The organism is Chitinivibrionia bacterium, from assembly GCA_009779925.1.
Lineage (GTDB): Bacteria > Fibrobacterota > Chitinivibrionia > Chitinivibrionales > Chitinivibrionaceae > WRFX01.
Window position 1 is genome coordinate 1 of record WRAZ01000002.1, and the last position, 57671, is coordinate 57671.

At 41.5% G+C, this 57671-nt stretch carries 56 protein-coding genes and 2 pseudogenes (1 of these 58 running past the window's edge); 14 read left to right on the plus strand and 44 right to left on the minus strand.

Annotated elements, in window-relative coordinates:
• Positions 1–268 (plus strand): hypothetical protein (locus FWE23_01215; protein ID MCL2844062.1); only part of this gene is annotated, 268 nt, incomplete at its 5' end.
• 6 nt (positions 269–274) lie between these two features.
• Here the strand turns inward: FWE23_01215 and FWE23_01220 are convergent.
• From FWE23_01220 to FWE23_01380, 33 genes are all read right to left on the minus strand, one after another.
• The gene (locus tag FWE23_01220) at positions 275–1507 is read right to left on the minus strand and encodes an AI-2E family transporter (protein MCL2844063.1); all 1233 of its coding nucleotides are present in this window, start codon (positions 1505–1507) and stop codon (positions 275–277) included.
• 128 nt (positions 1508–1635) lie between these two features.
• Positions 1636–2664: a 23S rRNA (adenine(2503)-C(2))-methyltransferase RlmN gene (rlmN, locus tag FWE23_01225; protein MCL2844064.1), complete on the minus strand. Its 1029-nt coding sequence runs from the start codon at positions 2662–2664 to the stop codon at positions 1636–1638.
• Between the two features lie 154 nt (positions 2665–2818).
• Positions 2819–3001, minus strand: a complete 183-nt coding sequence (gene rpmF, locus FWE23_01230) for a 50S ribosomal protein L32 (protein ID MCL2844065.1) — start codon at positions 2999–3001, stop codon at positions 2819–2821.
• A gap of 36 nt (positions 3002–3037) precedes the next feature.
• The gene (locus FWE23_01235) at positions 3038–3445 is read right to left on the minus strand and encodes a DUF177 domain-containing protein (protein ID MCL2844066.1); all 408 of its coding nucleotides are present in this window, start codon (positions 3443–3445) and stop codon (positions 3038–3040) included.
• Between the two features lie 9 nt (positions 3446–3454).
• Entirely contained in the window at positions 3455–4630 is a 1176-nt protein-coding gene (locus FWE23_01240; GenBank protein MCL2844067.1) for a CNNM domain-containing protein, read from the minus strand.
• Complete coding sequence (gene rsmI / locus FWE23_01245; GenBank protein MCL2844068.1) at positions 4627–5373, minus strand: 16S rRNA (cytidine(1402)-2'-O)-methyltransferase; 747 nt, start codon at positions 5371–5373, stop codon at positions 4627–4629. Before rsmI ends, FWE23_01240 begins: the two co-directional genes overlap by 4 nt.
• 4 nt (positions 5374–5377) lie before the next feature.
• Positions 5378–6049 carry a hypothetical protein gene (locus FWE23_01250; protein MCL2844069.1) on the minus strand — a complete coding sequence of 224 codons (672 nt, stop codon included), beginning with the start codon at positions 6047–6049 and terminating at the stop codon, positions 5378–5380.
• 1 nt (position 6050) lies between these two features.
• The gene (locus tag FWE23_01255) at positions 6051–6995 is read right to left on the minus strand and encodes a hypothetical protein (protein ID MCL2844070.1); all 945 of its coding nucleotides are present in this window, start codon (positions 6993–6995) and stop codon (positions 6051–6053) included.
• 107 nt (positions 6996–7102) lie between these two features.
• A complete protein-coding gene (locus FWE23_01260) occupies positions 7103–8788 on the minus strand; it encodes a histidinol-phosphatase HisJ family protein (protein ID MCL2844071.1) in 1686 nt (561 codons plus the stop codon).
• Positions 8789–8909: 121 nt separating this feature from the next.
• On the minus strand, positions 8910–9257 hold the full coding sequence (locus tag FWE23_01265; protein MCL2844072.1) for a hypothetical protein: 348 nt from the start codon (positions 9255–9257) through the stop codon (positions 8910–8912).
• A gap of 110 nt (positions 9258–9367) precedes the next feature.
• The gene (locus tag FWE23_01270; protein ID MCL2844073.1) at positions 9368–11170 is read right to left on the minus strand and encodes a glycoside hydrolase family 9 protein; all 1803 of its coding nucleotides are present in this window, start codon (positions 11168–11170) and stop codon (positions 9368–9370) included.
• Positions 11171–11184: 14 nt separating this feature from the next.
• Positions 11185–12906, minus strand: a complete 1722-nt coding sequence (locus FWE23_01275) for a glycoside hydrolase family 9 protein (protein MCL2844074.1) — start codon at positions 12904–12906, stop codon at positions 11185–11187.
• An 82-nt stretch (positions 12907–12988) separates the two neighbouring features.
• The gene (locus FWE23_01280) at positions 12989–13204 is read right to left on the minus strand and encodes a DUF2905 domain-containing protein (protein MCL2844075.1); all 216 of its coding nucleotides are present in this window, start codon (positions 13202–13204) and stop codon (positions 12989–12991) included.
• A gap of 95 nt (positions 13205–13299) precedes the next feature.
• A complete protein-coding gene (locus tag FWE23_01285) occupies positions 13300–14652 on the minus strand; it encodes a hypothetical protein (GenBank protein MCL2844076.1) in 1353 nt (450 codons plus the stop codon).
• Positions 14649–15899 carry a hypothetical protein gene (locus tag FWE23_01290; GenBank protein ID MCL2844077.1) on the minus strand — a complete coding sequence of 417 codons (1251 nt, stop codon included), beginning with the start codon at positions 15897–15899 and terminating at the stop codon, positions 14649–14651. The genes FWE23_01285 and FWE23_01290 overlap by 4 nt, the downstream gene beginning before the upstream one ends.
• Positions 15900–15928: 29 nt before the next feature.
• Positions 15929–17260, minus strand: coding sequence for a 4Fe-4S dicluster domain-containing protein (locus FWE23_01295; protein ID MCL2844078.1), 1332 nt, complete (start codon positions 17258–17260; stop codon positions 15929–15931).
• A 37-nt stretch (positions 17261–17297) separates the two neighbouring features.
• Positions 17298–18632 (minus strand): 4Fe-4S dicluster domain-containing protein, encoded by a 1335-nt coding sequence (locus tag FWE23_01300; protein MCL2844079.1) that lies wholly within the window; start codon positions 18630–18632, stop codon positions 17298–17300.
• Positions 18633–18634: 2 nt separating this feature from the next.
• On the minus strand, positions 18635–19687 hold the full coding sequence (gene ruvB / locus FWE23_01305) for a Holliday junction branch migration DNA helicase RuvB (GenBank protein ID MCL2844080.1): 1053 nt from the start codon (positions 19685–19687) through the stop codon (positions 18635–18637).
• 11 nt (positions 19688–19698) lie between these two features.
• Complete coding sequence (locus tag FWE23_01310; protein MCL2844081.1) at positions 19699–19911, minus strand: hypothetical protein; 213 nt, start codon at positions 19909–19911, stop codon at positions 19699–19701.
• Positions 19912–19914: 3 nt separating this feature from the next.
• Complete coding sequence (ruvA, locus tag FWE23_01315; protein ID MCL2844082.1) at positions 19915–20517, minus strand: Holliday junction branch migration protein RuvA; 603 nt, start codon at positions 20515–20517, stop codon at positions 19915–19917.
• A 79-nt stretch (positions 20518–20596) separates the two neighbouring features.
• Positions 20597–21895 (minus strand): MiaB/RimO family radical SAM methylthiotransferase, encoded by a 1299-nt coding sequence (locus FWE23_01320; protein MCL2844083.1) that lies wholly within the window; start codon positions 21893–21895, stop codon positions 20597–20599.
• A complete protein-coding gene (locus FWE23_01325) occupies positions 21895–23820 on the minus strand; it encodes a methyl-accepting chemotaxis protein (GenBank protein ID MCL2844084.1) in 1926 nt (641 codons plus the stop codon). Before FWE23_01325 ends, FWE23_01320 begins: the two co-directional genes overlap by 1 nt.
• Before the next feature lie 223 nt (positions 23821–24043).
• Positions 24044–25123 carry a class II fructose-bisphosphate aldolase gene (fbaA, locus tag FWE23_01330; GenBank protein MCL2844085.1) on the minus strand — a complete coding sequence of 360 codons (1080 nt, stop codon included), beginning with the start codon at positions 25121–25123 and terminating at the stop codon, positions 24044–24046.
• Positions 25124–25329: 206 nt separating this feature from the next.
• Positions 25330–26313, minus strand: a complete 984-nt coding sequence (locus FWE23_01335) for a hypothetical protein (protein MCL2844086.1) — start codon at positions 26311–26313, stop codon at positions 25330–25332.
• Positions 26314–26317: 4 nt separating this feature from the next.
• Positions 26318–27403, minus strand: a complete 1086-nt coding sequence (locus FWE23_01340; GenBank protein MCL2844087.1) for a hypothetical protein — start codon at positions 27401–27403, stop codon at positions 26318–26320.
• A 14-nt stretch (positions 27404–27417) separates the two neighbouring features.
• Positions 27418–27876, minus strand: a complete 459-nt coding sequence (locus tag FWE23_01345; GenBank protein ID MCL2844088.1) for a hypothetical protein — start codon at positions 27874–27876, stop codon at positions 27418–27420.
• Positions 27877–27889: 13 nt separating this feature from the next.
• On the minus strand, positions 27890–28573 hold the full coding sequence (locus tag FWE23_01350; GenBank protein MCL2844089.1) for a hypothetical protein: 684 nt from the start codon (positions 28571–28573) through the stop codon (positions 27890–27892).
• 13 nt (positions 28574–28586) lie between these two features.
• A complete protein-coding gene (locus FWE23_01355) occupies positions 28587–29702 on the minus strand; it encodes an SPFH domain-containing protein (protein ID MCL2844090.1) in 1116 nt (371 codons plus the stop codon).
• Positions 29703–29728: 26 nt separating this feature from the next.
• Complete coding sequence (locus FWE23_01360) at positions 29729–30958, minus strand: hypothetical protein (GenBank protein MCL2844091.1); 1230 nt, start codon at positions 30956–30958, stop codon at positions 29729–29731.
• A 47-nt stretch (positions 30959–31005) separates the two neighbouring features.
• Positions 31006–31602, minus strand: coding sequence for an InlB B-repeat-containing protein (locus FWE23_01365; protein ID MCL2844092.1), 597 nt, complete (start codon positions 31600–31602; stop codon positions 31006–31008).
• A 12-nt stretch (positions 31603–31614) separates the two neighbouring features.
• Positions 31615–33912, minus strand: a complete 2298-nt coding sequence (locus tag FWE23_01370) for a hypothetical protein (protein MCL2844093.1) — start codon at positions 33910–33912, stop codon at positions 31615–31617.
• Positions 33913–34452: 540 nt separating this feature from the next.
• Positions 34453–35904 carry a putative DNA binding domain-containing protein gene (locus FWE23_01375; GenBank protein ID MCL2844094.1) on the minus strand — a complete coding sequence of 484 codons (1452 nt, stop codon included), beginning with the start codon at positions 35902–35904 and terminating at the stop codon, positions 34453–34455.
• A 203-nt stretch (positions 35905–36107) separates the two neighbouring features.
• Positions 36108–37454: a cyclic 2,3-diphosphoglycerate synthase gene (locus FWE23_01380; protein MCL2844095.1), complete on the minus strand. Its 1347-nt coding sequence runs from the start codon at positions 37452–37454 to the stop codon at positions 36108–36110.
• Positions 37455–37711: 257 nt separating this feature from the next.
• Between FWE23_01380 and FWE23_01385 the strand changes: the two genes are divergently transcribed.
• From FWE23_01385 to FWE23_01405, 5 genes are all read left to right on the plus strand, one after another.
• Entirely contained in the window at positions 37712–37873 is a 162-nt protein-coding gene (locus FWE23_01385; GenBank protein MCL2844096.1) for a hypothetical protein, read from the plus strand.
• Positions 37874–37883: 10 nt separating this feature from the next.
• Positions 37884–38366 (plus strand): hypothetical protein, encoded by a 483-nt coding sequence (locus FWE23_01390; protein MCL2844097.1) that lies wholly within the window; start codon positions 37884–37886, stop codon positions 38364–38366.
• Between the two features lie 427 nt (positions 38367–38793).
• Entirely contained in the window at positions 38794–39939 is a 1146-nt protein-coding gene (locus tag FWE23_01395) for a PDDEXK nuclease domain-containing protein (protein MCL2844098.1), read from the plus strand.
• On the plus strand, positions 39933–40931 hold the full coding sequence (gene tsaD / locus FWE23_01400; protein ID MCL2844099.1) for a tRNA (adenosine(37)-N6)-threonylcarbamoyltransferase complex transferase subunit TsaD: 999 nt from the start codon (positions 39933–39935) through the stop codon (positions 40929–40931). Before FWE23_01395 ends, tsaD begins: the two co-directional genes overlap by 7 nt.
• An 8-nt stretch (positions 40932–40939) precedes the next feature.
• Entirely contained in the window at positions 40940–41089 is a 150-nt protein-coding gene (locus FWE23_01405; GenBank protein MCL2844100.1) for a hypothetical protein, read from the plus strand.
• Here FWE23_01405 and FWE23_01410 read toward each other — a convergent pair whose 3' ends face one another.
• Positions 41090–42238, minus strand: coding sequence for a methyltransferase (locus FWE23_01410; protein ID MCL2844101.1), 1149 nt, complete (start codon positions 42236–42238; stop codon positions 41090–41092).
• On the minus strand, positions 42208–43053 hold the full coding sequence (locus tag FWE23_01415; protein ID MCL2844102.1) for a 50S ribosomal protein L11 methyltransferase: 846 nt from the start codon (positions 43051–43053) through the stop codon (positions 42208–42210). Before FWE23_01415 ends, FWE23_01410 begins: the two co-directional genes overlap by 31 nt.
• Positions 43054–43234: 181 nt before the next feature.
• On the opposite strand from FWE23_01415, the gene rlmB reads away from it, so the two are divergent.
• Positions 43235–43996, plus strand: a complete 762-nt coding sequence (gene rlmB, locus FWE23_01420) for a 23S rRNA (guanosine(2251)-2'-O)-methyltransferase RlmB (GenBank protein ID MCL2844103.1) — start codon at positions 43235–43237, stop codon at positions 43994–43996.
• A gap of 123 nt (positions 43997–44119) precedes the next feature.
• A complete protein-coding gene (locus tag FWE23_01425) occupies positions 44120–45454 on the plus strand; it encodes an ATP-binding protein (protein ID MCL2844104.1) in 1335 nt (444 codons plus the stop codon).
• Positions 45455–45486: 32 nt separating this feature from the next.
• Here FWE23_01425 and FWE23_01430 read toward each other — a convergent pair whose 3' ends face one another.
• From FWE23_01430 to FWE23_01450, 5 genes are all read right to left on the minus strand, one after another.
• Entirely contained in the window at positions 45487–46392 is a 906-nt protein-coding gene (locus tag FWE23_01430; GenBank protein ID MCL2844105.1) for a hypothetical protein, read from the minus strand.
• 176 nt (positions 46393–46568) lie between these two features.
• On the minus strand, positions 46569–47060 hold the full coding sequence (locus tag FWE23_01435) for a hypothetical protein (protein ID MCL2844106.1): 492 nt from the start codon (positions 47058–47060) through the stop codon (positions 46569–46571).
• Between the two features lie 69 nt (positions 47061–47129).
• Entirely contained in the window at positions 47130–48050 is a 921-nt protein-coding gene (locus tag FWE23_01440; GenBank protein MCL2844107.1) for a hypothetical protein, read from the minus strand.
• A 387-nt stretch (positions 48051–48437) separates the two neighbouring features.
• Positions 48438–48752: a nucleotidyltransferase domain-containing protein gene (locus FWE23_01445; protein ID MCL2844108.1), complete on the minus strand. Its 315-nt coding sequence runs from the start codon at positions 48750–48752 to the stop codon at positions 48438–48440.
• Complete coding sequence (locus FWE23_01450) at positions 48749–49171, minus strand: nucleotidyltransferase substrate binding protein (protein MCL2844109.1); 423 nt, start codon at positions 49169–49171, stop codon at positions 48749–48751. Before FWE23_01450 ends, FWE23_01445 begins: the two co-directional genes overlap by 4 nt.
• A gap of 218 nt (positions 49172–49389) precedes the next feature.
• On the opposite strand from FWE23_01450, the gene FWE23_01455 reads away from it, so the two are divergent.
• From FWE23_01455 to FWE23_01465, 3 genes are all read left to right on the plus strand, one after another.
• Positions 49390–49647, plus strand: a complete 258-nt coding sequence (locus FWE23_01455; GenBank protein ID MCL2844110.1) for a DUF3791 domain-containing protein — start codon at positions 49390–49392, stop codon at positions 49645–49647.
• Positions 49644–50336 (plus strand): DUF3990 domain-containing protein, encoded by a 693-nt coding sequence (locus tag FWE23_01460; protein ID MCL2844111.1) that lies wholly within the window; start codon positions 49644–49646, stop codon positions 50334–50336. Before FWE23_01455 ends, FWE23_01460 begins: the two co-directional genes overlap by 4 nt.
• A 97-nt stretch (positions 50337–50433) precedes the next feature.
• Positions 50434–51975, plus strand: a complete 1542-nt coding sequence (locus FWE23_01465; GenBank protein ID MCL2844112.1) for a glycine--tRNA ligase — start codon at positions 50434–50436, stop codon at positions 51973–51975.
• Between the two features lie 37 nt (positions 51976–52012).
• On the opposite strand, the gene FWE23_01470 is transcribed toward FWE23_01465, so the two are convergent.
• The 4 genes from FWE23_01470 to FWE23_01485 are packed head-to-tail and all read right to left on the minus strand — an operon-like array spanning position 52013 to position 55161.
• Complete coding sequence (locus tag FWE23_01470; GenBank protein MCL2844113.1) at positions 52013–52429, minus strand: hypothetical protein; 417 nt, start codon at positions 52427–52429, stop codon at positions 52013–52015.
• A gap of 3 nt (positions 52430–52432) precedes the next feature.
• Positions 52433–53095: a protein-L-isoaspartate(D-aspartate) O-methyltransferase gene (locus FWE23_01475; GenBank protein MCL2844114.1), complete on the minus strand. Its 663-nt coding sequence runs from the start codon at positions 53093–53095 to the stop codon at positions 52433–52435.
• Entirely contained in the window at positions 53085–53807 is a 723-nt protein-coding gene (locus FWE23_01480) for a glycosyltransferase family 2 protein (GenBank protein MCL2844115.1), read from the minus strand. Before FWE23_01480 ends, FWE23_01475 begins: the two co-directional genes overlap by 11 nt.
• 10 nt (positions 53808–53817) lie before the next feature.
• Positions 53818–55161 carry a putative DNA binding domain-containing protein gene (locus FWE23_01485; GenBank protein ID MCL2844116.1) on the minus strand — a complete coding sequence of 448 codons (1344 nt, stop codon included), beginning with the start codon at positions 55159–55161 and terminating at the stop codon, positions 53818–53820.
• Between the two features lie 377 nt (positions 55162–55538).
• Between FWE23_01485 and FWE23_01490 the strand changes: the two genes are divergently transcribed.
• From FWE23_01490 to FWE23_01500, 3 genes and pseudogenes are all read left to right on the plus strand, one after another.
• Positions 55539–56516, plus strand: a complete 978-nt coding sequence (locus tag FWE23_01490; GenBank protein MCL2844117.1) for a fibronectin type III domain-containing protein — start codon at positions 55539–55541, stop codon at positions 56514–56516.
• Between the two features lie 422 nt (positions 56517–56938).
• A pseudogene (locus FWE23_01495) lies at positions 56939–57019 on the plus strand (rod-binding protein).
• A gap of 261 nt (positions 57020–57280) precedes the next feature.
• Positions 57281–57671 (plus strand): annotated as a pseudogene (locus FWE23_01500) (lytic transglycosylase domain-containing protein) (it continues 8 nt past the right edge of the window).

Sequence of the window (57671 nt, forward strand, 5' to 3'; positions counted from 1 at the left end):
ATTTCCCGGCTCGGTTTTGGATTACACGGTTGTTGCCGACAAGAAAATAACAGTAGCGGAAATTCTTTCGGCAGTTGAAAAACTGAAAGTGCAAAATATCGTGAGAACAAGCGTAATAGACAATTTTGAAATGGACGAAAAAAAGGCAATAACTTTGCGCACCGAATTTTTAGACAAAGAAAACACACTATCACCCGAATTTTTAGAAAGCGCGCAAAAACAGATTTTGGACGGACTTGATAAAGCAGGGTTTCCGTTGAGAGCTTAATAATGTCTAATCGTATATGGTTAGACTTAATTTTTTCTCCCTCGTCTCCAAAAATTCGTCCATTACGGTTTTCAGGACGTTTACAACGGGAATTGCGAAAATCATTCCTGCTACGCCGCCGAGCGCGCCGCCTACAGTTATCGCTATTATTACAATTATCGGGCTCAATTTAAAGGACGTTCCCATAATTCTGGGATTTATGAAATATCCGTCGAATTGCTGGGTTATGAGTAGAATTATCGCCGTCAAAAGCGCGGTTTCCCATCCGTTGCTGAAGAAAGTAATGAAGACCGCGAGCATTGAGCCGAATATTGAGCCAAAATACGGAACAATGTTTGCCACGCCGAGCATAAGCCCCAAAACAAACGGATAGGGCGAGCCTAAAAAGAAAAATTGCGTTGTCGTTATGGTCGCAAGAATTAACGAATCGAGAGACTGTCCCGTCAAAAATTTACGGAAACTGTCGTCAACCAAACGCACGTATTTAAGGGTTGCTTTTTGCTTTTCGCCCGAAGGTATAATTTTTATTACTCTATGAAAAAACGCTTTTATTTTTTCATATTCCGCCAAAAAGTAAATCGCCGATATAATAGAAAGAATTACAAAAAATATTCCCGAAAAGAAATTTTGCGCAATGCGAAGCCCGCCGCCCAAGTTTAGCTCAAAGTTTGTCCAAGGTCTTGTTTCCATAAGCGGGGCAATCATTTCGTTTATTCCGAGCTGTTCGGCGTATGGAATATCCTTTATAAGATGAAGCCCCTGCTCGATGTATCCGGGCATAAGCTTTACAAGTTGCATAGCGTTTTCGTAAATCATAGGGATAAATCCGCGCAAACCAAAAACAAGCAAAAATATTAGCCCTACGCCTGTTATAAGGATGCTTATAACTCTTGCGAATTTTTCTATGTATCTCAATTTCCTCGACTTAATCACACTTTTGATAATGCGTTCCAAAAACGAAACAGGGATATTTATACAGTAGGCAATCACAAATCCTAATATAAACGGGCTGAGAATTCCGACAATTCTGCCGATGGTTTGAGCAAGTTCGTCAAACGCAAACAGCAGTTTATACGCCAGCATAATGCTTACGACAAGAAGAAATATGCCGAAATATCTTTTGGTGTCGCTCAGCATGCGCAAAATCCAAAACCCTTTGGAGGCTTCGACCTTTTTGTCGGCGCAGTCGCAGTTGTTGCCGTTGTCTTTGTCTGCTTCATTTTGTCGGATTTCGCTCATAAATTTATATGCTCCACGTAAAAAAAGTAAAGTTTTGCAGGCTTCCGTAATAAAATATATTATGCCGAACCTGCGCGCGAATAAAAAAGAGAAAATCGAATATTAAGATTTTTTCGCATACCTCGCCCTTACAAACTCCCCGCCAACTGCCCGCAAGCGCCGCCTATATCTTTGCCGCCGCTTCTGCGCACCATCACCCGTATTCCCGCGTCGTAAATAATTTTTGTAAACGGCTCTATTCGCTCTTCGGGCGAGCAGGAAAGGTCGCAAGTGCAGTCGTTCAGCGGAATTAAATTCAGTTTACAGGGAATGTCTTTTAGCATTTTTGCGAGGCGTTTTGCGTCGTCTTCGCTGTCATTTTTGCCAGAAATCATAACGTATTCAAACATTACGCTTCTGTCGCAATTCTCTGTGTATTCCTTTGAAATCTCTAAAAGTTGCGCAATAGGATACCTTTTGTTTATCGGCATAATTTTGCTTCGCTCCTCGTCGGTGGAAGCGTTAAGTGAAATCGCCAAATCTATTTGGATATTGCTTTTCATAAGTTTTCGTATGCTCGAAATCACTCCCGCGGTCGAAACCGTGATTTTTCGCGTTCCGATATTGAATATTTTTTGGTTGTGGATAGCCCAATATGCTTTTTCAAAATTATCGAAATTACTCAGCGCCTCGCCCATTCCCATAAACACAATATTCGTGATTTTTTCGCCGAATTCTTTAAGATAATTATTAGCGATAACCAACTGATACAAAATTTCGCCCGAGGTCAAATTCCGCTTAAACTCCATTTTCGACGTTTCGCAAAACACACAACCGAGCCTGCACCCGACTTGGCTCGACAAACACAACGTTCTCCTGTCTTTCACACACAAAATCACGCATTCGATTATCGCGCCGTCAAGCAGTTTAAGTGCAAATTTCACGGATTTATCAATGCTTGACACAAGCGTTTTTTCGATTTTCGCAGGAACAAATTCAAAAGTTTCGCCAAGTTTTTCCTGCAAATTCTGAGGAATATTCTTAATATCGCCCGCCGAATTCACTCCCGTCGGATAAATCGCGTCAAAAACCTGCTGCGCGCGATACTTTTTATCGCCGATTTCAACAATTTTTTCTTGCAGTTCAGCAAGGTTAAGGTCGTAGATGTTTTGTTTCATATTTGATTTCCTTTGAGCGCGAAATTTTTATTTCTTCTCTTCAATTTGTCCTAAATTTTTTGCATTTTTTCTGCTTATCGCAGGCTAAACATTTACTATACGACAAAACAGGGGCAAAAAACTTGCCCCGCAAATGTATTCTTGCCGGCGCTTATCAATCTTCTTTGACTGAAAGCACTTGTTTTCCGTCGTAATATCCGCAAGACGGGCAAACACGGTGAGAAATTTTGTACTGCTTGCAATGCGAACAAACGCTCGGCATTTGAGCATTAAGCGCGTGATGCGAACGTCGCATATCTCTGCGCGAGGGTGATACTCTTCTCTTTGGAACCGCCATTTTCTAACTCCTGTAAAACATTTTTTATTTTTCAATTCAATTTAATTCGATACCCGCGCAATCCTCTTTACATAAGGGTTTCATCGGAACTTGCGTGAAAACCTCGTCGTAAATCGTTTGCGAAAAATCAATTTTTGTGTTTTCGCCCCTGTAAAAATAGCTGTCAAAATCGCCGATGACCGCCTCTTGCTTTTCGGGAACTATAAAAAACTCGACTTTACCGCTTATCTCTTGCTCAAACTCTTCCAAACAACGCGAACATTCGCAGTTTATTTTAGTTCGATACTCGGCTGTGCAAGATATTTTTTCACGGTTTCTCTGCGTTTCCAGCGTCAGCGCGACATCGCACTCGCCAAGTCGCAAAACCATCTCGGTAATTTGCCCGCCTTCGGGTATTTTTCTAATTTCCAAACACATAAGTCCCGCTAAAATAATAATTGCCAAAGCATTCTGTCAAGTTTGAGTGAAAAATGTGTTTTTTTGGATTTTTACTTTCAGCGCTTTTTTCGCGTCCGCCTCTATTATTTGATAGCTGAAGCCGCCCTGAGTTATGATTTCGCCGCTTTCGGGAATTTTGCCTGAAATTAAGCACAAAAGTCCGTTAAATGTCTTTGTTTCCGCGTGTTTGTCGAGTATTTCGGGCATTACCCATTCGTGATATTTCACCAATTCGTCGCTCCCCAAAAGCGTAATTTCGCTTAATGTTTGGGCTTTGTCGCGGCACAGTGCTTTCCAATATTTATATATGTCGTATCGACTTGCCGCTCCGTAAAATCCGCCGTATTCGTCGAGCAAAAGCACGCAATCGTTGCCTGTCTGCAAAAAATAATTGTGCAAATCGCCTATGTTTTTTGTGTTTGGAAACCATTCGGGGACGAAAATTTTAACGGAGCCGTCAAACGGACGATAAAGAAGATTTTTGATTTCATCGTTTTCTTCATAAAATATGGCGACTTCGTCGGGCAAAAGCGCGTTTTTGTCGGCAAAATCGCTAATAATTTTTATCTCTTTTCGATTTCTGGCGATTTTTGAAACGCTCGCCTGCGTAATATCCAAAAAAGAGCTTATCATTTCGCCTGTACTTTTGCCGATTTTCTTGTTTGCGACCGCTTCTTCGACCGCAACGGAATATTCGTCGCTTGTCACAAAAGGATTGGGCATTTGAAGCAAATAACGGTAATTCATACGCAAAATATACAAGTTAAACGCGTCGATTTTCTTGAAAAACCCGTCGCCGAATTTCAGCACGACAACAATAATCGGCGCAACAAACCGAGCGACGGACATATAATTTCCCACAGCGATAACTTTGGGCATAATTTCGCCGATAACCACGAGAATAACCGTAGTACTGATGAAAATTAAAGTCAAATTACTGCCGAAAACGCCGCCGAACAATACTTCCATACCCGAAATTGCCACAATATTTACAAAATTGTTTCCAAGAAGCAGAAAAACCAAAAACAAATTGCTTTTCATAAGGACTTCGTAAACTTTTCGCCCGCGCCCTTTATCGTTTTTGAGCGCCTCGTATTTTTCGCGCGAAATGGAGAAAATCGAGGTTTCCGAAAGCGCAAAAAACACCGAACACGTAAGCGCGATAATTACAATTACAAGCCAGATTATCATTCGTCATCCTCTGCTTCTATATCGCCGCTTCGATCGCTGAGCGAAGCCGAAGCGAACCCTAACAGTTGGGCGTTTATTCCGCCCGCATTAAACAACACTACAAATTCGCCTTTAGGAGTTCGTTTTTCAAAGGTTTTCAGGATTTCTTTGGGCGTTCCGCGGATAAATTCCTCGTAAATTTTGCTTAATTCCCGCGCAACAACCGTTGGAATATCGCCCAAAACCGCGTCCAATTCCTGCAAAACTTTCAGTATTCTATGCGGCGATTCGTAAAAAATCACCGTTCTTTTTTCGTCTTTGAAGCTCTCAAAAATCCTTGTGCGCTTTGCTGATTTCGGCGGTAAAAAGTTCTCGAAAATAAATCTTTCGCTGGGAAGTCCGCTTGCCACAAGCGCCGTAATAAACGCCGAAGCACCCGGAAGCGAGGTAATTTTTATGTCGTTCTTTATCGCCTCGCGCACAATATAAAATGCGGGGTCGGCAATTCCCGGAGTTCCCGCGTCGGTTATGAGCGCGACGGATTTGTCGCCGTTTTTCATAAAATCGATAATGTTTTGGCTGACTTTCGCTTCGTTATGGTCGTGATAAGCCCACATCTTTACGTCGCTTCCGATGTGTTTCAGCAAAATCCCGCTGTTTCGCGTATCTTCGGCGATAATCAAATCGACTTCGCAGAGAACTTTTTTTGCGCGAATGGTTATGTCTTCGAGGTTTCCTATGGGAGTGGGGACGAGGTAGAGCATTTACCTATACCTTTTTGTATTCTTCTGATGTAAGAAAACGTTCCAATTCTTCTATTGTAATAACAAAAGAGTTTTGGCAAGTTAGTTTTTTCAGACGTTCGATTTTTGTTTCGCTTCCTGTTTGAGCGTCTTTCTGCAAATAATATTTCCCGTCGCATATAGCAAGAAATATATGCTTTTTATAGTTATTGTCTCGCGCGTGCCTCAAAAACTCCTGAATATCTGCATATTGGTTATCTTGCGCTCCACCTGAATCTTTTGTGTATTTGTGCGAAGCGAAAAACAAATAATCTCCAACTTTCCAAGCAAAATCGATAGATTTTGTGTCTTTCGATGCTTTGTCAAGAACATTACCGTCTAATAATTTGCCGTTTACTAAATAAAGCGCTTTTTTGCCACCTTGCGGAAGTGTTGCAAAGTCTTTTACAACTGATAGTCTTTCAATATAATTCGCCGCAAGCTTTTGATACAAATTTTGCTTAGCAGGGTCTTTGGCAAACACACAACTAAATATCGGATCTTTTTTTATCTTTTCTAATATTTCATCAAAAGAATATCCAAACTTGTCTGCCCAACTTTGAATTTTGAACTTCATATCGTCTGTATCTAACAGAAATAAAACTTCTTTCAAGTTTTTCACAAGCTGTTTTTTATATTCGCTCTCGTAATTTACCATTTCACGCTGCCTCCGCTATTAGTGAGCGAGCCATTGAAAAATCAAGACGTCTTCTGAATTTTCCGTCTTTTCTTGTCCCCTTAAACGGCGTAAGAAAAACATCGGCTGTATCTGTCCGAAATTTGTTGAGATTTGTGTTTAATTTTTTTATAAGTGAATTTATATTTCTTGTTTTTATCGAAATTCTGGTTATACTTCTTGAGGAAAACCCGACTCTTTCGGGAGAAATATCTTCGCCTTTTACAAACTTTATAGATGCTTCAACGGTGTTATCAATAGCTATTAAGCCAAGTTTGCCGCTTTTGTCGTTAAATTTTAAGTCAGAAAAATCACAACATTGCGGCAGTTTTTGTTCCAAATCATTTAAAAAACCAATAAAAAATTGCCCGTCATAAATTTTTATTGGTCTTGTTTCATTGCAAAACAAAGCAAGGCATACGGGGTGCTCGGTATCGTCAAACATTTTTGACGGCAATAAAACATAATGCGACAATCGGTTTCTGAAAAGCCCTGAATTAAGAAAGGATGCAGGAATTATTGCGCCAACGTTTTCGCTATTTTCCAAGCATTTTGATAGAGAATATTTATATAAATCGTCATATTCCGTATTTGGATAACTCAGATTTCTTCGAGTAGCCGAATTTTTGGCAAGATACGGAGGATTTGTTATGCAAACATTGTATCCTTTTGGGAAATCAAGCAATGTGTTACGAAAAATTACGGCTTCATTTTTTGGTTCAATATCAAAAGATGCGAAATTTTTACAAACATTCATTTTTTTCAGCATTTTTATAAGATTATTCGCTCCCGCAAACGGCTCTAATATCGTCTGATTTTGAAAATCGCAAATTTCACACCACTCTCTGAAAGCGGCATTTTCAAACGGATTATTTTGTGTAAAATATTGTCCGTTCATTCGCTTGTTCTTTGCGTCAAATTCAATCATAAGTGTTTCCTGTTCCCCTTGTATTTATTCATATAAAATAATTTATTTCTGTTGTCAAATGCAAGATTTACAAAACTTTATCTTTTTTCAACAAAACAATACACCCCTCAACACTCCAACTCAAAATGCGTGGTCTCGTAATACTGATTGCCTAATTTCCGTAGCATTTCCTCTACCACGCCAAAATCTCCGTCTATCGATACCGCCAAAAAGCCTCTGTCGCCTCGCTCGCCTAATTGCAGGTCTATGATGTTTATTTTGCGTGAAGCGAGCGCCGAAAGTAAAATTAAAAGAACGCCGGGTTTGTTTTTTATTACCGCCAAAATCATTTGTTTTCCTAAGGGGATGGGCAGTTTTACGCCGTCAACTTCCAAAAGGTAGTGTTTGCATTTTTTTACAGGCGGAGCGTTAAGTTTTTTGCCGAATTCTATCGAAAGAAAATTGTCTTTTCCTGTGCCTTTTACGAATTCTATTGCGTTTTTAATGCCTTTTTCGTCGCCCGAAACCGTCAAAAACGCCTCCGCTATACCGCCCGACTTGGAATTTACAAAGGCGGTTTTCACGTTTATGCCCTCGCTGGCGAGCATATTAAACAAAATCGACAAAACTCCGGGCTTGTCGTAATGCCGCGATAAAATCCCGACCTCGTTTTCGTCGTAAATTTCGGGAAAATCCTCGCCAATCATTATGCTTTTGCATTCTCTTCTTGTCCGAATTGCCGAAAGATTGCCCAAAGATGTCGCGCCGTCGTAAAGTTTTATGAAATCCGCGTATTTTCCGCCAAACGCAAAACGAGGAATGCGCCCCAAATTGCTTACGGGAAACCGTCGATTGAGTATTTGTATGCTCAAATTAAGCGCGTCGTAGTTGTCTATGTCTTCGCTGTCTTTATACGAAAACGGGCGTATTTCGGGAATTCTGCGCGAAAAACTGACGTATTGGCTATAACCCGCCTGTTTTGCGTAGTCAATCGCCTTGTCGTAAAGTTGCCCGTAGTCGTTTATGGCGTGGGTGTCGGAGCCGATTGCAATGGGGATTTTAAGCGTTTTTGCACGCTTGAGAACGGACAAATTCGGATAAATCCCACAGCCCTTTTTTAAGCCCGCAAGATTAAGGTCGAGCGCCAAATTGTTCTCGCTTATCATTTCCAAAAGCGTTCTCAGGCGGTCGGCTACAATATTGTCGCCGTTATCGATTTCGGTAAAATCTTTCGGCAAATCGACATAAAGTTTCGGTAAATCCAAGTGTCCGACCACGTCAATCATATCGGACGAATACGAGACCATTTCTATAATTTCTTCAAAATATTGCGCCCAATAGTTTTCGAGATTTCCGCGCATTTTCAGCAGTTTTTGCGTTTCCTCGATTGAGCCGTCGTAGGGAATTCCTTCCTTTGAAAAATGCACCGAGCCGATAATAAAATCCGCGTCGGGAACAAGCAAAACCTTGCTTCTGTTCCATTGCAGTCCTAATTTTGTGCCCATCCATTCGAGTTCTATTCCGTAGCGGATGTTTATTTTTGAGGCGTATTTTTCTCGTAAATCCGAGATTTTTTGCGCATAATTCTGGTATGCTTCGCTCCCGCGCACAAATTTAATGTTTGTGGTTTCTTCGCTGAGATAGCGAAATTTCGTAAGTCGCGGCGTGTGAATTATGAATGTTATATTCGGATGCTTCATAGAAATCGCTTTTTCGATTATCGCTTCAATGTCGTCAATCCCGTGCGAAACAAGGTCGTTTTCCGTCCCTGTATGAACTCCGTGCGTTTCCCAAATAAATTCTTTATTTTGCATATATTTCTCCGTTTTTTGGCGACGGTCGCCACCCTTTTTGCAGTAAAATAATATTTGCGCAAACCTCATACAAAAAAAGGACAGATTGCTCTGTCCTTTTATCAAAAAAAATTATTATGCCCTACGCTTTTCTTCTTACCGTATGCTTCAAATTCATTACAGCTAAATTTATTTCAAAGGTTGTTTCCGATTCGGAAACGCTTAACGAATCGCCTAAAATGTCCGAAATAATTTCTCCGCTTTTTTGCATAAGCGGCTGTTTTTCTTCTTTGGTTGTCGTTTTTGCCAATTCGCCTACAGTTCTCGTTAATTCACGAATTTTAGCGAAAGTTTCGATTATCGCCAAGGTCGTTTTTGTCGCTTGTTCGCTTTTGAGTATTGTGGCAAGCATATACAGCCCTTTTTCGGTAAACGCTTTAATCGGAGCAGACGAGTGTTTCAACGGAGCGAACCGGTGAAAATTTTTCACCAGTTCAATTTTCTCGGCTTCTTTTGTATTGAGCAAAAAGAAGAAAATTTTGCAAAAAACAAAAAAGGGCAGATTGCTCTGCCCTTTTATCAAAAATTTCTTAAAAGCGCTTATCTCGCTCTCTCTTCCGAGAAAAACTTTATCGCGGTTGTCAGCTTGAATATCCCCGCCGCAACGCCGTGGATTGTGGTTTCCATTGACATAAAGTCTTTGCGGTTGTCGAAGAATACGCCGTCCACCGTGTTGAACTTGTAGGTGCGCTCTATCGTTGGGTCAAAGGGGAAGAATATGCTGAAACGATCCCAGCTTGGTCTGTCGCCCGGTCCTTCCGAAATTGCGCCTTCGGGGAAAAATTGCGCTTGAAGTCCGAAGATTTGCGAGTTCGGCTGAGTTATTGTTCTGCCTGCAAGGCGCGGGTCTTCGGTTGCCACAAAGTTAATGCCCCAGTTGTTTTTTCCCATAAAGTAGTCGAACATATTTCTGCCGAGCTCTTCGTATCTTCTGTCGCCTGTCAGCATTTGAAATTCCAATGCGTTAGCGCCGATTGCGATGTATGTGTAAAGACCCGCCCAAACGTATTGCGTGGGAAGTCCCCAGATATTGCCCGGTCTTCTGCCGTGAGCCATAAACGCGTCCAAATCGGCGTGCAAATCGTTTACTGCAACGGGATGCCACTCCATAACGCGCAAGTTTGCAGGCATATTTACCGATTCCCAAGCGCGCCAACCCGCGTCTCTCGCTATGTCTTGGAAGCGCACGGACTGCTCTCTGTAGTGGTCAACGCCCGTTAATCTGTAAAGCTCCGCCGCGGCAAGAGCAAGGTTATCGTTTATCGTTTGGTCGCCGTACCACGTGTTGAGTTTGTCGTCGTAGCCCGCGGGAGCCTCCGCATCGTCCGAAATCGCCCGTCTGAAAATTAAGCGAGCGCGTTCTTCGTATTGTCTGGCGAGGTTTTCTTTGCCCGGAATATTACGGAAAATGTTCGCGCCCAAAGCCAAGCTTGCCGCGGCATATCCCATTTGCGTTGGAGAAAGCGCCGCCAAAATCGGACGGTTATGTCCGCTCAAAGTGTCGTTATGCGGCAAACGATAACCGACGTTGTGGTCAACGTAATTCGCCACCTGAACAACAAATTCGTTCGTGTCGCGCGGATCCATCGTTTTGAAAAGCCAATCCAAGCCCCATTTTGCTTCGTCTAAAATGTCGTTAAGCTCGGTGCGGCTAAAATTGAACATTGTGTCAAAAAGCGCGGGGTAAAGTTCGTAAGCGCGAAGCATAAAATAGGTCGCATAGCCGATTGTAAGCGTAAATTTAACGTAGTCGCCCGCGTCGTGCCAGCCGCCTCTCATATCTCTTCTTTTGCCTGAGCCGGCGTCGTGCCACGAGCCGTTATCGCCGCCGCGCCTGTGGAAAAGAATGCCCGCCGAGTCTTGCAAATGGCAAACTCCGTGAGTTCTGTGTCCGTCGTATCCGCAGCGAGCCGTGCGCATCCAAAGAAGAGGTCTGCTTATAAGCCACGAATAAGGGTCGTTTGAAATCGGGAAAATCGCCGCTTCCGCACCGTCCGTTTCAAATCTGTATGTCCCCTCGTCGCGCAATGCGGTAAAATCCACAATGTAGTTGAACGGAAGAGGCATGTGTCCCGATACTCCGCTCGCCGAATTACCGAAACGACCGCGCATAACAACGCTATCCGCTTCCTCTTTTGTTATAGTCCATTCTCTGCCGCTCAGGTTTCGCTCGGACATAACCACCAATCTCTTTTGGCGGCTTGGAGTGAAGCCCAAAAAGTTGTAGCGCACATAAACTCCGCCGTCAATCGCTCTGCGGGGAGAAGTTGAGCCGCCGCGGCATCCCATAAACGCCACCGAAAACAATATCGCGCAAATTGCTATAAAGAGTAATTTTTTCATTTATTCGTATCCTCCTAATTTCTACCAAAAAGGGTGTTTGCCAAAGTCATAAGATAGATGTTTTTCGCCGCGCCGCTCGTTCTTCCGCCCATCGAAATAAAGTCGCCGTCCAAGTCGTAAAACACCACCGCTTGAGTGTTGAACGGGAATTGCGCCGATGTGCGAAGGTCATACAAAATCCATATACTTTGGGCGGCGTGGGTCGCTCTGTCGGTCGGACCGACCGCCGTTAAGCCTTCGGGAAACAATCTTTGCTGAAGTCTGTATATCGGGTGGTTAAAATTGCGAACGCTTTCGGGAATGCTCTGAAGCGCCGTAAAACTTAAGCCCCAGTTGTTAAGCCCGTAGTTGTAGTTAAGAACGTCCAAAACAAGACTTGCGTGAGTATTGTCGCCCGACTGAACGCTGTATGCTCCCGCTCCTATCGCTATAACAAAATAATTATAAAGCGCGTTTATGGTGTAGCCCTTGGGAAGGTTCCATATATTTTGCGCGTTTCTGCTGTTAGACAAAGTGCCGCCCAAGCTCTCAAGAATTGTTCTGCGCGCGTTTGGATGTTGCGGCAAAACCATAGATTGCGCAATTACGTTTTGGACGTCCCAGCTTATCCAGTGCGCCGCGGGAAGCGCGTCCGAAAGCGCTCTTGCTCTCGTCAAAAACCGCTCTTCGCCCGTAAGCTGATGGAGAGCCACCGCCGCCATAAGCAAATTGTCTTCGGCAGTCGGGTCGGGAAAAAGCGCCCAACCGCGTTCCAGCCATTCGGGTCTAACACCCTGAGCCTGCGCCGCGTCAAATAATCTTATCGCTTTTTCTCTGCATTGTCTTGCAAAATTCGCGTCTATGTTTTGGAAAGTTTGCGCGCCCAAAGCAAGCGCCGCCGAAACGGAAGCCATACAAGACGAGCTCTTTATAGAAAACGCGGGTCTCAAACCGTCTCTTCTGTCGCGATGCGGAAGGCGGACGCCGAATTCGGAGTCGTATCCGCCGACGTTTATTATGAAGTCTCTGTCGTTCGGCATAACTTTGAGCAGATATTCAAGTCCGAAGCGCGCCTCGTCCAAAATATCGACCAAAGCGCTTGGGCTGTATCTTCTTGTGAAGGTTTCGGGCGCAAGGTTGTATGCTCTCAGCAAATAAAAGGTTGTCAAAGCGATAAGCGGGGTCGATTTTGTGTAGTCGGTAGAAGCATACCAGCCGCCGAGCAAATTGTGAGCGATAAATTCATCATTTTCCGCCCAAGGGTCGCTCCTGTTGGGTCCCGTTCTGTAATAAACAAACGCCACGGAGTCGCCGAAATGCGCGGGCTCGCGGTCGAGCGTATGGACGGAGCCGCTTCTTTGAACGCGTATCCACCTCAAAGACGAGGCAATCGCTTCGCTATACGGGTCGGAAGTTATTCTGAATGTACGCGCGTTTTCTACGCCGTCAATCGAAAGAACGAAATTCCCTTCCCGCGTTAATTCGGAAAACAGGATTTCGTGATTAAATGCAAACGCCGAATGGTCGCTTACCCCTATTAAGCTTGTTCCGATAACTCCCTGTTTCGCCACAGAGCCGTTTTCGTCCGTAATTCTCCACGCTCTCGAGGACAAATCCTCAGACGACATCACAACCATTCTTTTTTCGGCTGACGGAAAATATCCTGCCAAATTGGCGCGAATAAAAGTTTGCGCAGATACCAAAAGAAATGCTCCCGCACACAACCCAATAATAGCCGCTTTTGAAAATATACTCACGTTTAATAACTCCTCTCGCACGAGTTTTGTCTTGTTTATGTATATAAATATAATATAAGCCGCAATAAAAAGCGCGTTTTTTTTATTTCGAGAAGAAATTTACCACAATAGTAAGCGCAACCGATAACAAAATACAGGTCATAATCGGAAGCGAAATCTGAATACTACCTCGCGAAAAGTTTACATCCCCCGGCAATTGTCCGATAGGCAATTTGTCCGACAAAAGAAAAAACACGCCGATAATAGTTATCGACACGCCCGCCACAAGCAAAAACCGCCCAACTTCCGCAAAATTCATAAGGTTTTCCTCTTAATTTTCGTTTTTTTAAGTTTTTCAATTCCATAAAAGTAATTTATGCCGAAAATTGAAAGCGAAAACCCCGCAAATTTTTATTAGTTTATCGGATTTACTATCGGGCAGGCTTTCATACACTTCCAACAATACTGACACGTTTTTCTGTTAATCGCAACAGTAAATCCGCTCTCTTTTGTCTGATACGGAAAAATACTTTTTGCAGGACAAGCAGATAAGCATTTTCGACCGACACATTTTGCGCAAAAGTTTTTTTCGCCCTCTAAAACGCCTTTTGACAGCGCCAAATAAAAATATTTTTGCGCTTTGGCGTATTCTTTAAAAAGCAAACAGGTTAAAAGCAATCTATAAATTCCGTTAACGACCACAGGTTTATACATTTCGTTTTTTTGCTCAAGAGAAACGCAGGTCGTTTTGTCCAAAAAGTCGTTGATTATCCTTATTTCTTCCGTGATATTCATTTCCATTTCCCAAAAATCCATTCCGTCTAAAATCGGAAAGAACGAGGCGCGCCTGAATTCCCGAGCGGTAAGCGGGCGGGCGGCGACTGTTTTCGGATGTTCGAGCGGAAAATTCATTTCTCCCGCGACAAGCATTGCGCCGACGTTATATTCAAAACCGTTATGCGCCGTATCCGCAACGCCGCAGCCGATATTTGTCGCCAAATTGCAATCGGGAACAACAAACAGCCCGTTATTTATTAAAGCCGAAAATTTTAACTGCAAGTCCCAGGTGTTGTTTCTGCCCGATAAAATTATCTCCATTTGGTCGGTAAGGATTTTTATTCTGGCGTTTTTTATGTATTCGTCATAATCGTGAGAATTGTCGTCGATTTCGCGTTTTGTTTTGTATTTTTCCAATTGCGACATCGATTTATCGTGCTTAATCCATGCTCTTCTCCAAGTCGCCCAACCCCAAATTCCCGTAATATCTTCCGAAAAATCCGTGATTCTCTTAAAAGAATAAGTATTTGCCGACAGGTTTTTTGCTGTTTCATTGGTGCCGTTTATAAGAAAAACGCTTTCTTCGTCCTTGTATTTTGTTAGAATTTCCGAGCAGAATCGAAAAAAACTCGGCGCGGGAAGGCAATCGTCTTCAAGAATTATTCCCATTTCTTCGTTCTCGAAAAACCAATCTATCGCCGCTTCTATTCCGAATCTTGTGCCGAGATTTTTTTCTTGAAAATTAGTGAATACTTCGCAGTCCCAATCGACGTTTTCCACGACCCATTTGCGCAGATATTCGACATTTTCTTTCTCGGAGGCGACGGTCGCCCGCCAACCGTCCGAAAAAACGTATAATTTTTTAGGTCTTGATCTTCTTATTGCCGAAAAAACTTTTTTTGTCGTTTCGATTTTGCAAAACGGCGTAAATAATATCGGCATTTTTTCGTAGTCGTTATTATCGACAATATTATTTTTAACTAACCTCATTTTCCCTCCGAATTGCGAAGATTTTTTTCGCCTTTTAATACTCCGTCCGCTTCCGCCAAAGAAATGTATTTTTGCGCCTTAGCGTGTTCGCCAGAATTTACGGCATAATTTATCAATTCACGTAAACTGTCGCCTAAAAATTCCTCATACATTTCGATTTTTTGTTCTTTTGGAAGTTTACTCCGCACTAAAAAATTATGAACGGTCAAAATTCTGTCGGTTATTGTCGCCTCTATTTCCCAAAATTCTCTTGTCGAAATATTCGGCACAAAAGCTGCGCGGATATATTCTTTTGCGCTAAGTGCCTGCGCCGCAACAACTTGCGGATGTTTTATCGGAAATGAAATTTCCCCGACTGCTAAATTTGTTCCAACGCTATACTTAAACGTCTTGTGAGCGGACTCCGAACTGCTACCCCCGATATTGCTGACCAAATTGCAGTCCGGGACAACAAAAAGTCCGTCGTTTATCAAGGTCGAAAATCTCAACTGAATGTCCCAAGTGTTGTTTTTTCCGTCCAAGATATATTCCATTTGTTCACAGATGTTTTTTAGTCGAGTGTTTCGCAAATTTTCTTCGTAATTATTTTGTAGGGGCGGGGTTTGCCCGCCCAATTCGCCACTTGGTTGGTTTTTAGGGCGGGCAAACCCCGCCCCTACGGCATCACGATATTCTTGCAGTCGCGACATTGATTTATCGTGTTTTTTCCACGCTCTTCGCCAAGTCGCCCAACCCCAAATTCCGGCAATATCCTCGGAAAAGTCCGTGATTTTCTTGAAAGAATAAGTATTTGCCGATAAATCTTTTGCTGTTTCGTTGGTGCCGTTTATAAGAAAAACTTTTTCGTCGTCCTTGTATTTAGTAAGAATTTCCGAGCAAAATCTAAAGAAACTCGGAGCCGGCAAACAATCGTCTTCAAGAATTATTCCCATTTCTTCATTCGCAAAAAACCAATCAATCGCCGTTTCAATTCCAAATCTTGTGCCGAGGTTTTTTTCTTGGAAATTTGTGAATACCTCGCAGTCCCAATCTACATTTTCCACAACCCATTTGCGCAGATATTCGACATTTTCTTTCTCGGAGGCTTCTCTTGCCCCGTCGGAAAAGACATATAATTTCTTGGGTTTCGATTTTTTTATAGCATTAAAAACCTTTGTTGCGGTTTCTATTTTGCAAAAAGGAGTAAATAGAATCGGCATTCTAACGTAGTCGTTATTATCGTAAAAGTTGCTTTTGCTCAATCTCATAAGATCCTCCTAATGTTCTGACATTTCAATTATTCCGGATTTACAATCCAACATTTTTTAACGCAATTAAAACAATAAATGCAAGTTTTTGAGTCGATTACAACAGCATTTTGCCCGTCTTGTGCCTTAATCAAAGATATGCTTTTTGTCGGACAAACAGCAAGACATCCTTTAGTTGTACACTTTGCGCAAAAGTTTTTTTTGCCGACAAAAGCGGACTTTGTCAATGCCAAATAAAGATACTTTTGCGCTTTGTAATATTCTTTGTATCTACACGCCCAATCTATAAGTTCAAAGAGGTTGTTCTTTTCAAGATCTTCATACTTTTCAACGATTTTCGGATCGCCCAAAAAACCGTTTGGTCCCAAAAAATTATATACCGCAATCTGTTTATTAAGAGTGGCGACCTCTAAATCTTCATATTTTTCTTCAAAACATTTTGGAATAGCACTGCGTACATATTCTTCCGCTGTAAGTACGCGAGACGCTAAACTTTGAGGGTGTTGTAAAGGAAACAAAATTTCTCCGGTCGGAAGCGTTCCCTCCAAATAATATTCGCTACTCGTATGCGTAAAGCCCGACGCACAGCCGATATTTGTAACTAAATTGCAATCGGGAAGAACAAAAAGTCCGTCGTTTAACTGCACAGAAAATTTCAATAGATAACTCCAACTATTAACTTTTCCGCTCAAAATCCCTTCCACTAAAGTAAGAATAAGTAGCATTTGCGTATGTTTTATGTATTCATTAAAATCATAACTGCTTTTATATTCATCACATATTTTTCCGTATTTTTCAAACTGCGCGGCGCTTTTATCGTGTTTTTTCCATGCTCTTTTCCAAGTTGCCCAGCCCCACATTTCCGAAGCGCCTACGTTATCCTTAAAATAATACGAGTTCGCCGACAATGCCTTTGCGTTTTCGTTATGACCTTTTACGATAAACACACTTTCGTCGTCTTTGTATTTGAGCAGAATTTCACTGCAAAATCTGAAAAATCCGGGCGCGGGCAAAGTATCGTCTTCGAGGATTATCCCCATTTCTTCGTTCTCAAAAAACCAATCGATAGCCGTTTCTATCGCCTGTTTGCATCCGAGATTTTTGTCGCTGAATTTTGTGTGGACTTCGCAATCCCAGTCAATGCTTTCTAAAACTGCTTTTCGTAAACTTTCGACATTTTCTTTCTCGCCGACTTTGTTTTCCCGCCAACCGTCCGATGAAATATACAATTTTTGGGGTTTGGATTTTTTTATCGCGTTAAAAACTTTCATAGTAGTTTCGGTTTTAGCGAAAATGCAAAATAAAATCGGCATTCTTTCATATTCGCTGTTTTCAAAAAAGTTGTTTTTAACTAATCTCATTTTCCACTCCCTCCTCCTCCCTGATAATACAAAGAATTTATCTTTCTCTAACAAACGGACAATGTTTAACACAATTCCAACAATTAGCGCAAGTTTTCGGATCGATTTTAACTGCTTTTTCTCGGTTTATTAACCTAACTAAAGATATGCTTTTTGTCGGACAAACAGACAAACAATCTCTGCTTTGACACTTTGAGCAAAAGTTTTTTTCATCGACAAGTGCAAGTTTTGTTAAAGCCAAATAAAGATACTTTTGCGCTTTGTGATAATCATTAAAGCAACACGCTTGTTTTATCAATAAACATAAACGATCTTTTTCAAAATCTTTAAATTTTTCTGCGATTTTAGGCTCGTTAAAAAGAGCGTTTTGCTTAAGAAAATTCTGAACTGCAAAAAAATCGTTTAATGCATATATCTCTAAATCTTCAAATTCTTCTTGAAAATCTTTTGGTTTGGCGGTACGTACATATTCTCTTGCCGTAAGTGGACGCGAAGACAAATTTTCCGGGTGTCGCAAAGGAAACAACATCTCACCTATCGGAAGCGTTCCTTCCAAATAATATTCGGTTCCTGTGTGAGCTGCTCCCTGCGCGGCACAACCGATATTCGATACCAAATTACAGTCGGGAAGAATGAAAAAACCATTATTCACTGCTACAGAAAATTTCAACAAATAACTCCAACTGTTTATCTTACCATTTAAAATCGCTTTTACTTGTGCTAAAATAAATAACATTCTCGTGTAATTTATATATTCGTCAAAATCCTGTCCATCTTCGTAGTTATCGCACATTTTTGCATATTCTTCAAACTGCGCGGCGGTTTTGTCATGTTTTTCCCATGCTCTTCTCCATGTTGCCCAACCCCACATTTCGGACATTCCTACATTATCCTTAAAATAATATGAGTTTGCAGACAATTTTTTTGCATGTTCATTGTGTCCTTTCACAATCCATAGTTTTTCGTCGTCTTTGTATTTGATAAGCATTTCACTGCAAAATCTGAAAAAACCGTGCGCGGGCAATGTGTCATCTTCAAGAATTATCCCCATTTCTTCGTTCTCAAAAAACCAATCGACAGCCGATTCTATCGCCTGTTTGCAACCGAGATTTTTATCGCTGAATTTTGTAAATACTTCGCAATCCCAGTCAATGCTTTCTAAAACTGCTTTTCGTAAACTTTCGACATTTTCTTTCTCGCCGACTTTGTTTTCCCGCCAACCGTCCGATGAAATATACAATTTTTTGGGTTTGGATTTTTTTATCGCGTTAAAAACTTTCATTGTAGTTTCGGTTTTAGAGAAAATACAAAATAAAATCGGCATTTTTTCGTAGTCGTTATTGTCGTAAAAATTGTTTTTGTTTAATCTCATTGTTATTCGCCTTCAAAAATACTTGTTTGCAAACTATCTTTTGGGCTTTTTTTGTATTTTGGCTTAATTCCGAGCATTTTGTACGTTTTGTCGGTGATTTCCCGTCCTTGCGGCGTGCGCTTCAAAAATCCGCATTGAATTAAATACGGCTCATAAACGTCTTCTATGGTATCGCTTTCTTCGCCTACCACTACGGCAATATTTTTTATGCCGACCGGACCGCCGTTGTAATGTTCGGCAATAGTTGTAAGTATCGCTCTGTCCATTTCGTCAAGTCCGATGTCGTCTATTCCGAGCATTTTGCAGGTTTGCGATACAATATCCGTCGTAATAGTCCCGTCTCCGCGAACATCGGCGACATCCCGCACCCGACGAAGCAGGCGGTTTGCCACTCTCGGAGTGCCGCGCGAACGTTTTCCGAGTTCCATTGCGGCTTGCGGTTCGCAGGTGATGTTCAAAAGTTTTGCCGAACGTAAAACCACCTTTTGCATTTCTTCGTCGGTGTAATATTTCATTTGACCTACATAGCCGAAGCGCGCAAGCATTGGCGCAGTAATAAGCCCCGCACGGGTTGTTGCGCCTACAAGCGTAAATTTTTTGAGAGGCAATCTTATAGATTTCGCCGCAGGACCTTCACCCGTCATAATATCGAAAACAAAATCCTCGATTGCAGGATAAAGCGCCTCTTCAACAACGCGATTAAGTCTGTGAACTTCGTCTATAAAAAAGATTTCTTTTTCATCGAGCCCTGTCAAATTTCCTGCCAAATCGCCTTTTTTTTCGAGAACAGGACCCGATGTTGTAGTGATTTGAACGCCCATTTCGTTAGCCAAAATTCGCGCAAGAGTGGTTTTCCCAAGCCCCGGAGGTCCCGAAAACAGGATGTGGTCAATCGGCTCCCCGCGTTTTTTCGCCGCCGCAACAAAAATAGACAAATTCGCTTTTAATTGCTCCTGCCCGATAAAGTCGGAAAAGGTCTGCGGACGAAGCGTTCTGTCCAACTCCGTGTCGTCATTATTCGCCGACGGAGTGATTATCCTTGTTATTTCGTGCATAAATTGCCCGCTCAAAGCTTCCTGTTTCGCATTGAATTTAAACACAAAACTCTCGGCTCGTCGCCATAAATCATAGATACCGCCGTCATTACCTTGTTTTCAAGGTCGCGATCAGAGTCATCGAAAGCGGCTAATTTTTTCCATTCCTCAAGCGTTGGCTCTTTTAGCCCGCGTTCTTTTAATTCTCTTCTTATGGCGTCAATAAAAGCCACGTTTTTTGTCATTTTCTATATCTCCCTCAAAGCAATTCTTATCCATTCGTGAGCAGGAATGTTTTCGTCCAAAGTTTCATCTAAGTTAATCAAGACATTCCGCACCTGATTTTCCGTGTAGCCAAGCGCAATAAGTCCTGCAAAAGCGTCTTCGCGCGGAGTTTTCGTAATCGGCTGCGATTTCTCTGCTTTAGCTCTGATTGCCACTTTGGATATTCCCGTTAATTTTCCTTTTAATTCCAATATTATTCTCTGCGCCGTTTTGGGTCCAATTCCGCTGACCGTCTTAAACGGCGAAATATTTTCGTTTTCTACGGCATTTGCAATTTCTTCAGCTTTCAGTCCCGACAAAATGCTCAAGCCGACCTTTGGTCCTATTCCGCTGACATCGATGAGTTTCAGAAAAACGTCCCGCTCTTCTTTGGAAATAAACCCGTAAAGCGCTTGCGAATTTTCGCTGATGTGATAATATGCGAAAAGAAAAACGTCCTCGCCGACACTCGGCAAGGCAAGCGATGTATTAAACGAAATTCCCAGTTTATAACCCACGCCGCCCACGTCTATAACGGCTGTTCCCGCATCACTGTGAAATAATTTTCCGTGAAAAAACTCAAACATTTATTGCCCCAATAATCTATGTATCTGTTTTTTGTTATAAAAATACGTTTTGCCAAAACAAAAAAGTGAGAAACATTTTTTATTTCGCGCTATCTGCCTCAAATGAATTATCTTTCAAATTATAGCGTTTCAAGACTATTTCGACCGTTTCGTTCTTTTTGAACAAAGAGTTTTTCTCGCCCTTTACACGCAAGAAATTACTCGTAATTCCGTTTAATCCGCCGCCTGCTTCAACTATTATTCTCTCGCTATTACCTATTCGCGAACGCGCAAACGCCTCTTGCTGCTCAGAAAATATTTTTTTTAGCGTTTCGCTTCTCTGCTTTTTTGTTTTTTCACATAATTGAGGCAATTCTGCGGCAGGTGTATTCGGACGAGCGGAATACGTAAAAACGTGTCCGTAATTAAAGCCGAATTTTGTGATGTTTTTGCAGGTTTCAATAAAATTTTCGTCGCTCTCTTCGGGAAATCCGACAATAAAATCGCCGCCGAGGTTTAATTTGGGCATAGATTTTCTGTATTTTTGCAGATTTTCAAGAAAATTTTCGATTGCTTGGGAGCTTCTGTTCATCTTTGTAAGGACTTCCGCCGACAGCGACTGAACGGAAACGTGCAAATGCCGACAAATCTGCGGATTTTGTATCATAAATTCAAACAGTTTTTCGTCGCAATCACTTGGGTTCATTGAAGATAGTCGCAGTCGCACGTTTTTGTCGAGAGAAATTATGCTCTTTGCAACATCAATAAAAGTTTTCTCCGAATTTGAGTATTGTCCTATGTGAGTTCCTGTTAAGACTATCTCCTTATATCCCAGAGATATAGCGTTTTTTGCGAGCGCAATTATTTTATCGAAATCCGCACTTTTCGGCATTCCGCGCAAATACGGTACAATGCAATAACTGCAAAGCGAAGCACAGCCTTCTTCTATCTTTATCGACAGTCGCGTTCTGTCCGAATTTTTGGGGTCTTCAATAAACTCCGAGAGTGGTAAAATGCCGCCGTTTTCCAAATTCTCGACAAAAACACCATTTTTTTTGCTGTTTATAATGTCGAATATGTCGTTTTTTCTCGCGTTTCCTATAATAAAATCAACACTTTTTAATTTCGGCGAGTTTTGTTGCGCCAAACAGCCGACAGCTACGATTTTTGCCTGCGGATATTTTCTTTTCAGCGAATTTAAGTATTTTATGTTTTTGTCTTCGGCGGTTTGGGTTACCGAACAGGTATTAACTATAATAAAATCAGCGGATGCAAAATCTTTTCCGTCATAAATAATATTAAAGCCGTTTAGACGAAACTGCGAGGCAATTCCGTCTATTTCTTCCTTGTTTGTTCGGCAACCAAACGAATTAAATGCAACTGACAAGCCTGACGACATCAATAACTTCCGAAATTGTCGTCATCGAACGGAATTAATGTTTCCGCCTTTGCCGCTCCTGCAGGTTTATAGCTAATTTTCGCAGTCGATTTTTTTGAAGCCCCGAATTTGTTTGCCGCTCTGTTCTGCGTAATCGTTCTTGCTTCTTTTGCCGCTTCGCCGTCAACAACACCGATTAAATCGCCGACCAAATCATTCATAGAAAGCGCTTGGCTACTTAATTCCTCGGCGCTTGCCGCTAACTCTTCGGACGCGCTCGCGTTTGCTTGCGTCACTTGATCCATACTTCCGATTGCAACGTTTACTTGTGAAATACCTTTTGCTTGTTCGTCGGCGGCAAGGGTGATTTCACTTACTATCGATGATATTCTTTTTGACGCTTCCGCAATTTTTTCGATAGCCTCTGCTGTTTCGTCCGCAAAAGTTACGCCGCGTGTACTGCTTAATTGCGAACTTTCTATAAGCGTTGCCGTTTTCTTTGCGCTTTCGGCGCTTCGCTGTGCAAGATTTCTCACTTCTTCCGCAACAACCGCAAAACCTTTGCCCGCCTCGCCCGCTCTTGCCGCCTCTACCGCCGCATTAAGAGCCAAAAGGTTGGTTTGGAAAGCAATGTCGTCAATATCTTTAAGGATTTTTGCAGTATCGTCGCTCGATTTTTGAATTTCAAGAACCGCTTCCTGCAAGCGTTTCATTGCATTTTGGCTGTCTTTCGCTTTTTGAACGCTGTCCTGAACTATGGTATCGGCATTTCTTGCGTTATCTGCAGATTGCTTTGTCATTGACGTAATCTCGTTAAGCGAAGATGAAATTTCTTCCAAACTTGCCGCTTGTTCGCTTGCGCCGCTTGCCATTCCTTGTGATGTACTCGAAATTTCTCCCGAAGCCGCCGTAACCTGACCGGAGCCCGACGAAAGCCCGCTTATTGCCGCAGAAATCGGCTTAACTATAGAGTTTGTTATAACGACACCCAAGAAGGCTCCGAGAATAATCGCAATAATTAGTAATGTAATCGTGATTATAACGCTGGTATGCAAAGTTATCGCCGCCGACCTTGTTTCGTTTTCCGCTCTATTTTTTGTCGCCTCTATTAAAGCGTTCACTTCTTGAGCAAACGTACCCAAATCTCCGCTAAATCTCTGCTGGTGTGTATTTACTCTTGCTTGCAATGTCGCATATTCAACAAAAATGTTTGAATAACGCTGATAATTTTCTCTCAGCACGCTATACAATCTTCGGGTTTCGCTTGAAATCGACGTCGATGCCAATATTCTGTCAATATTATTCAAACCGTTTCCGAAATTTGCGGTAATAGAACGGGTATTGGCAGTATCGACCGTTTGGCAAAATCTTGTAATATCTACCAACTGACCGAATATGTAGGCAACAAGATTAAACGAATTGTCGCGAACTTCCTGAGATGTGTTTGGGTCTCGGTAAACAGAATTTCTTAATTCTACCGCAGTACTGGAAACGTTTATGCCTACAGAGTCAAGCGTGCCTCTCAAGGCAAATTGTCTTAAACCTATGTTGACCAAACTGTCGTATTGAATTCTTAATGTTCTGAGTTTCGGCTCAAGCGTTCTTATTGTGTTTTCGAGAACGGGCAAATTATTCGTCGTTCGCAACAATTCGCGCGCATTTCCGAAATGCGAGTCCAAATCCGAAAAGTTTCTGCGCGCCGAATTCAAATAATTGTCTTCAAGCAAGTATGCATATAATGCCGAATTCATAATAAGGTCATCGACCGACTGCTGAATTGGCGCAGAAATGCTTATCGACGGCATTATTTCGTACGCAATAAAGTTCGACGTAGCTCCCGCCGAATTCATATTGATTGACGCTACGACACCCAAAATTGCCGTAACTAAAAGTAGTATAACTGCAAGTGCCGTAATTTTCGCACTCAATTTAAGTTTGTTGAACACAAATACCTCCTAAAAGGGTTTAACATTTTTTTTACTCGTGAATAATATAATATTTGTAAATATAAAAATGTACAAAAAGTGCGTTTTTCTGAATTTTTTTTCACAAATCATTTTTAATGAAAAACGAAACGCTTTGCAAACAGTTTTTACAGCAAATTGAAGCAGTGCAAAACAGAGGGCGACCGCAAAAAGCCGCCGCCCTCTGAAAGCTAAAAACCAAAAATTAGTTTCTGTTCAAAGAATTAAGGTCTTTGTAAGCCAACAGCAAACGCTCAACCATACCTTCTTCCATTTTACGAAGCCACACGCGCGGGTCGTAATACTTCTTGTTCGGTTTGTCTTCGCCTTCGGGGTTGCCCAACTGTCCTTGCAAGTAGCCTTCGTTTGCTTTGTAGAAGTTCAAAATTCCTTCCCAAGCCGCCCACTGCGTATCGGTGTCAATATTCATTTTGATAACGCCGTAGCCCAAGCTTTCTTCGATTTTTTCGGGCTCACTTCCGCTTCCGCCGTGGAAAACGAAATTAACAGGATTGCTTCCCGCAGGAAGATTGTGTTTCTTTTCGATATATTTTTGCGATTCGTCCAAAATTTTCGGCTCAAGCATAACGTTGCCCGGTTTGTAAACGCCGTGAACGTTTCCGAAGCTCGCTGCAATCGTGAAATTCGGCGATACTTTGCTGAGTTCTTCGTAAGCGTAGCATACGTCTTCGGGTTTTGTGTAAAGCTCTGATTTTTCAACGTGAGAGTTATCGACGCCATCTTCTTCTCCGCCCGTAATTCCGAGTTCGATTTCGAGCGTCATTCCCATTTTCGCCATTTTTGCAAGGCGCTCTTGGCACATTTTAATGTTTTCAACAAGCGGCTCTTCCGAGAAATCCAACATGTGTGAAGAAAACAAAGGTTTACCTGTCGCCGCGAAGTGTTTTTCGCTTTCCGCAATAAGTCCGTCAACCCAAGGAAGCAATTTTTTCGCGCAGTGGTCTGTGTGAAGAATTACGATAACTCCATAAGCTTCCGCAAGCGCCTGAATATGTTTTGCACCCGCAACGCAACCCAAAATAGCCTCTTTTTGGTCGCCGAGTTTAAGTCCTTTTCCAGCGTTAAACGCCGCGCCGCCGTTAGAAAACTGAATAATAATCGGCGAATTTGCCTTTTTTGCCGCTTCCATAGCCGCGTTGATAGAATCGCTACCGACAACATTAACCGCAGGAAGTGCGAAACCTTCTTTTCTTGCGATAGCAAATACTTTGCTTACATCGTCCCCGAAAATCACTCCGGGCTTTACTTCATTGAAAATCCCCATAAGATACAACTCCTTAAATTTTAGATTAAAACCGAAATTTTGCCGTAAAAATACTATTTGGGCAAAGGTCGGGCGACATTAGTCGCCCATTTTGTGTAATTTTTGTGTAAATTCCGAAGTATTTCATTCATAAACACATCCGTTAAACAGACCAAAGTGCGAAAAAGTCGTAAGTTTGGTCTGTTTTTTGTGAGAAAGATGTTTTTTCACTCAAACACCCGCAAATGCGGGAAGCCGTTGTTTGTTTCGGGGATTATTCGCCAAATTGTAGAAAAGTCCCAGTTGATGAAAGTTTCTTGTTGGCGCATTTCGGCTTCGGTTATCATTCTTGAATTATTTGCGTTGCCGCTTCCGACTAATCTGTTTCCGACGACGTTTCCTGAAGCGAAACTGCGAGTAAGCCAAGTTGGGGTAAAGTTTAAGCCCGCTAATCCTCCTACCCTTGTATTGTTTCCTGCGGCGCTTACATCTGCCGCGGCATAAGTTCTTTCGATTGCGCCTTGATTATCTCCGACTAATCCGCCGACAAAATCGTTTCCTGCGACTACTCCGATAAAATAACTATTTATTATATTGCCGTTTGGAATGCCGCTTGTGTTAATACCTACCAAGCCGCCGATACGATCCCCGCTTCCGATTATATTTCCCTCGGCAAAGCAATTTTCTATCGTTCCTTGATTTCTTCCTGCTAACCCGCCGACAATGCCGCCGCCTGTAATATCAACAATAACGCCTAAGTTTCTGACTATTGCGACGGAAGCAATATTTCCGAAAAAACCTTGAAGATCGCTTGTGCTGTTTATTTTTATCCCGCTTACAATATTTCCGTTGCCATTGAATGTGCCGTTAAATGTTCTGTTGTTTGCATTTCCAATCGGCACCCACGCGCCGCTTTGGATTTCTATGTTGTTCATAAGCGTGATTGTTCGACCGTTAAATTGATTTGTGCCTGCGTTTACCAATCTCGCGATTTCTCTTAAATGCGCTTCGGTCGATATTGAAATTTGTGCGGCGTTCCAGTTTATTTGTCCGCTGTCGCCACCACCGCCGCCATTGTCTCCGTCGTTTCCTCCTCCTCCGCCACCACCGCTTGTATTGCCGTCGAGATACACATTTTTTACTATGAAATCGCAGGAAACGAGCGTTAAAAGGCAAAAAAGCACTGTCGATAAAAATATTGTTTTCTTCATAAATTTACCTTCTTTTTCTTATTAAAGTATAGCCGATACCCAATGTCCAAGTTGCGTTAAATCCTTCTTCAAAAACCGTTCTGTTGTCGTCTTCATAATAAAAATCGGGGTTTCGCCTGTGTCCGAATAAAATTCTGTTTGTGATGTCAAAATTATTGTCCCAGCCGAACATCAATTTCCAAAAAAGACCTGCAATTCCTATATTTGTCCCTGTTTGCGAATTTAGTGTTTCGTTTTCTTTTATGAAATTTACAAGAAGCAAGGTGTTGTGATACCCCGCGCTAAATCCCAAAACGTTTTTTATTGCCTCGTCTCTGCTGATGCCCACGCCGAAATTCAATAGACCGCCAAAATATGCGCCACCACCGCTTAATTGCGCAGAAAAATAAAAACCGTTTCTGCTTATGCTTCCCAACTCAACCGCCGCGCCAACGCCTGTTGCAGACGTCCCCGCGATAAATTCGGGGCGAACGGAAAATACAAAATCATTGTTTAACGGAGTTCTCTCTCTGCGTTCGCGAACAATTATTGTCGGCGGTTGTGCCTGTTGCGCTCGAATACTGTGTTCTAACGCTATGCTGTCTGCCCGCGCCCTATGAATGAGCGATATACTGTCTGCCTGTGCTTGTCTGACCAATGCTATGCTGTCGGCTTGCCCTTGTCTGACTAACGCCAAACTATCTGCTCGCGCTTGTTGACGTAAATAAACAACATTTTCGAGATGGAGAAAAAGCGCGGCGGTATCGACTACCATTCTGAAAGTAGCCGAAAAGGTTTTGCCGTCCCAAGTTTCTTGCAACACTTCGGTATTCACACGTCCGAGAGTGTATATTTGCACTTCTTCGCTAAAGTCCTCCGTTTCATTAGTTGTTCTCAAACTTTGCCTGCTTTCCACCAAAACGCCGAGTTCGCGCAACAATAAGGTCTGGGCTTCTTGTGTTGCGGTGTTTCGAGCCGAAACTCGACTGTCGGTATCGCCTGCGCGGAATGAATGGTGGCGTTCAAATTCGGCAGTGCGCCCAAATGTTTGGGCGCACGCAAAGAAGAGCATAAAAAAGCACAGAGCAAATATTGGTTTCGTTTTTTTCACTGCTGCTCTTTCGCTCAATTCAGCAATTCGACTTTTATTATTCCTCTTCCTCTGGTCTGTTCAATCTCGCCTAATTCGGGATTCCATTGAGCAAATTCTCTTTCTCCGAATGTTATCCTAATATTTTTACCTATGAAGTTTTGCACTTGTTCTTCTACTTCCTGCCAACCAACTCCCAAAAAATAAAGGACACAACCTTCAAAACACGTTCTTTGTCCATTGATTTCTATGCAACTGGAATACCCTAAATCCTCATTGTCGGAATACTCAAATCCTACAAATCGTCCGACTATTATATCGGCAACATCTTGCTCAAGAGCATCTTCTGATAATGAGCAAGTAAAAATAAACAGCAATGGAATAAACACTAAAACTCCTGCAATCGCTTGTCCAAACCTAAGGGTGAAAAAGCTAAACAACGTTCCGATGAGTGTAAAAACCATCAATATTCCTAAAATCTCTGTAATTCCCATAAAAAAACTCCTTTCAGTTAAGCGTTTTCAAAAGATTGTTTCTTTCACTTATCGCCGATAATAATGAATTTGTTAACGATATTATACACTCTGTATTTTCTGCTGCTTTGACTGCGCGTTCAAGATCATTGACAGATGCGAAAATAAGTTCTTCTTTCTCTAACAAGTCGGGATATGACTTTACAGGGCTTGAATAAAGCGCGTCATATACTTTTTCAACTCTCTTTTTTGCTTCTTTGTCGCTGATTGTTTCTAACAGCGTTTTCAGTTTTGCGGAAGCGTTTTTAATGTATGCAATTTGTGGGGCTCGCTTTTTTTCCGCATTAGCGGAGTGTTCGTTAGCAATCATATTAGAAATAAATGCGATAAAAAACACCCCCGCTGTGCAAAGTTGAACAAGCAATGCAAGGTTGTATTCTTTCGGAGCGAGGTATATAAACACCATTCCCACTATAAACTGTATTACGAAATAAGCCACCGATACGGCATAAAGCGAAAGCCCAAATACCGCTTTGCTTTTCCCGCTGCGGGTTAAACACGGCGTTATCAAGAGCGTTAAATATGCAAAATGAATAAATCCGTAAGACATCCATACTGATGTGTTATGCTCAAAACCTCCCAATACAAAGAAAAGCAAGTTAAATATTACCAAAAACACGAGTTTAAGAATTGTTGCTAAAACATTCGTCTTTTTCATAGGTTGCGCCTCCTTACATTCTGCTCATAATTTCAGTTTTTTTTGCATCGAATTCCGCTTGCTCTATCAATCCTAAGTCCAGCATTTCTTTAAGTTTTTTCATTGCTGCGATAGGGTCATTGCTTCCGTCGCTTGATGCTGGTGGCGTTTGAGGCGACGGTGCTTGTTGTTGCATTGGAGCAAACATTTGTTGTCCCATGTTTCCAAACGTTCCTGCGGCTGCTAATCCCATGCCAAGTCCTGCTCCGGCTCCGGCAACTCCTCCCGAATTCGGATTTGCGGCAAGCGTTTTGCTGATATCTGCCGCTTGTTGTCTGCCCCAATCGTCGCCGAGAACATTCATAACTGTTTTATCGGCTTGAGCGTTGCGCATTTTGGATATGGCATCCATTCCGATTTCATCATAACGGCGGCGTAATTCATCGTCGTCCATATCAATCGCAGAAATTGAAAACTTAACTATTTTCAAACCGTAATCATCGAATACTTCGCCGAGAAACGGTTGAACGGTTTCTGCAAATTCTTCCATTCTTCCCTCGATGCCGAGTAGTTCCGTTTCGGTTTCGTTGAGAGCACGAGTAATACTTGATTTTACCTTGCCTTGAAACTCGTTTGCAAAATAATCGTCTAAAAGTTCTTGCTGTCCCATTACATCAACGTTGTTTCCGATGAGTTTAGTCAAAAATTTTTGAGGGTTATCAACTTGGATTTTATAAGATCCGCGGGCTTTAAGTTTTGTTGCAATTCCGAGTTGCTTGTCGCGCACCTGAATAGGCGAAGATGTTCCCCACCTTATTTCCATACTGTGAGCTTTGCGAACAAAATAGACAACGCAACTAAATGTGCTTATGCCACCTGTAAAAGCGTTTCTTATGCGGCTGATAAACGGATAATTTTCGGAGGAAAGTACATATTTACCGTTGTCAAACGTCTGCTCTATAACGCCGTCTTTAATGAATATCGCCTCTTCACCCGGCATAACTATGAGGGTTGAGTTGTTGTTAAAATCTTCTTCAGGTTGTCTCCAAATAAGAAGATTGCCGTCTCCTGAGTTTTTTATTACCTCAGCCCAGTTTTTTTTGCCGCCTGCAAATGCGGTTTCGTTGGGATTTTTTGCAAAAATGCTCATAATTCATTCCTTTCTTTGAGTGTTTTTTACACTGTTAAAACTTTATCAATATCAAAATCAAATGCTTCTTCAACTCCGGAAAATCTCTCATATATTCCGTGCAACGCTTTCATTTCTTCTTTGCGTTTTTTTACAATGTTGAGCCATTCTTGCTCAAACTTATCGAGATTTTCTTTTGCTTCTGCACGTTTTTCGTCTCTCGCTTTTCCTTTTTTAAAGGTAAACGGAAGACGTAGCGCCAATAAACCGGAACACGCTAAAAAGATACCTGCCCACAAAATCGACGAAGCCCCGAAATGGCTGATGGCTGCACCGATTAAGCACACTATCAAGAAGAAAACAAGAAGGGCTGTGTTATTTTCAGGAATTGCTTTTAATGCTGCTTTCAGGTCTTCGTGCTTCTTTTTTCGTTGTTCGTCAAGCGGAAGTTTGTCGTAGCAATATGCATCTCCGCTTCCTGTCTGCCATACGGAATATCCTTGTCCCTTGTAGGTAAAAAATATGCCGTATAATCCTAAAAACAAACGTTTTACTTCTTTATCAATACGGTTTCCGCCAAAATTCAGATTACGGGCGTGTTGTTTGCTCTTCAAAATATTTTCGACTTTTGATTTTATATGCGCCTCTGCACGTGGTTTAACGTAATCATTAAACGCTGTTGTTTGCGGTAAATCATATTTGTAGGTTTTAACGTCCGACGGATATTCCAAATCTTCAAAATCTACCAATTGGCGGCTCAAATTATCACCGCTCAATTGCATATATGTATTTGCAATTCGGTCGCCAAAGTTTTTTTCGCCTGAAACAAAAACAGTTTCTGTAAATTGCACTTCGTCTTTGATTGTTCTCCAATCAATATGAGTTTTTTCTCCGGTGCTTCTACCTTTATGATAAACCGTTTCTTTCCTTTCAGAGCCTTCTTCGTATGTAAAAGACCCCGTTCCTTCGCATTCGAAGCAGTAAGCGGGAACACAATGACATTCTTCACGAACGACTTCCATCTCGTCCAATACATCTAACGGAACATATAGTTCTTTCGACAAAGCATAAAGAAGTTCTGCGTGAACTTTTGCAGAAGAGGCGCTTAAAGGAATACCGAAAGCGATATTTTCTTTCTCTGCAACTTCCGCATTTTTAACCAAGCCCTCTATCACCAATTCTTTTCTGCACGAAGGACATTTAACGTGTCCTTTTGAATTTTTTGGGATAGGCAACGGCTCTCCGCAACTTGGGCAAGTAAAATCCCTGATACTCATTATTTGTCTCCTTTCAAAGAGATTTAAGTTTTGTTAATGTTTTTCAACTACTGTCTCACGTAAGTAAATCCGTCCCAATTTAATGTATTACCGCCGTGATAAGTTATTTGCTCAATTCCCAGAAAGCCAAAATTAAGCGTTATCGTCGTTCCGTTGATGTGATAACTGAAATTAAACGGAAAACTCATTCCCTCGTCATAAATCGTCCAAGTTCCTGTTCCGTCTGCGTTAAACACAATTATATCCCACTCCTCTGCGGAATTGCCTTCCCACCCCCAAGTTCCGACAATGCTGTTATTGCCGCCGTTATTTTGAGTCCAACGAGCGTGTAATGTCGCATTGCCTCTGACTTCATACCAATCTCCTATACCGCCTACACGACTTCCGCCTGAATTTGACGTATGCCAACCGTCAAAGGTATGATCGTTTCTGCTTGTGGAAGGCAGTTCTATCCATTCGCCCTCATTGACGGTTCTGCTTTGAACGCTTGTGCCGCCGTTTGCGTTAAAGTTTACAGTAAAACGTACAGGATTACCTCCACCCGAACTGTGATCAACAATACCCGGCGCCCCTGTAATAAAATCACAGCCGACAAGCATAATCAAACAAGCAAATGCCCCCAACAAAAATTTAATCGTTTTCATAAAAACTCCTCCTTATTTTCTTCTCGTTAAAGTGTAGCCGATGCCCAAAGACCAAGTTATATTAACACCATCTTCATAAAAAATTTGGTTGTCATTAACTCTGAAAATCACAGGATTACTTCTGTGTCCGAACATCAATCTGTTGGTTATATCCAAATTGCTTTGTCCGCCAATCATAAGTTTGTGAAAAATTCCGCCGAAACTTGTGTTAATCCCGTTTGCACTTGCGGTAAAAAACGGATCTACCTCAAAATCGACGGGCTTTATAGAATTGCGAAAACCCGCGCTTGCTCCCAAGACGTTTTTTACTTTATCGTTTTGGTTTATACAATAGCCAAGATTTGCCATACCGCCGAAATAAATCGCTCCGCCGCTTAAATCCCCCGAAATGTAAAGCCCGTTTTCAAGAATTGTTCCGATTTCAACATTCAGCCCGATATTTGCTACCGCTGTTCCCATAACCAATTCGGGACGGACGGAGAGCACAAACGTGTTATTTCTATCGCCTGTATCTCTATTGTTTGCCGAAGGCGTTGCAATAGGTGTGGGTTGCGCAGGTTGCGGCACGACAGTTTCTTGCACAAAGGTTGGTGTAGGCACTGCTTGCGGCATTTCTTCTTCTGTTGTTTCAACAATCGGCGCAGGTGCGGGTTGTAAAACTGCCTGTGTTGCTTGTGCCGCCGCAATTTGCGCCTGCTCGGCTTGAATTCTTTGTTGCTCAGCCGCCGCTTGCTCTTGTGCTCTTTGCAATCGTTCTGCTTCAAGGCGTTGCTGTTCTTGTATTTGTTGCTGCTGCGCTATTTCTGCTTGTTCTTGCACAATTCTTGTTTGTTCTGCTGCTTGTACTTGCGCTATTTCTGCCGCTGATGGTGTTGTTTGTGCCTGCGGTGTAGGAGCAATTAACGGCGGAAAGTTTTCGGGGGCAACATCGAAAATTCCGAAACCTAAGAAGCCAAGCCCCTGGCGAACTAAAGCAGAAGTATCAGTGAGAGCAAACCCGCTGCCCATATTGCCTCGATATACAGTCCATTGCAGTACTCTATGCTCTATTCCGTGGCGATCGGTTATATAACAAACAATATCACTGCCGATACTATTAAATCGTTGCCTGCTTTCTCGTTTACTGTAATGAACAAATCTTACTTGTTTGCCTTGAACTTCAGAAACTCCCCAAGGGATAGGTATATCTTGCGGTCTTCCTGCAGCAAATCTGACCATTCTGTTATCTTGAGTTCTTAATATAAAAGGCGGTCTTCTTGTTCCAATCATTCTATTTACCCATTCCTGTTTTTTGACTAATTCCGCTCGTTCTATTTCCAGAGACGTAAGTTCGCTGCTTGCTTCAATAAACCCAAACATTTGCGGAATTAAATTGCCAACACGGTTTATTCTTGTTATTGTGCCTGTCGCATTCGCTTCTATCTGAAAAATTGGCGCAGTCCAGTCCGAAGTCCGCGATTGCCGAAAACGAATTTCTCTTCGATTGTTATCAACAAAAGCAAACCCTCGCCCGTCTTGCCCGGAGCGAAAATCAACCATTGTTTCTATTGTTCTGCCCGCTCGTTGCGCTTGTTGCTGTATTTGTTGTTGCCTTGCTTGTCGCTCTATTTCCCGCCGCTCTATTTCGCTTTCACGAGCCCTATTGCCGCTTGGAGCACTCGCCGCAGAAGTTGCAGGCAAAGGAAGCCCGACAGTTAATGTAAGATTTCCCGAAGATAATCTTTGTATGTTTTGCGGAAAATTTGCCATCCAAGCATCGGCTTGTTCTCTTAATATTCTCTGCTCTTCTGCATGAATACTGTCGCGTATCCTTTGCTGTTCTCTTCGTTCTTCTACGGCAATACTGTCTCGCACACGTCGCTCCTCTGCTTCTCGCCTTTGTCGCTCCGCTTGCGCTCGCTCTGCTTGTCTTTGTCTTTCTTCTCGTTCTCTTTCCGCTCGCCTTTCGGCAGGAGTCATCAAATTTTTCGCTGCTTCTAAATCTTTTACAAATCTCTCCTGTCTGTTGTTGAATGCCATCGAACTGCCTATACCGCTTTGCGTTGCCATACCCAAAAAAACAGGAATGAGTGCTATATACTTCGCGGTAGTTACTTCCATTTTATTGTGATTATTTGGAAGTCCGCGAATTTGCCTAAGTTCTATAAGTATATTGTTTGTCGAAGCGCTTCTTGGAAAACTTTCGAGTGTTTCTATCATAAAATTCAACTGCAGTTCCGTTGCTCTTTGCTCATACCTTGTAAGCGCTTGAGCAAACACACTACTGACAATCACTAACACAACGAGTGATATTTTAATTAGTTGCTTCATTTTTTTACACCTCTTTCTCCAACAGTAGTCGTTTTGCCTGTGCCTCCTGCCCATGACAACATAATAATTTTCATATAACTTACCGCCTTTCTGCCGTTTCTTAACGACAAATTAAATTTATATTTGAAACCATTTTTGAACAAAATAAAGAATGACCATCCAAAACTTTTGAGCCACCAAGAATAAAACAAAAACGCAAAAATTTTGCGCCCGAAAAGGCGTCCCCTTGTAATATCCCCACATATATTATACTTTGTATAATTATATGTGTTGTGTTGTGTTGTGTTGTGTTGTGTTGTGTTGTGTTGTGTTGTGTTGTGTTGTGTGTAAACGCAAGAAATCCCCCGCAATGTTTTTTATTGCGAGATTGAAGAAATTCTGTAGATTTGCCGTTGCAACCATTGTTTTTTCTCCGTTAGTGTTAGATTTCCCTAAAATATTGAGGAGAAAATAATATTTGCTTGCGGTGGATTTCGGAAGTATTTTGGTTTTTGAGGAAAATTGTTGTTGTTTGCAATTTACTCTTATGAAATTTTCGGACTATTGCCCTGAAGCAAGTTTATCCTTATATTTCAAACCGTTAGCCGTCAAGCGATATTTTTGCGAACGATGTTTAGGTTTTTCAGGGATAGTCATTTCAATTAAATTCAGTTTTAACGCCGGCTGAATATAGTTTGTGAAAAAATTACTTCTGTTGTTGAGTTGCAAATTTGCTTGTATTTCGGCTCTGTCTTTTTCGTTGTTAAGCACTTTCAGCAGTTCTCTGACTTGGGGGGTGATTTGTATGGTATCTTGTATGGTATCTTGTATGGTATCTTGTATGGTATCTTGTATGGTATCTTGTATGGTATCTTGTGGTTTTTCTTCAAAAATTTGCGCGAAATTTCTTGCGAAAGCAACTTCCAAGCCGCCTTGACGAACATTAAAAATCGGCTCTGCAAGTCCGCTTTTTGTTGTTTCTTCGATTATTGTTAAAGTTCCTCTGCCCCACGCCTCAATATATCCCGCACGATAAAACATATCGGCAATTAAAGGGTTGCGCCTATATGAATCGTGATTTTTGCTCAAGTCCTCCACGCTTAATTTTTCTAGTTCGCCGGCGTTCCAAATCAAAACAGTCGAATCATAAACCCGTAAAGATATAGAAGAATTGCTCGTGTAATCTTTATGAATAAGCGCGTTCAGTATCGCTTCACGAATTGCCTTGTCGGGAATTTCCAATGTCTCAACGCGTTGCATTCCTTGATAACTTACAGGAGACAAAAGATATTTTGACCTCAAATGGTTGATAATTTCGTCGAACATCGTAAAAAGATTTCCCGAAATGTCGTCGTGAATAATAATGTCGGTGGAATCATTTCCTCTAAACCGTCCAATTTTGAAATTTGCGCATCTGAAAAAACGAATGGGCTTTTTTCCGAACAACAAAACTGCCGCTCTTGTAAGTTTTCCTGCTTCGGTAAGCAATTCAAGGTTTTGGAAAAGTTGCCTGATATTTTTGCTGTCGATACCGGTCGGAAGTCGATTATGTTGCATTGCCTGAAACACAAAACGCGATACCGTTTCTTCGTCAATGTCTTCAAAATCTGCATTATCCACGCCGATTTCATCCCAAGTAAGATTATTTGTTTTCAGTAAGAGTTTTTGGAGTTCGCCGCCTTTTAATTCTTGGGTCGTGCTACCGCTACGGATATAAAATTTCCCGTGATAAGATAACGCCGATTTACTAGTCGGAACAGTAATTTTCACAACTTGCTTTCCGTTTACATTTTCTGCTTCCACTTTTGCGGCGACAACAAAAAATATCATAATTTTATTAGGTAAATCTTCTATAAGTTTTTCGCTGTTTTCAACCCCTACAACCTCGCCTTTGTCGTTTATGCCGATATAAATCACCCCGCCGTCAGTGTTGGCAAACGCACACACGGTTTTAAGATACTCGTCTCTCCAAATTTCCTTGAATTCGACAGTTTGCGATTCTTGTAAGTTCATATTCTGTAGTTCCTTTTTGCTTGTAAAATACGTTGTTTTTTAGGTGGTTTTCGGAATTATTTTGATTTTTGGGTGAAATTTGTAATTTTGTTCTAAACGCAGAACGAAATGCACAAAAATAGGGAAGGTCTCAAGACCTTCCCTATCTGGTTTGAATATCTGCTTGCCTTTTCAATCGTTGCTTGCAAAACTCCGAACTATTTCTATTTTTTCACATTTTTCGCAACAAAATCCTTCAAAACCGTTTCCAAATTCGGAGTGCCGATTTCGTCCAAATCGTAGCCTATTTTTACGCACGGCTTATTGATTTTTATGACGCGTTGCAAATCTATCGGAGTGGCAATAACAACTGTATCGCAATCAACCTTATCAATGGTTTCGGCAAGGTCGCTCATTTGTTTTTCGCCGTATCCCATAGCAGGCAGAAGCGTTCCGATATTCGGATATATTTCAAATGTTTCTTTGATTTTTCCGACTGCTACATTTCTCGGGTCAATAAGCTCTTTTGCGCCAAAACGTTGCGCCGCTACTACGCCCGCGCCGATTTTCATTTCGCCGTGAGTTAGGGTCGGTCCGTCTTCAACCACCAATACGCGCTTATCTTTGATAAGTTCGGGTTTGTCCACTGTCAATGCCGAATTCGCGTCGATTACAACGGCTTTCGGGTTTACTTTTTTGATGTTTGCTTTTACAATTTCAACGTTTTCTTTTGTTGCGCTGTCAATTTTGTTAATAACGACAACGTCCGCCATTCTCAGCGACACCTCGCCGGGGTAATACGAAACTTCGTGCCCGGGACGATGCGGATCGGCAACGGCAACAATAAGGTCGGGTTGGAAAAACGAAAAGTCGTTGTTTCCGCCGTCCCACAAAACAACGTCGCAACCGCTCGGGTCGTTTTCCGCCGCGCGAAGTATTGCCTCGTAATCGACGCCCGCGTAAATCACATTTCCGCGACTGACATGCGGCTCGTATTCTTCCATTTCTTCGATTGTGCATTTGTTCTTTTTAAGGTCTTCCACTGTTGCAAATCTTTGAACTTTTTGCGCTTCCAAGTCTCCGTATGGCATCGGATGGCGCACAGCTATGACTTTCAGCCCCTGTTTCATTAAAACTTCGATAATTTTTCTTGAGGTTTGACTTTTGCCGCAACCCGTTCTTACCGCCAATACCGCAATAACAGGCTTAGTGCTTTTAATTGCGGTGTTTTTGTGTCCCATCATCGAGAAATCCGCGCCCGCCGCATTCACAAGCGCGCCAATATTCATAAGGTCTTTGTAATTTATATCGCTATACGAAAATACGCACTCGTCAATGTTATTTTTTTTAATGAGTTCTTGCAATTCGTCCTGCGCAAAAATCGGAATTCCCTCAGGATATAACGTTCCCGCCAAAGAAGCAGGATACTTTCTGCCTGCAATATCAGGAATTTGCGCCGCCGTAAAAGCAACTACTTCGTATTTGTCATTATCGCGAAAAAACGTGTTGAAATTATGAAAATCTCTTCCCGCCGCTCCGATAATTATCACCTTTCTTTTTTGGTTTTTCATACTAACCTTCCTCCTTTGATTTAGTCCTGTTTCGTATTCATAACGGAAACTTTGAAGTGAAAATAATTTTTGCGCAAAAACTGTGAGAAAAAAAATTAAAAAGAATAAAAAAAAATTTTTGAAAGATGGTTTGTCGCCCTTTTTATTTATTTTTTACAATTTTATAGGGAAAAATTAAATTTACTCCACTTTGGTGCAGAAATAAATTATTTTATCTACTTAGGTTATATTAAAAACATATTAAAAAGGGAGGCTTTATGGAACGCACTAAAAAAGAAGCTGTTGTCGGCGAAGCAAGTAGCAAGTTGGTTGCCGCAGCATTAAAGTCATTTGATTCACCTGCCAAAAACTCACAGCGTAGTGTTGCAACCACTATGAATTTAGGGTGCCGAACAAGTGTTCGCACAAGAATTAGGTAGGCAGAAAACAATGGCATTTAATTATGCAATATCAATAGACACTATAATATTAGCAATAACTGCAGTTGTATCTTTAGGAATGCTTTTTATAGCATATAGAGGCATAAGAGAACAAATACAGAATGCAGTCGGTAGCAAAGAAGACGTTTTCAAAGCAAGAAGATTAGAGCAACTTAAAATAGCCGTGTCCATAGAAGAGCAAATAGACAAAACTTCATCAAAACTGTCCGAATTTTCGTGGTTGATTGCTACCAGCGAAGAGAAAAACGATAATGATAAATTCTATCTTACAGACCTAATTGAGCGTTATTTATATGCAATAGACACTTTATGCTACGCAATAAATAAAAACTATCTCGACAACGAGGACGACTGGAGAAATAAGTATAACGATAGAATTCGTGAGACAGTTCAAACATACGAGCAATATTACGGAGAAACGTCCCCATATAAAAACACAAAAGATATTTACAGAAAATGGAATAATTCATAATGTTAAAAATAAAATCAAAGAAAGTTATCTTTTTTTGTGATTTTTAGACATTTTCACCCTCAACCACCACTACAATAAATTATTTTACTTACGCGACAAGATATGGATTGTGAGATACTCTCACTCTTCATTGATATTTTTTTATTCTTTTTTAGGATAATCAGATAGCCTTTATGTGCTGTTCTGTTTATCTGATTTATTCCTATTTCAGTGAAAATAATTCATATTTTGTCGCAAAAATATAATTTGGGCAGAACAGCCATTGCTCCCGACGACATAAACCCTCGCGGCGTTTTCACCGAACTTTGGAACAGGTGGTATTGAATTTGAAGAACAAAAAGGCAGGATTTCCTGCCTTTTTGTTTGTGGCAAAACGTATTTTTACACCCTGACACACACAATATACAAAAGGTGAAATGGTAAAAATATGCTTGAAACAGTAAAAAACGCTGAGTATCGTGATTGGTTGCACGATTTAAAAACACAAATCAAAACAGGACAGATAAAAGCGGCACTTTCGGTTAACAGTCAAATGATTATGCTTTATTGGGATTTGGGCAAACAAATCTCGGAAAAACAAGAAAAAGCTAAATGGGGTAGCGGCTTTATTGAACAGTTAAGCAAGGATTTGCGAGAAGAATTTCCTGAAATGACGGGGTTTTCTCGGGCTAATATCTTCAGAATGAAGAAATTTTATGAGTTCTATTCTTCAGACAAATCTATCTCTCAACCTGTGAGACAAATTGAAGTCTCCTCTAAAAATCAATTTGTCGCACAAGTTGTGCGACAATTACAAGTCCCTGAAAACCAACAAGATATAAATGCAGAACAACCTGTTTACAAATTAGCGCTAATTCCGTGGGGACACAATGTAAGTCTTTTTGAAAAAGCCAAAGACATCAAAGAAGCGCTTTTCTATATCAACAAAACAATCGAAAATAACTGGAGCCGTTCGGTGCTTGAATACCAGATTGAAACAAATCTTTACGCAAGACAGGGCAAAGCCGTCTCTAATTTTAATTCGACATTGCCCGAACCGCAAAGCGACCTCGCCAACGAAATAATGAAAGACCCCTACAATTTCGATTTTTTGTGCTTGTCGGAAAAAGTGAAAGAAACAGACCTCGAAAAAGCGCTTGTTCAACATATTTCACAATTTTTGCCCGAATTAGGTATCGGATTTGCGTATATGGGACGGCAATTTTTGCTGAGAGTTGGTGAAAGCGACTATAAAACAGACTTACTTTTTTATCACACGCGGCTAAGATGTTATGTTATTATAGAACTGAAGACCAAAAAATTTGAGCCGGAATACATAGGAAAACTGAATTTTTATATTACGGCAGTTAATGAATTGATAAAAAACAACGAGGACAAGCCGACTATCGGAATACTTCTGTGCAAAAACAAAGATAATTACAAAGTAGAATTCTCATTAAAAAGTATAAATAACCCTATTGGTGTAAGTTCTTTCGTATATACCGAACTGCCCGCCGACATAAAAGCGGTTTTACCCTCGGCGCAAGATTTACAGGACGAACTTTTGAATTTTGAAAAGGAACTAAAATGCTGACACTCGGAATTGAAACTTCCTGCGACGAGACATCAATCGCCATAATAGACGACAACAAAATACTTGTCAATCTTATTTATACGCAAAAAGAACATTCGCGATTTGGCGGCGTTGTACCCGAAATCGCCTCTCGGGAGCATATTAAAAAAATCGGAGTTTTGTTCAAAAACGCGCTTGCCGACACAAATTTGCAAATTTCGGACTTGGATTTAATCGCTGTCGCCGATAGTCCCGGGCTTGCGGGAGCGCTTTTGGTCGGAATTTCGTTTGCGCTCGGACTTCACACCGCCCACCCGCAAATTCCGATAACGGGCGTCAATCATTTGCAAGGGCATATTTGCTCCGTTTTGTTTGAAAATGAAATCGACTTTCCGTTTTTGGCAATCGTTTTAAGCGGAGGACATTCTTCTATTTACAAAGTATCAAACTTCGGCGAATACGAAATCATAGGACAAACAATCGACGACGCGGCAGGCGAAGCATTCGACAAAGTCGGAAAAATGCTCGGCTTTGAATACCCCGCGGGAAGACAAATCGAAGATACGGCTAAGTCATTCAACGGCAACGACTTAATAGACTTTCCCGTAGCCAAAATCCGCGACGGAAACAGCGCCGATTTTTCGTTCAGCGGACTTAAAACGGCGGTAAAATACGCGATAGAAAAAATCCCCTCCGAACAAATAGAAAGCGAAAAACCGCGAATTTGCAAGTCTTTTCAGAATGCGGTGATTGCCGCAATCGTGCATAAGTTAAAGATTGCCAGAACCTTAACAAAAATCGACAAGGTCGCTCTTTGCGGCGGTGTTGCTTGTAATAATGCAATTCGCGAGGCATTAAAGCAATCTTTGGGTGCGCATAACGTATTTTATCCGTCGAATGTTTTGTGTACCGACAATGCGGCGATGATTGCAAAAGCGGGAATGGAAAATTACAAACGCAAAATTTGGCACTATCCGTCAATGACGCCGACGGTTGAAACAAGCAGAAAGTAGAGGAAAAAATGCACGAGTTGTTTATGTTTTTTTGGGGAATGGCGATTATGGCTTTTTTTATCAGCATTGCAATCCACTTTTTGCGGATAGAGAAAACGCTCAGAAACATCTTCATTAAAACCGAGCTAAAAGTTAAACATTTCTTAGAAAACGGATAATTATCTCTCCAAAACAATCCCGCTTTCAATATGAAATGTATTCGGATAGCAATCAAAAACAGCTGTTTTGGTGATTTTATAGCCTGCTGATACAAAAAAGTTGCAGTCTCTTGCTTGTGTTGCAGGGTCGCAGGCTATGTAAATGATTTTTTTCGGCGCAATTTTTATTATTTCATCTATCATTCGTTTTTTAAGACCTATTCTTGGCGGGTCAACTATAATGCAGTCGGGGCTGTGATTACTTTCGCTAAGTACATAATCTTCCGCTTTGGAGGCAATCGCTTTTGCATTTGAAACGCCGTTTATTTCAAAGGTTTTTTGTGCGAGACGCGCCATATCCCGGTCGGTTTCGACAAGCGTAATGTTTTTTACTTTTTTACTGCAAAATACGGAAAAAAGTCCTACACCGCCGTAAAGGTCAAACAAATTTTCGCTGCCTTCTACCTGCTCTGCGCACCAATTTGCAAGAACGGGGGTCAAAAATCTGTTGGATTGGAAAAACGAGTTTCCGTTCACCTCAAATTCGTATTCGCCTACGCTTACCCGACCAACGCGCGCCCTATCGAGCGAACTCACAACTCCGTCTTTGGTGTCGATAGTAAAAATTGTTCGCGCTTTTGGCTTATTTGCATTTGCGTTTTTCAAAAATTCGTTGAGATTTTCGGTTAAAAGCGAACATTTGTCTATTTTTATAACATCGTGCGATCTTTTGGATTGAAAACCGATTTCTCCCGTTTTCTCATTTACGCTGAATTTTGCTCTTATTCGATAGCCCTTTTCGGCGTCAAAATACACTTTCGGTTCAGGAAATTCGTAAATTTTCCCTGTCCTTTTAAGTGTACTTTCAAAAATTTCTTTTTTGCATTCTACTTGTGTCTCGTAGTCCATAAATTGCCAATCGCAACCGCCGCAAGTGCCGAATTTTGAGCAAAACGGCGTTCGGCGATGAGGAGACTTTTCCAAAATATTGCTCGCCGTAAATATAAGAATGCCGCTTACGTTTCGGGTAGCGTTGCATTGAGCGCTTTCTCCCGGCAAAAGCCCTTCGACAAAAACAACTCCGTGTTTCGTTCGCGAAAGCCCGAAACCGCCGAAAAGCATCTTTTCACAGGTTAATTTTATTTCTTTATAATAAATTTTCCACCCCACCAATCATTTTCCGTTATTTCCTCAGCCAATTCAAAGCCGACTTTTTGTGCTTCTGCTATAACTATGTCTCTTTCTTCAAGCAAAATTCCCGACCAAAGCAAAGTGCCGTTTTCTTGCGATAACATTCTGCAAACGGCTCTCAAAAGCGGCGCCGATTCGCTGCGTATCATATTCATAACTATTGTGTCAAACTTCGCCGAACCGCCAATTTTATCGACCGAACCGATAACAAATCGAATGTCAGCGCGCCCTTTGTTGTCCGCCAGATTTTCTTGCAGGTTATCGTAGCAGGTTTCATCTATTTCCAAACCCATAATGGATTTGTATCCTGCAATTTGCGCAACAAATGCCAAAACGCCTGACCCTGTGCCAATGTCAAGCAACGATTTTGCCGCCGAATGTCCGCAAATAAGTTTTGCCGCAAGCCGAGTAGTTTCGTGATGTCCTGTTCCGAATGCCATTTGCGGTTCTATTTTTATCCAACTGTCGCCGTCTTCCAAGGGTGGCTTCAACCACTTCGGAGACACCCAAATATTATCGGCAATTTTGACGGGTTGCATTGTTTTGCGCCACTCTTCGTTCCAATCGCGGTTTTCCTGCTCGCAAACTTCGGAGGCGGTAGAATATTTTTTTATAACCTCGCCGCGAATATCGCTCGCTATATCTAAATCATCATAAAAAAATGTGATTTTCAGATTTTCGCCGATCTCTGTTTCGTTATATCCGACAAAATTTTCTTCGGTTATGCACTCCCCAAGGAGATTTTCGAGTTCATTTGGCTCTATAATTACATCAAAGCTGAAACATTGTGCCATAAAATCCTCCATACATTCAAAGCGTTTTTTACAATAAGTGTCCTCTAATTCTATTATAAGAATACACACATTTTTGGACTTTTGCCGTTATTTTCGATATTGAGACGAATTTTATTAAAACAAATGCTCGGCATTTAGTATTTTAACTGCTCACAATACGATATTTTCTGAAAGGAAACCTATGTCTTTTGAAAAAACGCCTCAACCAAGCGAAACAAACGCAATTTACGGAATTCACGCGGTCGAAGAGCTGGTGAACAAAAATCGCCATTCGATAGATAAAATATATTTCAACGACAAAAGCAAAACGGGAAAACTGTTTGAATTGCTCAGAACCGTAAAAAAAGATAAGATTTCTTACGCCTGCATTCCCGAACAAAAACTGAACAAAATGTCAAATAATTTACCGCACCAAGGAGTTGTCGCATTCCGCACCGTTCGCCCCTACGACGACGAAAAAAAGTTGTGGGAAATTTTGGAAAAAGAAGAAAATCCGCTCTTTATTTTACCCGCGGGAATAGAAGACCCCGGAAATCTGGGCGCGATAATCCGCTCTGCCTCCGCGTTCGGCGTATCGGCAATCCTATTCGAGCGAAAAGGCGTAGTTCCGCTTAACGGCACAGTAGCAAAAACTTCGGTAGGCACCATAGAAAACGCTGTTTTAATAAAGCCTGACAATCTCGAGGGCGCTGTCCAAAAGCTAAAATTAGGCGGAATTCAGGTTATCGGCGCGGACGGGCGAGGCGAAATTCTGTCAAAATCCGACTTCAAAAAGCCCACGCTGATAATAACAGGCAGCGAACACGACGGCATTCCCCCATATTTGGCGAAATTGTGCGATAAAATCGTGGCAATCCCGATGGCGAAAGCGGTGGAATCGTTGAATGTTAGCGTGGCGATGGGGATTTTGTTGTATGAGGCGGCGAGAGGGAGAGGAGGTTAAATTCCCCCTGTTTTTGTGCAATAACCCACCTGCTTACCCTCTGATTTTGTGCAAAAACACCGAAAACTTCCCCCTAATTATGTGCAATAATGTATTTTAGGCATAACAATCAAGGAGGTTTTGATGAATAGATATATTTTTGAAAATTTATTAGAGTGGAAAAACAGAGCCGAAAAAATGCCGCTCATTCTTACGGGAGCAAGACAAGTAGGAAAAACTTGGCTTATGAAAGAGTTTGGAAAAAGGTATTTCAAAAACACAGCTTATATCTCTTTTGACTCAAATCCCAAATTAAACGAAACGCTTGAAACAACTATTTTCCCGTCGGAATTTCTGCCGATGTTGCAAACAGAAACCAATACTCCGATTACCCCCGAAACGCTAATAATTTTTGACGAAATTCAAGAATCTCCGCGCGCGTTGCTTTCTCTGAAATATTTTTGCGAAAACGCTCCCGAATACAATGTAATCGCCGCAGGCTCAACTTTGGGAGTAATGTTGCATAAACACAGTTCTTTTCCTGTTGGTAAAGTAGAATTTTTGAATGTTTATCCGATGTCGTTTTTTGAGTATCTTGACGCAATAGACGAAAAACAATTACTCGAATTTATCATTAAAAATTCGCCCGAAAAATACAGACCGTTTCACGAAAAACTGATTAGGTTATTGCGAATATACTTATTTGTCGGCGGAATGCCTGCAGTTCTGAACGAATACGTAAAAAGCGGCGATTTAAGCAAAGTTCGTAAAGTCCAAAACGACATATTAAACGCCTACGACAGAGATTTTTCAAAACACGCAAAAGAATCTTTTTCGGCAAAACTTCGGCTTCTTTGGCAGTCCGTGCCATCGCAATTAGCAAAAGAAAACAGAAAATTTACTTACGGAGCGGTAAAATCAGGGGCAAGAGGAAGAGATTTTGAAACCGCAATTCAATGGATGCGGGACAGTTCTTTAATAGAAAAAATCAGCAGAATTACGAGTGTAAAATCGCCGTTAAAAGCGTATGAAGATTTTGGAGTTTTCAAAATATTTATTAACGATGTGGGACTTCTTTGCGCAATGTCTGAACTTAATATGAATGTTATTGCGGACAAAGAGGCGGTTTTTACAGAGTTTAAGGGAGCGATTGCGGAACAGTTTGTTTTTCAGGAATTACGCAATTCGTTAAACCGAAACCTGTATTATTGGTCAAACGACAATGGAAACGCAGAAATCGACTTTTTAACGCAGGATTTTAACGGCGAAATAATTCCGATAGAAGTAAAATCCGGTATAAATTTACGAGCAAAAAGTTTGAATTTTTTCGTAAAAGAGCATTCGCCTAAATATTCCATAAGAACATCTCTTGCCGATTACAAATTGAATACGCCGAGCAATATTATTGATATGCCGCTGTATGCGGTTGCCAAAGTGAAGGAATTTATCGAGCGTGGCGATGGGGATTTTGTTGTATGAGGCGGCGAGAGGGAGAGGGGGGTAAATTCCCCCTAATGAAACACTCTCAAATGCGGAAAACCGTTGTTTTTCAAAGGCTCAAATTTCCAAACGCTTGCAAAATTCCAGCCGATAAAAGTGCTTGTTTCTCTCATTGCCGCTATTGTTTTTGCGCCTGAATTTGGGCAAATTGTTGCGTTTTCGTCTTCGTTATTTCCTACTAAACCGCCGACGCGATTGCCTATTCCGCTCACATTTCCCGAAGCGTAAGATTTCTTGATTTCGCCGCGGTTTATTCCTGCTAATCCGCCGACATTCCAGTCTCCTCTAACGCTACCCGAAGCATAGCAAAACTCAATAGTTCCGCCGTTATTTCCTACAAGTCCGCCCGCATTTATGAGGTCTGCGACAACATTTACGGCGGCATAACTGTTTCTGATTAAACTTACGTGCGTTATTCCTGCCAGTCCGCCGACATTTTGCTCGCCTTCAACATTTCCCGTCACATAACTGTTTTCGATTGTGCCGTTTTTTGAAGCGACTAATCCGCCGACTTGCTGTTTGCCTCTGATGTCAATATCGAGAAGTCCGAGGTTTTTTACCGTTCCTCTTAAAAAGCCGAAAAAACCTTGATTGTCGGAGTTTGGTCTGTTAATATAAACGCCTCGAATAGTCCAACCGCCGCCGTCGAATGTGCCGCGAAACGCCAAGGCTTCGGTTTCGCCGATTGGTATCCATTGATTTTGCTCGTTGGCGGCGGCGAGTTCAAGATGGTTTGTCAGCACAACAGTTTGATTGCGGAAGGAATTTCCTGCGTTTACGCTGTCGCGAAATTCTCGAAGATGCGCGGGAGTGCTTATCCTTATCTTGTCGGAGTTCCAGTCGGCTGAGGTGTTAAAATCGGAACAGCCAAGCAAAAACAGAGCAAAAAACAAATACAAAACCATCGATTTTTTCATAAAACGCCCTTTCTTTTTGTTATTAAGGCTAATAATACGTTTTTTACTAACGAATTCCCTCAATTCCGCCTCGGATGTTATTGAGATTGGTTGAGTTCCAATCGATTTGTCCGAGGGCGGAGATTGAGAGGATTGTTAGAGAAATTAGTGCTTTTACGAGCATAAAACTGCTCATACTATCTTCTGTGTAATACTGTCCCGTTTGCAAGAGTGAGTTTTTTACCATCTATAGAATAAGGTGCTGGCGGCATAGAAGCCATAGAAGCAAAACCATTAACTAATTGATTCATCTGTTCTTCAAATATCCTTTCAGGCATTCCTTGTCTTGGTAATTTTCGAAATTCGTTTCGAAAGGCTACAAGAAATTCATCTGCCGGATACCATCTTTCCTCAAATACCATAGCACCCTCAAAAACAGCACTCGCGCCTTTGCCGTTAAAATGGGTTATCTTTTGAAGTAATTCCCCATTGTTGGTAGTATAAGTGCCTTTCATAAATAGATGTCCGTTCGTTGAAGTTTCAAGTTTTCCATTGTTAAACCTCATTTCAATTTCTGCCCCATTTTGGTCTTTACCTGCCCATCTCCCGTTAAGAGGATCTCCCAAAACCCCACAAGCATAAACTGTAATCAGCGCCATTGCCAAAAACACCTTCAAAAAACCTAACATAATAAACTCTCTTTCTGCGTTTTTCGACTTCGCCTGTCGTTGTTAATTTTTCTTACCGATCGCTTTTTATTACTTAATCTCAATAATGCCGTCAGCTACTAAAGCGCAAATAGTATTATGTGCTGTATTGCTAACATTCCACACGAAAGCGGTAGCAATAGTAAATTCAGGATTCTTTTTATTAATTCTTCCATGAATACTGAACAATCTTTCATTGTTGTAGTAAATCCTGGCAGTAGAATTAGGAATTCCTTGCCCTGATACTATATTTATTGAAAATTTGGGGTCGCTGTTTATCTTTGCAATTGTTGCAGAGTCAATAACTTGATTTCTGTCCCTATTGTTAAACGTGAAACTTCCCGCTTCGGTCTTGATGGTTATTTCTGAAGGAGAAAAACCTTCTGTTCTCAGCATTGATAAACACTCTCTTCTTGCTGCTAATGCTGCTGTTGCACCTGCTCTTTCTGCTGCTGCGTTTGCTCTTGCGCTACGCGCCTCCGCTCTTGCTTTTTCCAAATCTTCGTTGTAAGTTTTCCACTCAGAATCTATCATTTCCACACATCTTCCGTAAACGTCAAGAAGTTCTCTAATAATTGCGCATTGCGGACTGTTGCTATTATTGCATTGGTCGATAATTCTTTGTCTTAAATTTATCATTTGTCCCACTGCAGTGGCGTCGTCGCTTATTCTTTTAATTACTTCAAAATCGGTAGATATGTAAGCGTAATCTCCTGAAAATCTATTTGCGGCAATTGCGCTCAAAAGACCACGCAAGAGAGTGTATCTATAAACCGCAACGAAATCTTCTCGACTTAATCCCGGCGCCCACCCTCCATCGGCAGTAACTCCGGTACAGCGTGAAAACCAATAAGCGCTTTCTATTGTGTTTTCAGCTTCGTTTTGACTTATAAAAGTCGCCCCCATAAAACCGCCTGAACTATAAGTTATTCTCCAAACACCTGCTGAAACACTACTTGCAATTACCAACATTGCACAGAACACTCTGAAAAAACTACCCACAATAACCAACCTTTCTACCGCTTTCCGACGGCAAATTTAAGAATTATAATGTATGTAAAAAGAGCAACCTCGCCCAAATTACCGAAGTTATGATTATAGAAAGAAAACAGACAAAGGCTGTTCTGCCTATATTCATATTTTTGCGAAAAGTTGAATAATGTTCGTTCTTTGTTAATTGATAATTAACGTTAACCGTCGACAGAACAACCTATTCGTTGTTTTGTCGATTAACGCTAAAACAATTAAATATAACAAATAATGAGAACAAAAATCTCATTATTCAACTTTTCGCGCTTGGAATATAATTTATGGATAGAGTAAAATGGAGGAAATTGTGATTTTTAGAAGAGATTTTTATTAAAAACAGAATTTGTTTTCAAAAATCACCTTACCAACGCGATTGATATGCTCTTTCAAGTCTTCGTTGTTTAATGCTTCATACATCGAAATATCAACAAGATACGGAATATCCGAATCGTCGAAATCGCTGTAAATTCTCAAAAGGTGAGTGCGGGTAAATGTCTCGTCGGTGATAAGGGTCATATCAATGTCGGAATTATTGCGGAAATTGCCTTTTGCTCTGCTTCCGTATAAAATAACCTGTTTTATCGGATATTTGCGAAATATTTTTTCCATTGAATCCAGCGTACGTTGCGGCAAACCGTACATCATAGGCGTTCTTCCATTTTTTTTGCCAACGCGACAAATAGAGAATGATATTTGTTTATAATATCGTTTGCCAATTTATCTGCGACCTCTTCATCGTATGTATGCGAGATTAAATTTCTGTCTTTCAACATATCAATCCACTGTTGCGCGTCTTCAATAAGCCCGTAAGAAAACGAGTGGCGAATAGCGTCTTTTGAGCCAAGAATGTTTTTAACTCCGTCGTCTGTCAAATAGTCCTTCATAACGTTCCAAGATAACTCCATAGTAAATTCAAAAGTTTGGATTAAACCGCTTTTCAGTACGATTGCCGTCGCGCTGTTTGTTAAATTTTCTTCATCAGAGACGACTTCAATCGCTTGCGATAACCTCGCCAACGCTTTTTTATAATTATTAAACCGCTGTTCCCAACGAATATCGTGCATAAATCTCCTTTAAGTTTTATCAAAATAAGTGTGAAAATAATAAATTCGCGCATACAAAGAGAAGAAAATGTGTTTTTAGTATGTTTTTTCGATAGTTTTTACTTAAAGCCAAGAAATCAAAATAAATCGAGACTTTTGTAAAAGATTACCAAGTTTTGTGAGATTTAGCTGTGGCGAATGGTATATTTATGATGAAATTGAAAGAAAGGGGCTAGTTTATGGGAGATGTTTTTGAGCAAGCCGAAAAAGTATTGGGTAGAGAAAAAAGAATACGAATGTCATATACCAATTATATGATTCACAAATTTGCCGAAACGTATAAAATCGGCAAGCCTGAGGGGTATATATATTTGAAACAATACGGCGGGCTTGATTTTATTCGTGAACATTGGTGGGCATTGCACGTGGATAATCAATTGCATTCCGTAAGAAGCGTTTTCAAAATATGTCAAAAAAATGGCGGTTATTTGGTATGATTGTTTATCACGGAAGTAGCGTGGACGTCAAAAAGATTGATTTGTCAAAATCAAGCGCGAATAAAGATTTTGGTAAAGGATTTTATGTGACTAATATCCGAAAACAAGCCGAACAGTGGGCGGAACAAAAAAGAGAAGAAAATGCGCGCGGGTTTGTCTCCGAGTTTAAGTTTAACGACAACGCATTTTTCAACAAAGAATATAAAACGTTGAGATTTGAAGAATATACAAGAGAATGGTTTGATTTTGTTATCATTAACAGAAAAAACGATTTAGATGTTTCAGCGCACGATTACGATATTGTAGAAGGTCCGGTTGCAGACGATTTTACTTTCCGAGAATTCGATAAATTTCTTGCGGGAGAAACATCGGAAGATGTTTTTTTTGAAAGATTAAAATTCCGTCGCGACCTATCTCATCAAATTTGTTTTTGCACGTCAAAATCGTTGGAGACAATAGATCGAATAAATTTAAAAGCGTATTTCAAAATTGAGCAAATCGGCGACGCAATAACTACCTACCTAACAATTAGCGACCATTTTTCCGAAGAAGAATCTCAGGATTTGTATTATAATTCAGAGATATTCAAAAATTTGTCTGACGAATCAACGGGACTATACTTAAAACCTTGGCTGAAAATATACGATATGCTTAAACTTGAAATGGGAAACACGGAAGCTAAACAATAGAATAAAACGTGTTTTTTACACAAAAAAACCGCCGACTATCCGCCTGCCTCTCGCCAAAACGTATTTTCTCCTCGATTTTAACGAAAGGAACCTAAAAATGGCTGACCCGAGACAGGAAAAAATTGCGCTTTTGACATCACTCGCAAAACGCAGAGGATTTATTTATCAATCGAGCGAAATTTACGGCGGGCTTCGCGGTTGCTGGGACTACGGACCGCTTGGCGCAGAGCTCAAAAAAAACGTGAAAAACGCGTGGTGGCGAAGCGTTGTCACCAAAAACAGCAATGTTTACGGACAGGACTCGTCTATAATTATGCACCCCAAAGTCTGGGAAGCGAGCGGACACTTGGCAGGATTTAGCGACCCGCTTGTCGAGTGCTTGCTAACAGGAAGCCGCTTTCGCCCCGACCAATTGGACGCGGAAAGCGGCACGGTTTTTGAATTCAGCGGCGCAAAATCAGGCGTAAATGATAAGCAATGCAGCGACTTATACAAAGTTTTAGCGCGAAATAAAGGCGAATTCGATAAAGCGAAAAAGACCGCGCGCCAATTTTACGAAACCAAACGCGGCATAGAAAAACCCGAACTTTTGGGAGAAAAATCCTACGAAATAAAGGACAGCACAGGCGAATTTAACCCCGAAAACGGCGGACAATTAAGCGAAGCGCGAAACTTTAATTTAATGCTGAAAACATTTTTGGGACCTGCGGAAGACTCGGCGGCAGTAGCGTATTTACGCCCCGAAACAGCGCAGGGTATTTTTGTAAATTTCGGAAATGTTCAACAAGCAATGCGCGCAAAAATCCCGTTTGGAATAGCGCAGGTCGGAAAATCGTTCAGAAACGAAATCACGCCGAAAAATTTCACGTTCCGCACCCGCGAATTTGAGCAGATGGAACTCGAATTTTTCTGCAAACCCGGCACCGACGAAGAATGGCACGAAAAATGGAAAAACGACAGAATGCAGTGGTATATCGACTACGGTATCGACAAAAACAAACTGCGTTTTTACGAGCATCCGAAAGAAAAACTCGCGCATTACGCAAAAAGTTGTTCGGACATTGAATATCTGTATCCGTTCAAAGCCGAGCCCGAATGGGGCGAACTCGAGGGAATTGCAAACCGCACCGATTTCGACCTCAAAACGCACGCCGAACATTCGGGAAAAACACTCTCCTATTTCGACGAAGAAACAAAAGAGCATTACGTTCCTTATGTTATCGAGCCGAGCGCAGGCGCCGACAGAGCAACCTTGGCATTTTTGCTTGACGCCTACACCGAAGAGGGTGAAGGCGACGAAAAGCGCACGCTTCTTAAGCTTCACCCGTCTCTTGCACCCGTAAAAGTTGCAGTTTTGCCGCTCGTTAAAAAAGAAGGAATGCCCGAAATAGCCGAAAAACTCTTCGCAGAATTTTTGGACGAAGATATTGCCGCACAAATCGACATTAACGCCTCAATCGGAAAACGCTACGCCCGCCAAGACGAAATCGGCACCCCGTGGTGCATTACGATAGACGGCGATACCGTTGAGAACGGAACAATAACAATTCGCGACCGCGATACTAAAGAGCAGGAGAAAATTAAGCTTGAAGAAGCGGTAAATTATATTGCAAAGAAGTTGAAAAAAGCAAGACCGTGATTGTAGAAGTGAGCGACCGAGACGGTCGCTCACTGTGTTATTTTTTCCCTCTCGGAAACTCCAAAATTTCCGCTTCGGTATCGCTTTCATTACTTTCAATCAAATCGGCGATTGCTACAATTTTTGTTTCCGACGTTCTGTCGAAACTTTGAAAATAGCCTTTTGCGATATGCGGCGGTTGCAGGCGAATTGAAGCAGGCATAGGCGGAAATGAGATTAAAGAAAGATACTTTATATTTATCCATTTTCCGTAAGGCTCTTCGTCAACGTCCGTTGTGTAATCCGAAACTACGCCATAACAAGCAAGTCGCCATTCATTCTTTTTTTTTGCGGAAATCGGACGAACGAGAAGCGCAAAAGCTTCTTCGCGTTCGGGAATGGTTGCGCATTCGTCTATGTCTATGTATCTTAACGCTAATTCGCGAATTTCTAACGTACTTATGCTTTCTTCCATATTTTATGCTCCAAAACCGTGTTGTCCGATTAAAGGAACAAAGAGCACGGGGTCAAATTCTTGCGTTGTAATTGTTCCGTCGGCGTTTTTTGTGTAGAGGGTTAAGCGTTGCTCGTCGCGACTTCCTACGGGGATGAGAAGTTTTCCGCCGACAGCGAGTTGGTCTATGAGAGGCGTCGATTTAAGAGGCGCGCCGCAGGTAACTATAATTCTGTCGAAAAGCCCCTGTCCGGGCCACCCGACCGAGCCGTCGCCAAGGCGATACGAAATATCCAAGAGCCCTAAACTTTTATGCCGTTGTTTTGCCAATTCCAAAAGCGGACTTAGGCGTTCAACCGTGAAAAGTCGGCGTGTAAAATGCGCTAAAATCGCCGCTTGATAGCCTGACCCCGTTCCTATTTCGAGTATTTTTAAGCCTTCTTTATTTAAGTCCAAAAGGTTTGTCATTTTTGCTACTATAGACGGCTGTGAAATCGTTTGTCCGTTGTTTCCGATGGGCAAGGTAATGTCTTCGTATGCTTTCATCATAAGCGCGTCGTCCACAAAAATGTGTCGCGGAACGGAGGCTATCACTTTTAAAACCGCCTGATTACTGACGCCGCTCTGCATAATTTGCGCCAACATATTTTTCATTGCGAATTCGGGTGCCGATTTATTAAATTGCATCTGTTGAAACCCTTTTTTGTTTTTTTGTATCTATAATGGTTAAAATCATTGCTTTAAGCCAAGCAAAAGTGTCGCGAATATGTGAAATATGGCTTGTTTCGGCGCAATAAAGCGTTTGGACAGGCACGTTTTCTACAAAAAAACCGCGACTTTTCAAGCGTAAAATACATTCTGACTCCATCTCAAAACGTAAAAACCTGCAATTTATCGATAAAATCGGTTTTAAACGATACGCGCGATACCCGCATTGACTGTCCGCAACCTTCTGTTTCGTAATAAAAGAAACAAATGCCGATGTTGACCAATTAGAGAAAATTCGCGCAGGCGGCATAAGTTTAAGCGAGCGTTTTCGCGCCCCCAAAATTATTGCGGTTTTTGGATTTGCCATCTCAATTTTCTGTAAAAAATCGTCCAAGTCGTCGGGAGAATGCTGTCCGTCGGCGTCCATAGTTATTACCCACTCCACGTCTTCGCCCATACTTTCAAATCCGCTCATAAGCGCCGCCCCTTTTCCGCGATTTTTCTCGTGAATTACTGTTTTTACGCCAAAATCAGCGCAAACTTTTGGGCTTTCGTCAAAAATTCCGTCTATAACCACCGTAATGTTTTCCTTTGGAATTTTGGCAAGTAAAGCAGGCAGAAAATTTGTCAATTCGCTCTGTGCTTTGTAGGCGGGAATCAAGATTTGTACGGATTTGTCTAAGTTTATCATAAAATTTCCTCTAAATAATTTCCCATTTGCCGCCATTGTCGAAACCAATGCGTCGAATTGCGTTTTTGGCTTTTAATTGCTTTATTTGGTATCTGACGCCGTCCACCGTAAGTCCCACTAATCTAGCTATTTCCTGCATACTGATTTCAGGGTTTACTTTCATAACGGCAAGTATTTTCGCACTAGTTTTCTGGGTAGTTTTCTGGGTAGTTTTCTGGGTAGTTTTCTGGGTAGTTTTCTGGGGGTGTTTTTCTGAAACACTTGTCTCTTCCATATCGCAATCAAACATCAATGTTGTCTGTATAATGCTATCATTTAAAGACATAACTTTACGACCGTATTTTTTTACAATTTTCGGGATGCCGCTTCCAAGTTGTTCTACAAACTCTAAATCCTTAAAAATTCGCATAATTTCACGATTGCGAGGCATAGATGTTCCTTCGTAAAACATATCCGGCGTTAAACCATCTACTAAACCGCCGAAAGATGTGATTTCTATTCTGTCGGAATATATCTGAAAAATCGGAGTATCGAGACGGGAATAGTCATTGTGTGCGAATGCGTTTATTATAACTTCACGAAGCACCTCTTTATCCAACAGATTTTTATCTAATCGCGTTTTCATTGCTCGTTTGCGGGATTGCGTTATGTTTTCCGTATCAATTCTATCGAGCATTTTCTGCATAGCCGTAATTAGGCAACAATCTTTGTAGTCTTCACGCTCGATTAAGTCCGATTTGTCTGTTCCGAAATATTTGCCGAGTCGAACGGAAATATTGTTGTTGTCTGCAAATAAAAACGCCAGCATATTATACTCGCCGTCTTTTGTAAAAAAATCCAATGTTCTTGCGAAGTTGTCATTTAACGGCTTGTCTTTTAAGCCGTAATAGAGTTTTAGTTGCTTGAATTCCAAATCTTGACGGCGAGACGGCATATTTGCAATAGAAAGGCGATGGCGTTTCGCCAACAATTTATCAATCATTGCTTGCGACATAGGTTGAGACGAACTTCCGACGCGTATAAAACAACCCGCTTCGCTGTATCCTTTTTGTTTTACGGAATACGGTTTTTCCGCTCCGCTTGCAAAACTTATAACAACAACAGTTTTGTCGTCGTGCGTTTCGGTTTTTATGTCAAACAAGCCCATAATGCTTGGACGAATATTGTCTTTTAGGCGGTCGGCAATCTTAAGTTGAAGCAAATCGGAATTTGCTACGCCTGCAATAGCGCCGTCTTTGCGAATTCCTATATAAATATCGCCGCCATTGGAATTAAGAAAAGCCACCGCCTCTTTTTCAAAGTCGTCTGTAAGTTTTTCCTTATATTCAACGCGATTTGTTTCCGATTTTATCATTTTTTCCTCTCTATACGGCACAAAAATACCATTTGCCGATTGTTGTGGAAAGAACAAAAACACATAATTTCCCCCAAAACCAAAATAATTCCGAAAATCTGTAAAAATTAAAAGTATTTTCTCCCCGTTCTTTGAAACAAAAAATGAATTTTTCATTTTCTCTACTGCGAATATCGCCAATATTCAATAAATAGCGAGAAAATGGGAAAGAGTGTGTCTATCTTTAGGCACGCTCCTTTCTCATAAATTTCTGGCTATATAGGTTTGGCGATAACCTCGCAGTACGGAAATTGATAGGGAAACGGGGTGCGCCTTTTTTATATTCCGAAGCGCTTCGTTTCTGTATTATTAACAACTTAATTAAGGAGGGTTTCGGAATGAGGAAGTTTACAAAAATGTTTTGGTTGGCGGTAGCGTTTGCCGCTTGTGTGTTTACGGGGTGTTCGGACGGCGGCGGCGGCTCGGACAGTAGCGGAAGCGGCAATATTGTTGGGGTATGGGGCGGTAAATACGAATTTACGCGAGACGGAGAACTTCGCACACTCGAAAACGGAGTGGTCGTAAACACTGCTCGCTACATACTTAACGGAGAAACCGTATTAGTCAGCAACGATGGCGGAAATACTTGGACTGCAAGCGGAATTACTTTTCAAAACGGGGCTGTAGTCGATGTGAACGGCGAAAGATTAGACAGAACTAACAGCGGCGGCGGCAATCCCGGCGGCGGAGGCGGAGGTAGCAATAATTCAATTGTCGGAATTTGGAAAGCGCAACTTGACAATTTATTGTCGAATGATGAGTGTCGTTATTTCCTTTGGGAATTTATTTTTAATTCTGATAACACAGGACTAATGTTTCTACAAGGAGAATGCATACGAGAAGATGGAGAATACAGCACAAATGGCGGTGGTCTGCCTTTCAACTGGAGGCACAGCGACGGAATTGTGTTTTTTGAAGGTTATGGACTTATACCACACATTTTTTACAACGGAGGCAATACGTTTACACGTCAAGGCATTACATTTATGAGAACAAGCAATGTCGGCTGTGTTGGCAACAGACCAAGCGCTCCTACAAATGTAAGAATAACTGATGTTTATGAAGGGCAACGTACAATTACTATTAGTTGGAACGCCGTAGCGGGAGCAAGAACATATCTTGTTTACGAGTCAGAAACACCTAACGGTTTATTCTTTCCAACAGAAACAACAGAAGGCATCGGAACAATTGAAACAAGCACGCAATTATATATACAGCAAGGACGTAGCAGATATTTCAGAATTACTGCAATAAATAATTGTGGCGAAAGCGTACCGTCTGCAGTTATTAACTTTACTAGTCCACAACGGCAATGATTGGTGTTTTTTAAAAGACCCTTTCGGCGCAGACGGATAAGAATTACCGATTTGGCGTTTGTTTTGTAGAGACAGGGCATGCCCTGTCTCATTTTGTTTTCGGAATACAACCCGCAAACTTCTATTTTTTCTATAGTTTTCGGAATACAATCCGCAAACTTCCCCCGTTTCCGCAAAGGCAAGAAAACACTTTTAAGGCAATATTTTCCGCAAAGATAAATGTTATTTCCGACAAAACACCCGAAATTCGTGGTTTGGCATAAAAATTGCATACAAAAACCAATAGCACAAGGAGGTGTTTTATGTTGTCATTAACAACAGGTGCAAACCAGTTTTCGAGATATTCTAACGACGAATCGGTCAAACTTGCAAAAGTAGCCGTTCAATTTGAGCGAATGTTCGCGGAAATGATGGTTAAAGAAATGCGCAAAACCGTAGGAGACAGCGGATTATTCAAAAGAAGCACGGGAGAAGAAATTTTCACCGAAATGCTCGACAGCGAATTTGCCAACAAAATGGTGCGCAACGGAAAATTAGGGCTTGCCCAAGTAATAATAGACCAAATGAGCCGATTAGACAACAACTTAGACGCGTCTTCGGCGCTTGCCGCATTAAAATCGCAAAACAATAACGCCAGAGCGGCTCAATTCGGCGCAACGGGGCTACGCAGTTTCGAGCATTTAAGAACGCACGCAGACAAAACGGCAACACCCGAAATTTCTTTCGATATGTTTGCGCCAAGAGTTCGCGAATGGAGCGACATAATAGCAAAAGCGTCCGAAAAGCACGGAGTGGACAAATTCCTGATAGCGGCGGTAATGGACGCAGAATCAAGCGGAAATCCGAACGCAGTGTCGCGGGTGGGCGCAAGCGGTCTTATGCAATTAATGCCGGGAACGGCGGGCGATATGGGCGTAAAAGACGTATTTGACCCTGTCCAAAACGTAATGGGCGGAACAAGATATTTAAGAGAAATGCTCAACAGGTTCGGCGGCGACTTAAAATTGGCTTTGGCTGCCTACAATGCGGGACCGGGAAACGTTCAAAGATTTGGCGGAGTTCCGCCTTTCAGAGAAACGCAAAATTATGTTGCAAGAATAATGGGAAAAGTAGCGCAAAATAACGCAGTTTCAAACACAGACACAGAAACACAGG

What these genes read in the sequence shown, in the direction of transcription:
- FWE23_01220 (MCL2844063.1), bottom strand. Translation starts at nt 1,507, where the DNA reads ATGAGCGAAATCCGACAAAATGAAGCAGACAAAGACAACGGCAACAAC.
- rlmN (MCL2844064.1), bottom strand. Translation starts at nt 2,664, where the DNA reads ATGAAACAAAACATCTACGACCTTAACCTTGCTGAACTGCAAGAAAAA.
- rpmF (MCL2844065.1), bottom strand. Translation starts at nt 3,001, where the DNA reads ATGGCGGTTCCAAAGAGAAGAGTATCACCCTCGCGCAGAGATATGCGA.
- FWE23_01240 (MCL2844067.1), bottom strand. Translation starts at nt 4,630, where the DNA reads ATGATAATCTGGCTTGTAATTGTAATTATCGCGCTTACGTGTTCGGTG.
- rsmI (MCL2844068.1), bottom strand. Translation starts at nt 5,373, where the DNA reads ATGCTCTACCTCGTCCCCACTCCCATAGGAAACCTCGAAGACATAACC.
- FWE23_01250 (MCL2844069.1), bottom strand. Translation starts at nt 6,049, where the DNA reads ATGGTAAATTACGAGAGCGAATATAAAAAACAGCTTGTGAAAAACTTG.
- FWE23_01255 (MCL2844070.1), bottom strand. Translation starts at nt 6,995, where the DNA reads ATGATTGAATTTGACGCAAAGAACAAGCGAATGAACGGACAATATTTT.
- FWE23_01260 (MCL2844071.1), bottom strand. Translation starts at nt 8,788, where the DNA reads ATGCAAAATAAAGAATTTATTTGGGAAACGCACGGAGTTCATACAGGG.
- FWE23_01270 (MCL2844073.1), bottom strand. Translation starts at nt 11,170, where the DNA reads ATGAAAAAATTACTCTTTATAGCAATTTGCGCGATATTGTTTTCGGTG.
- FWE23_01280 (MCL2844075.1), bottom strand. Translation starts at nt 13,204, where the DNA reads ATGAATTTTGCGGAAGTTGGGCGGTTTTTGCTTGTGGCGGGCGTGTCG.
- FWE23_01285 (MCL2844076.1), bottom strand. Translation starts at nt 14,652, where the DNA reads ATGAGGTTAGTTAAAAATAATATTGTCGATAATAACGACTACGAAAAA.
- FWE23_01290 (MCL2844077.1), bottom strand. Translation starts at nt 15,899, where the DNA reads ATGAGATTGAGCAAAAGCAACTTTTACGATAATAACGACTACGTTAGA.
- FWE23_01295 (MCL2844078.1), bottom strand. Translation starts at nt 17,260, where the DNA reads ATGAGATTAGTTAAAAACAACTTTTTTGAAAACAGCGAATATGAAAGA.
- FWE23_01300 (MCL2844079.1), bottom strand. Translation starts at nt 18,632, where the DNA reads ATGAGATTAAACAAAAACAATTTTTACGACAATAACGACTACGAAAAA.
- ruvB (MCL2844080.1), bottom strand. Translation starts at nt 19,687, where the DNA reads ATGCACGAAATAACAAGGATAATCACTCCGTCGGCGAATAATGACGAC.
- FWE23_01310 (MCL2844081.1), bottom strand. Translation starts at nt 19,911, where the DNA reads ATGACAAAAAACGTGGCTTTTATTGACGCCATAAGAAGAGAATTAAAA.
- ruvA (MCL2844082.1), bottom strand. Translation starts at nt 20,517, where the DNA reads ATGTTTGAGTTTTTTCACGGAAAATTATTTCACAGTGATGCGGGAACA.
- FWE23_01320 (MCL2844083.1), bottom strand. Translation starts at nt 21,895, where the DNA reads ATGTCGTCAGGCTTGTCAGTTGCATTTAATTCGTTTGGTTGCCGAACA.
- fbaA (MCL2844085.1), bottom strand. Translation starts at nt 25,123, where the DNA reads ATGGGGATTTTCAATGAAGTAAAGCCCGGAGTGATTTTCGGGGACGAT.
- FWE23_01335 (MCL2844086.1), bottom strand. Translation starts at nt 26,313, where the DNA reads ATGAAGAAAACAATATTTTTATCGACAGTGCTTTTTTGCCTTTTAACG.
- FWE23_01345 (MCL2844088.1), bottom strand. Translation starts at nt 27,876, where the DNA reads ATGGGAATTACAGAGATTTTAGGAATATTGATGGTTTTTACACTCATC.
- FWE23_01350 (MCL2844089.1), bottom strand. Translation starts at nt 28,573, where the DNA reads ATGAAAAAGACGAATGTTTTAGCAACAATTCTTAAACTCGTGTTTTTG.
- FWE23_01355 (MCL2844090.1), bottom strand. Translation starts at nt 29,702, where the DNA reads ATGAGCATTTTTGCAAAAAATCCCAACGAAACCGCATTTGCAGGCGGC.
- FWE23_01360 (MCL2844091.1), bottom strand. Translation starts at nt 30,958, where the DNA reads ATGAGTATCAGGGATTTTACTTGCCCAAGTTGCGGAGAGCCGTTGCCT.
- FWE23_01365 (MCL2844092.1), bottom strand. Translation starts at nt 31,602, where the DNA reads ATGAAAACGATTAAATTTTTGTTGGGGGCATTTGCTTGTTTGATTATG.
- FWE23_01370 (MCL2844093.1), bottom strand. Translation starts at nt 33,912, where the DNA reads ATGAAGCAACTAATTAAAATATCACTCGTTGTGTTAGTGATTGTCAGT.
- FWE23_01375 (MCL2844094.1), bottom strand. Translation starts at nt 35,904, where the DNA reads ATGAACTTACAAGAATCGCAAACTGTCGAATTCAAGGAAATTTGGAGA.
- FWE23_01380 (MCL2844095.1), bottom strand. Translation starts at nt 37,454, where the DNA reads ATGAAAAACCAAAAAAGAAAGGTGATAATTATCGGAGCGGCGGGAAGA.
- FWE23_01385 (MCL2844096.1), top strand. Translation starts at nt 37,712, where the DNA reads ATGGAACGCACTAAAAAAGAAGCTGTTGTCGGCGAAGCAAGTAGCAAG.
- FWE23_01390 (MCL2844097.1), top strand. Translation starts at nt 37,884, where the DNA reads ATGGCATTTAATTATGCAATATCAATAGACACTATAATATTAGCAATA.
- FWE23_01395 (MCL2844098.1), top strand. Translation starts at nt 38,794, where the DNA reads ATGCTTGAAACAGTAAAAAACGCTGAGTATCGTGATTGGTTGCACGAT.
- tsaD (MCL2844099.1), top strand. Translation starts at nt 39,933, where the DNA reads ATGCTGACACTCGGAATTGAAACTTCCTGCGACGAGACATCAATCGCC.
- FWE23_01405 (MCL2844100.1), top strand. Translation starts at nt 40,940, where the DNA reads ATGCACGAGTTGTTTATGTTTTTTTGGGGAATGGCGATTATGGCTTTT.
- FWE23_01415 (MCL2844102.1), bottom strand. Translation starts at nt 43,053, where the DNA reads ATGGCACAATGTTTCAGCTTTGATGTAATTATAGAGCCAAATGAACTC.
- rlmB (MCL2844103.1), top strand. Translation starts at nt 43,235, where the DNA reads ATGTCTTTTGAAAAAACGCCTCAACCAAGCGAAACAAACGCAATTTAC.
- FWE23_01425 (MCL2844104.1), top strand. Translation starts at nt 44,120, where the DNA reads ATGAATAGATATATTTTTGAAAATTTATTAGAGTGGAAAAACAGAGCC.
- FWE23_01430 (MCL2844105.1), bottom strand. Translation starts at nt 46,392, where the DNA reads ATGAAAAAATCGATGGTTTTGTATTTGTTTTTTGCTCTGTTTTTGCTT.
- FWE23_01435 (MCL2844106.1), bottom strand. Translation starts at nt 47,060, where the DNA reads ATGTTAGGTTTTTTGAAGGTGTTTTTGGCAATGGCGCTGATTACAGTT.
- FWE23_01440 (MCL2844107.1), bottom strand. Translation starts at nt 48,050, where the DNA reads ATGTTGGTAATTGCAAGTAGTGTTTCAGCAGGTGTTTGGAGAATAACT.
- FWE23_01445 (MCL2844108.1), bottom strand. Translation starts at nt 48,752, where the DNA reads ATGATGTACGGTTTGCCGCAACGTACGCTGGATTCAATGGAAAAAATA.
- FWE23_01450 (MCL2844109.1), bottom strand. Translation starts at nt 49,171, where the DNA reads ATGCACGATATTCGTTGGGAACAGCGGTTTAATAATTATAAAAAAGCG.
- FWE23_01455 (MCL2844110.1), top strand. Translation starts at nt 49,390, where the DNA reads ATGGGAGATGTTTTTGAGCAAGCCGAAAAAGTATTGGGTAGAGAAAAA.
- FWE23_01460 (MCL2844111.1), top strand. Translation starts at nt 49,644, where the DNA reads ATGATTGTTTATCACGGAAGTAGCGTGGACGTCAAAAAGATTGATTTG.
- FWE23_01465 (MCL2844112.1), top strand. Translation starts at nt 50,434, where the DNA reads ATGGCTGACCCGAGACAGGAAAAAATTGCGCTTTTGACATCACTCGCA.
- FWE23_01470 (MCL2844113.1), bottom strand. Translation starts at nt 52,429, where the DNA reads ATGGAAGAAAGCATAAGTACGTTAGAAATTCGCGAATTAGCGTTAAGA.
- FWE23_01475 (MCL2844114.1), bottom strand. Translation starts at nt 53,095, where the DNA reads ATGCAATTTAATAAATCGGCACCCGAATTCGCAATGAAAAATATGTTG.
- FWE23_01480 (MCL2844115.1), bottom strand. Translation starts at nt 53,807, where the DNA reads ATGATAAACTTAGACAAATCCGTACAAATCTTGATTCCCGCCTACAAA.
- FWE23_01485 (MCL2844116.1), bottom strand. Translation starts at nt 55,161, where the DNA reads ATGATAAAATCGGAAACAAATCGCGTTGAATATAAGGAAAAACTTACA.
- FWE23_01490 (MCL2844117.1), top strand. Translation starts at nt 55,539, where the DNA reads ATGAGGAAGTTTACAAAAATGTTTTGGTTGGCGGTAGCGTTTGCCGCT.